Consider the following 57,671-nt stretch of genomic DNA (forward strand, 5'->3'; position numbering starts at 1 on the left):
CTACGACGCCCCGGCGGGCGGCTGGGGCGCCCTGAAGGCGACCGCGCAGGCGGTGGCCAACCAGATGCGCATTGCCGAAGCGCCCGTGCTGCTCCTGCGCACCAACAAGCCCGACGGCTTCGATTGCCCCGGCTGCGCCTGGCCCGACAAGGCGCATACGTCCACATTCCAGTTCTGCGAAAACGGCGCAAAGGCCGTCACCTGGGAAGCCACCCGCAAGCGCGTGACGCCCGAGTTCTTCGCCGCGCACACGGTGACCGAACTGCTGACCTGGACCGACCACGACCTGGAAAACGCGGGCCGCCTGACCCATCCGCTGGCCTACGACACCGCCAGCGACACCTATCAGCCCATCGAATGGGACGCCGCGTTCGCGCGCATCGGCCAGACGCTTGCCAGCCTGCCCGACCCGGACATGGCAGAGTTCTATACGTCAGGCCGCGCGTCCAACGAAGCCGCATTTCTCTTCAGCCTGTACGCCCGAGAGTTCGGCACCAACAATTTCCCCGACTGCTCCAACATGTGCCACGAGGCCACCAGCGTCGGACTGCCCAAGGCCATCGGCATCGGCAAGGGCACGGTGTCGCTGGACGACTTCGACAAATGCGACCTCATCATCTCGATGGGACACAACCCCGGCACGAACCATCCGCGCATGATGGGCACCCTGCACGAGTGCGCGCGCCGTGGCGTGCCCATCATCGTGTTCAACCCGCTGCGCGAGCGCTCGCTGGAACGCTTTGCCGATCCGCAGGACCCGATCGAGATGGGCACCTTCGGCTCCACGGCCATCGCCTCCACGTACTACCAGGTCAAGGTCGGCGGCGACGCCGCCGCGCTCAAGGGCATCATGAAGGCGCTGATGGACGCGGATCGCGGCGGGCGCAACACGCTGGACCACGAATTCATTGCGCGGCACACCAACGGCTACGAGGCCTTCGCGCAGGACCTGGACGCCACGAGCTGGACCGACATCGAACAGGCCAGCGGCCTGCGCCGGCGCGACCTGGAACTGGTGGCCGAGGCCTATGCGCGTTCCAACGCCACCATCGTCACCTACGGCATGGGCATCACGCAGCACGAAAAGGGCACGAGCAACGTGCAGCAGATCGCCGCGCTGCTGCTGATGCGCGGCAACTTCGGCAAGCCGGGCGCGGGCATCTGTCCCTTGCGCGGGCACTCCAACGTGCAGGGCAACCGCACGGTCGGCATCACCGAGAAGATCGACAGCACCATGTTCGACCACGTCGAACAGACCTTCGGCTTCCGGCCCCCAAACCGGACCGGCCATGACGCGGTCGAAGCCATGAAGGCGATGGCTGCGGGCCGCGCCAAGGCGCTGATCTGCCTGGGCGGCAACTTCGCGGTCGCGCTGCCCGACACCGAGGCCTGCGAGCGCGGCATGCGGCAACTGGATCTGGCCGTGCATCTGAACACCAAGCTGAACCGCTCGCACCTGTTGATCGGCAAGGCGTCGATCATCCTGCCGGTGCTGGGCCGCACGGAAAGCGACGTGCAGGCGGGCGGCGCGCAATCGGTCACGGTCGAGGATTCGATGTCGATGGTGCATGCCTCGCGCGGCAAGCTTGTGCCCGCCTCACCGCACCTGCGTTCGGAACCGGCCATCATCGCCGGCATGGCGCAGGCGACGCTGCCGCACAGCCGCGTCAATTGGAAGCACCTGATCGAGGACTACGACCGCATCCGCGACCTGATCGAAAAGATCTACCCGGATTTCCGCGACTACAACGAACGCATCCGCATCCCCGGCGGCTTCCGCCTGCCGCTGCCGCCCACCGAGCGCATCTGGAAGACGGCGTCGGGCAAGGCCGAGTTCATTCCGTTCGCGGGCCTGCGCGAAGATCCGGATATCGTCGAAGGCAACATCCTGCGGCTCACCACGCTGCGCAGCCACGATCAGTACAACACCACCATCTACGGCCTGGACGACCGCTACCGCGGCGTGTTCGGCCGCCGCGACGTGCTGTTCATGAACGCGTCCGACCTGGCGCGCCACGGCATTGCGCACGGCGACGAGGTCGACATCATCACCAGCCTGCCCGGCCAGACGCACCGGCGGCTGCGGCTGACGGCCGTCCGGCACGACATCGCGGCGGGCTCGGTGGGCGCGTACTACCCCGAAGCCAACAATCTTTGCCCGCTGGATTACCAGGACACGGCCAGCGGCACGCCCAGTTACAAGTCGATCCCGGTGCGAATCCAGAAAGCGGCCTGATCGCCGCAGCATGCGTCCGGCGGGCGGCGCGAACGCCGCGCCTCATCCCTCTGGACGAGCGCAACCGGGGCCAGATGATGCGTAAGCACCATTGCACATTCAAGGATTAATACTTTCGGCTACTAGCGAGGCGGATGAGGTCCGCATATATATCCCTGGAAGGGGCGCCGCATCATCGTCGTCATGTCGTCTTGCCAAGAACACCCGCGCCCGTGCCCAGGAGACCATCGATGGCACGATGTCCGTTTGCGACGTGGCGACCCATTTCCGGCTCGTCCGGGCCTCATCTTGGCGGCCCCTTCAAGATCGTCCATCACACCACGGAAGGCAGCACCGCGCAGGGTGCGATGGATGCGTTCCGCCGCAACCGTTCCGACCCCCACTTCACGGTCGACGCCACCACCATCTTCCAGCACGTCGACACCGCCGAAGGCGCGCGGGCGCTGCGCAACGATGCGGGCGGCGTGCAGACCAACCGGGATTCGGCGGTGCAGATCGAACTGGTGGGATTCGCGCATCTGCCCAAGGACAGCCGCGCGCTGACCAACGTGGCGCGCCTGTGCCGCTGGATCGAACAGCAGCACGATATTCCCCGCAAATGGCCGTCGGGCCGCCCCTTGCCCGCCAAGAACGGCAAGGATCCGGGCGGCCATAACCGCGACCCGGCCATCTGGGATTCGGCCAGCGGCCACTTCGGCCATTGCCACGTCCCCGAGAACTCCCATTGGGATCCCGCCTATTCCGCGGCGGAAGCCGACTTCATCCTGGCCGCCACGTTTTCCGAAGACGGCGCGCTGGTGTCGCCCGCCCCGCCGCCGCGCCCCGCTGCTCGCCGCGCATCCAAGAGCGCGACGCCCTCCTCGACCATGCCGGACCACGGCGTCAACGCGGTTGGTATCCACGGCTACCTGAACGATCTGGCGGTGCAGACGCTGGAGCCACCCGGCATGCCGGTCGCACGGCGGCGCGCGCCCGCCAAACGCTCGGGCGCCGTGCTGCGTGCCGGCGCCGCAGGCAAGACCGCGCGGCAGGCGCCGCAGGCCAGCATCAACGCCGGCAGCGTGCTGTCGTTTGCATCCGGCTTGCAGGAACAGGAACGCGGCGATGTGCTGTATTCGCTGCAACTGGCGCAACGCGCGGCCAGCGCCGCGCATGACCGATTCACGCAGTCGCAGGCCTGGTATCAGACCTACGTGGAAGTGCTGGAAAACCTGGGCTGGACCAGCGGGCAGATGAGCTTTACCCATCACGAGGAAGACGAGCGCGAATTCCGCATGGATCAGGTGGCCGTCGACCTGCTGCTGGCCGTCGCGCGGCGCGATCAGCTGGCGGTGCTGGACCAGGCCGTGGCCGCGCTGGGCCAATTGGCCGAAGACGACGACACCGTGAGGCTCTTCGACTTTCACGCGTCGTCGCAGTCGGGCGGCAACTTCCAGCTGGGCGCGGTGCAGCGCGATCGCGGCGGCGGGCTGTCGATGGCGCTGGGCGCCTACTACTTTCGCGCCGTGGACAGCCGCAAGCGTTTCCTGTTTGCGCAGTGGGGTGCGCGCCAGGTGAACTTCTGGGCCTGCGCGCAGCGCCTGACGCTGAACGCCGCCCTGTATGAACAGCTGCGCGACGACGTGCAGGCCAAGCTGGCCGCCGACGCGCCCCGCTACATCGCCAGCTTGAAGCTGGCGTCCTAGCCGGCCGCCGGCATTGGGAGAACGACATGGCGACCCGAAAGGCGGCAGCGCGCACGGCAACCAAGTCCACGCCAAAGAAGAAGAGCAAGCGCGTGGCGCAAGCGTCCGCCGCGGCCCCGGAAGATCCGGCCCCGAAGGCCCGCAAACGCCGCAAGCAGGATGATGCCCCGTCCGCGCGGCCCTTCGAGCGGTCCGCCAAGCCCGATGCCTTCGACGCGCGCGACATCCTGTTCCGGCCCAACATTTCCGTCACGCCCAAGGTGGAGATGATTCCCGTGATGGGACTGACGGTGAAGCACCAGGGCGAAACCTCGGCCTGCACGGGCTTTGCGCTGTCCACGGTGGTCGAATACCTGCTGCGCAAATCCGAGCGCGATACGCGTCCCGCGATCTCGCCCTACATGCTGTATTCGATGGCGCGGCGCTACGACGAGTTTCCGGGATCGGTCGACGACAGCGGCTCCAGCCTGCGCGGCGCGTTGAAGGGCTGGTTCCGGCACGGCGCCTGCGCCCAGGGCTTGTTCCCCACCATCGACATGCCGCCGGCGGCCAAGCGCCCCGAAGACGACTGGTGGCTGGACGCGGTGAAGCGGCCGCTGGGCGCCTACTACCGGATCGACACCCGCAGCATCGTCGAGATGCACGCTGCGCTGAACGAAGTCGGCATCCTGTACGCCAGCGCGGGCTGCCACGACGGCTGGGACGACGGCCACGGCGTCACGCCGCACGAGGACGAGCCCACGCCCGTCAGCCGGCCGTTCTGGGTCATCCCATCCACCGGACAGGACATGGCGATGCAGGGCCACGCCTTCGTCATCGTCGGCTACACGCAGGACGGCTTTCTGATCCAGAACTCGTGGGGCGAGGAATGGGGCACGTACGGCATGGCCGTGCTGACCTACGACGACTGGCTGCGCAACGCAATGGACTGCTGGGTCGTGCAGTTGGGCGTGGTCACGCACGAGCACGATCGAATCGCCAACAGCATCAGCCTGCGCACGGAAGGACAGAAGGTGACCCTTGCCGCCGGCAAGGTGCTGCGCGACCGCGAGCTCACGCCTTTCATCGTCAACGTCGGCAATAACGGCAAGCTCAGCAACAGCGGCGCCTTTCGCACCACGCCGGACGACCTGCGCGCCATCGTGGACGTCCACATGGCCGCCGCGCGCGAGCGCTGGAACCTGAAGGACAAGCCGATGGACGTCTGCGTCTACGCGCACGGCGGCCTTGTCGGCGAGAACGACGCGGCCGAAGCCGCCGCCGAATGGATCCCGCTGCTTTACGACAGCCAGATCTTTCCCGTCTTCCTGATGTGGGAAACGGATTTCATCAGCACCGTGAAGAACATCATCCGCGACGCAGCGAGCAACGTGCCGCGCTCCACCGGCGGCATCGGCGAGCGGCTGGAACGCTGGTGGAACCAGCGGCTTGAACGTTGGCTGGCGCGCCCCGGCACGGTGATCTGGGGTGAGATGAAGCAGAACGCCGAAGCCATGAGTGAGCCAGCCATCAATGGCGGCGAAGAGGCCGCGATGATCCTGCTGTACAAGCACTTCAAGATGCATGTCGCGCGTGGCCGCGTGCGCCTGCACATCGTGGGCCATTCGGCCGGCGCCATCGTCGCCAGCCACTTCGTCAAGCGCCTGACGGCGGACGGCGGGGAGCTGGAATCGCTGAGCCTGATGGCGCCCGCCGTCACGATGAAAACCTTCCAGGATCTGGTCGTGCCGCACCTGGGCAGCCGCGTGAAGCGCTACCAGCAGTTCCATCTGTCGGATCGCGCCGAAGAGGACGACCCGACCTGCGGACCGTACCGGCGCTCGCTGCTGTACCTGGTCAGCGAATCGTTTGAAGGCGGCACCACCACGCCGCTGCTGGGCATGGAACGCTACTTTCGCGAGGCGGCCATTCCGTGCGATGCGGTTCACGTCTCGCCGGCCGGCAGCCCTTCCGCCACCGCCCGCGTGGCGCCGGTGGCCTCCAGCACGCATGGCGGATTCGACAACGACAAGGGCACACAACAGCAGGTCATCGCGTTCATCAAGCGTTGACGGCGGGTGAAGAGGTCTTGTCATGACAGAGATGGAGCCAGAACCCTATCCCGACGCGCCGGCGCTTTCCCAGGACGGGGCGCTGCGCGAGTTCTCCCTTTTTGGCGAGCCCGCCGAGGTTGCGCGCGTGCTGTCCCAGGTCGGCGTGCCTTGCCTCGTGCTGGCCGCCACCGGCGAGATCGTGGCGGCGAGCAGCGTGCTGCCGCTGGCGCGCGATGCGCTCGTCGGCCGCCACGTCAGCCAGGTCTACGGTCTTGCCAAGCCGCTGCGCATGGGAGACGGCCCCGTCGACGTCGTGTATCGGCGCGCCGGCAGCGCGCGCGTGCCCGCGCAGCTCATTCCGCTATGCACCTTGGACAGCGGCGAACTCATCGTGCTGGTCAATGACGGCATGCCGTTCCGCGAGGCCGAGGCCCACCGTTTCGAACGTACCCCCTACGCCGTGTTCCGGCTGGACATGCAGGGCGTGATCCGCTTCGCCAACCCCGAGGCCGCGCGCACGCTGGGCCTGCCGCGTGACGCCCTGTACGGCACCCGGCTGGCGGCGCATTTCCGGCCGTCCGACGGCGGACCGGTGCAGCGCGCCATCGTGCGCTGCATGGAGGACACGGAAGGCGATGCCATGGTCGCGGTGACCATCGCCATCCCGGTGCCGGACGACGCCGACCGGCAGTTCGAGCTGGTCATGACGCCCGATCCCGCCCCCAACGGCCAGCTGCTGGGCGTGATCGCCGTCATCCAGTCGCGCACGCTGGAATCCGCCCGCGACGAAATCCGGCGCATCGCCCTGGACCCCGCGGTCGGCGGCTGGCGCACGAAGCTGGACCGCATCCTGGAACAGATACGGCGGCTCATCCCGTTCGAACATGCGGTCTTCGGCATCTACGGCAACGACGTGTCGCTGTTTCGCGCGATCGCCGTGCGCCCGGAAGGCGTGGAGCTGTGGCCCGCGCGCTGGATGGACCTGCCGCCCACGATACGCGCCTTCCTGGATTCCGGCCGAACCTGGGTCGACGAAATCGGCACGTTCGTCCGGAAGAACATGCCGGAACCCGGCAACGAGGTCGTGCGCTGCTACCAGGACCTGGGCATCGAGGCCTCCGTCACGCTGCCCGTGACGCGCGCGGGCGGCTACAGCTCGGCGCTCAGCCTGTGTTCGCGCCAGCCGGGCGCATACGGCGAACGCCATCTGGAGATGCTGCGCGCCCTGGACCTTGAACCCGTGCTGATGCGCTTTGAAAAGGAACGCGACGACGAGCGCGCCGAGTTTGCGGATTCCCTGCGGCGCAAGGTGATGGCCGCCGCCTCGCTGCGCCAGGCCGCCGACGAGATCATCGTCCAGCTCGCGCAGCATTTCTTGTGGGAACACGTGGCGCTGTATCGCGTCAACCGCCAGGAAGACAGATTCGAGGTCGTCACCCAGCACAGCCTGGCGCCGGCCTACGCGCTGCCGCCCGGTTATCAACAGCCCACCGACAAGGGCATGCTGGGCGCCACGCTGGCGCAAGGGCGCCTGCTGGCGGTGGACGACATCGGCAACCCGGTCTACGCGCAGCACGGCTACGGCGGACCGAAGCGGCCGCTGCGCTCGGCCATGACGGTACCCATCCATCTGAACGGCCGGATACGGTGGCTGCTTGATGTGGAATCGTCGGTCTCGCACGCCTTCAAGGGCCCGGATATCGGCGACCTGCTGCAGATCATCGCGTCGCTGGAAGAGGGTCTGGCCCAGCATCTGCTCAGCCAGACCAAGCAAAGCCTCATGGCGGAGACCGAGCAGGCCGTGGTGTTTGTGGGACGCGAGGGCGCCGTCATCGAGATGAACCGCGTGGCAACCGACATGCTGGGCGCGGAACCCCGCCGCGGGCGCAGCCTGACCGAATCGCCGTCGATCACCGACTACGCCATTGCGGGCGACGAAGCGACGCTGGGCGTGTTGACCTCCTCCTTTACCGTCAAGCGCGAGCGCATCGAGCTGTTGGACAGCACCGGCCAGCCGCGCTCCGTGCTGGCCACGCGGACCGACCTGGATCCCAGCCTGGACATGTCGATCTGGTTCTTCACCGACATCGCGGATCTGGGCTGGGCGCGCGACCTGCGCTATCTGCGCGAGACCGTGGCCGAGGTGGCCCGGCAGACGCGCACCTCGTTGTCGCTGGCGTGCAGCCTGACCTCGCAGACCGTGCTGCTGCACGACGACGCGCGCCAAGGCACACCGGCGGAAGTCGTCGCCGCGCAGGCCCAGGACCTGAGCCAACGCATCGTGGCCGAGATCGGCAAGGCCGACATCACATTTGAGCGGCTGGCCGGCGCCAGCGAATCGCGGCGGCGCACGCGCGCCACGCACAGCGACGTCGAACTGGGCGCGCGCCTGCAGGACGTGGTGACCGCCTTACCCGCCCGCGACCAGCGCCGGATCGCGCTCACGAACCACACGGCGTCGCAAGACGGCCCGGCCGTGTCCGGCGATGCGCAGGCGCTGACGGCGGCATTCCGCTCGATGATCGACTACCTCCTGCGGTGCCGCAACGCGGATGACGCCCGTGTCACGGTGGACCTGGACACCGGGCCGGACGGCTGCACGATCCGCTTCGGCCTGAGCGAGGAGCAGATGTGGGAGTCCGATCCGCCGGCGCATGCCGTGCCCGACGACGCCTTGCTCAACGCCGAGCGCGCCGCTCACGACGGCGCCAGCATCGCCATCACCCAGATCCAGGAAACCGTGATCGACCACGGCGGCGCGCTCGTCACCGACCCGCCGCTGTCGGATGCGCCGCTCGCGCCGCCGCAGGCCTACGAGTCCGTCACGCCGCCGTGGCGCGCGTTCACGCTGATCCTGCCGCTGCGGGCCGGCTAGGCCATCCGGATCATGAGACAGCCATCATGGAACAAGACGCCGCCGGACCGAACTTCATTCTGCTGGCCAGCATGAACGACGAGCATGAGGACGACTGGGCCAACAACCTTGCCCAGTTGCATCGCCTCGTCCAGCAGTACCCCGCGATCGCGCCGTTCGTGGGCGCCGAGCTACGCCGCCGCACGTCGCTGGAAAGCGCCAAGACGCAGATCGAATCGTGGGACCTGTCCACGCCCCGCATCGAACCCCGGCTCGTCATCATCGACGCGCGGCTCGGCTCCACCGCCAGCAAGCGCGGCAAGCCCGGCGCGGCCGCCGTCGAGCTGCTGGAGTGGATCGCCGCGCGTTCGCCGGTCCCGCTGCTGGTGCTGGCGGTCGACCCGCCCGAACTGGTGCAGCGCTACGTGCTGGAGCGCCCCGAGGTCTTCATGTGGACCAACGACGCGAAAACCGGCGTCAACAGCGGTGCGGAGGTCGCCACCGTGCTGACGTGCCTGACGCCGCTGGCCCCCAAGCGCCGGCGGCGGCTCATCATCCGCGTGGGCGAGCACTCGATCACCTACCGCATCCAGATGGGGCGGCACGAGTATTCGTCGCAGGACATGCCGTACAAGGAGCGCGACCGGATCTCGGCGCTGGTGGGCCGCATCGAGACGTTCAGCCCCTATCTGGGCGAGACCAAGGCGCCGCAATGGCTCAAGGACCTGAGCGGCGTGGGCGAGGACGTGTTCAGCGCCATGGTGACGCACAGCCTGGGCGCGCCGGTCGCCAAGCTGATTCAGCGCGCGCGCGACGAGGAAGTGTCGCCGGGCGCGGGCGCGTTCGCGGGACTGGACCTGCGCTTCGAATTCAACCTGGCCAGCCAGGAGGTGTCGCGCCTTTTCAACCTGCCCTTTGAAATGGGCCGGGAATTCGGCGCCGACAGCGGCCGCTACCTGTGTTTGGAACTGCCGATGGCGCGGCGTCTGCATCTGGACGGCACGGCGCCCGCGCCGCGCTGGGAGCCGGACGCGCGCACGCCCGGGCAGCCAGTGCGGATGCTGTTCATGGATGCCAGCTCGGTGTTTGGCACCGTCACCTTCCGGCGCGAGGACGGCGGCCCACCGTTGCCGTCGATGGAATTCGGGCCGCTGCAGTCCGTGGCCAAGGAACGCGAGCACCTGGCCGAACTGGCCGCGCGCGTGCCCGGGCACCTGATCATCGACCACGTGCGCGCCGCGGACGAGCCCGGGCTCGTTGGCGCGGACCTGCAGCGCCGCATCGAGGAACGCCTGCGCACCGGCAACTACGACATCTTCCACTTCGCCGGCCATTCGGTGTCCGAAGGCGAAAGCACGATGCTGGTGCTGCCCGGCGAGGACGGCGAAGCCTGGCAACTGTCGATCCGGCTGATCGGCCAGTGGATGGAAGCGGGCAAGTGCAAACTGCTGGTGCTGTCCTCGTGCAGCGGCGCGTCGGTGCGCACCGCGCTGGAAGTCATGCGCGCGGGTGCGGCCGGCGTGCTGGCTTTTCGCTGGCAGGTCGAGGAAGAATCCTGCGCGCGCTACATCCAGCGCTTCTACGACGTGTACCTGGATGCGGCGCAGCCCAAGGACCTGGCGGAGGCCTACCGCTATGCGTGCAAGGCCGCGCAGGGCGACGCGGGCGACCTGCCGACGTGGGCATCGGCAATGGCCATCGTGCGCGACTGAGCGGGCAGCGGCCACGCCGCACAAGGAGCTGACATGGACGGTTTATTCGGGATGCTGCGCGGCATCGGCAACAAGGCGGCAAGCGGCGACGGCGCGGGCGCGCTGCTGCCCACCGTGCCCGCGGGGCGCAACTTCTACGCGGAGATCGAGCCGCCCGGCGGCACGCCCGCGCTGGCCGCCGGCGTCACCGGCGCCGCGTTCGTGCCCGGCCAGTGCTACTTCAGCGTCCGGCTGGTCGAAATGCGTCTGTGCGACGCGGGCAACTATCTCAGCCAGTTTCTGCCGCTGTGCACGTTTTTTCTGCGCTATGGCGCGGACGGCGCGCGGCGCGAGATTCCGTACATCGTCGGCTACGACCTCATCCAGCAGGCGCTGGGCGCGGCCGCGCCCGATGCCGGCGCTCGCCGCGTGGCGTTTCGCGACGTCTATGTCGCGCGCAATGTCCCCTACGCCAGCGACGGACTGGAGATGTACGCGGCGCTGTGCCGCTTCGCCGACAGCAGCCTTTCCCGCGGCATCCTGGATTTCGTGTCCACCGCAGTCACGATGCTGGGCGGCCCGGTGGGCGGCGCCATCGTCAAGACGGGCGAAAGCCTGCTCACGCCGCTGGCCAAGCTGTTCGGCACCGACGGCGTCAGCGTGCGCTTCGGCGTCTACGACGGCGACGCGCTGCGACGCAGCGGCTATCGCGTCCTGGCCGGCGCGGACTCGCAGGACAAGCTGTCGGGACTGCAACTCATCGACGGCGTGCTGCACCGCCAGAACGCGGCCGGCAAGCCCGAGCCGGTGAACGACGTGGATTATCTGGTGCTGGCCTTCGAGCAGCGCGCGACGCTGGGTGCGGACATGTTTGCCGCGGCCACCACGCTGCCGTTCCATCACCTGTGGAAGGACGTGTCCAAGGGCCTGATCGGCAACGACGCCACGGCCGCCAGCGCCGCCTACCAGTCCCTGTTGATTGCGGTGGCGGAATCGCCGCTGCTGATCGACGCGGACCGCTTCGCGCTGCTGACCGCCTATGCCGCGCAACGCGGCGCGTGGGAAGCTGCAAGCGAACGGTCGGGCCTGCGGACCCGCAGCGGCGGCAAAAGCCTGGCCACTGCGATGACCGACCGCGTCAACGCGCGGGGCAAGGCCGATCCGGTGGCGGAGCTGCTGAAGGCGGCCAAGAAGCACATCACGCCGCCGCCCGTCCAAACGGAAGGAACCGGGCCCGCGCCAAAGGTGCTGGACGACGATGCCGTCGCGCAGACGGTGTCGAGCCTGACGAAGACGCTCGGCGAAAAGGGGGGTGCGCCGGCGCCCGGCGTCCTGTCGCGCGCCACACGCGATTTGCTGTCCATCATGCTGAGCGACCCGGCGTAGCGCAGCACCCGGCGTCGCGTATTCCCCGGACTAGCGCAGCTCCAGCGTCGCCCCGATCACGCGCATCGTCGGCATCAGCTGGCGCCACGCATCCTTGGGCATCGCCGCCGGCCGCGTGAGCTGCGCGGCCGCCGGGTTTTCCAGCAGGTTGCCCTTGCAGGCGAACACGATGCTGTTCGTCATGTCGTCGTCGACCACCTCGAACATCGACGAGCCGAACGCGTCGCGCACGCGGTCCAGGTATTCGTGGTGCATGGGGTGATTGACGTGGAAGTTGATCACCAGGATGCCGTCGTCGCGCAGCGCGCGATAGCAGTCGGCATAGAAAGCGGTGGAACACAGGGCGTCCGGAATGCCGCCGGCCACGAATCCGTCCAGCAGGATCACATCGGCCTCGTCCGTCAGCCCGGCCAGGTGCTGCGCTGCATCGGCCTGGACCACCCGAAAGCGCTCGCCGTCCGGCGGCACCATGAACGCGTCGCGCAGCGCGATGACGGCGGGATCGATCTCGACCACCGTGGTGCGCGCCCCCGTCAGATAGCGGTGGCAGAACTTGGGCAGCGATCCGCCGCCCAGGCCCACCATCAGGATGTCCGCCGGTTCCGGCTTGAACAGCACGAAGCCCATCATCATCCGCGTGTATTCGATCTCGAGCGCATCCGGGTTGAGCAGCGACATGCTGCTCTGGATCTCCTGCTGCGTGAAATGCAGCGTGCGCCGGGTGCCGGCATTCTGGATAAAGGGGCGGTGCGGGGCCGCCGGCTCGTCGGAAACGGGCGAATCGGCGGGAACAGGAACGTCGGACATGGGCGCAGGTGCAAGGCGAAGAATCCGCAGAAGATACCACTGCCGCGCCCCCGCGGCCCGTGCTGCTTCACACCAGCATCACCGGACAAGGCGAGTGCGCCAGGATCCGCCCGCTGACCGAGCCCCGGATGGCGTTGACCAGCGGGCTGTGATGATGCGAGCCAATCACGATCGCCCCGGCGTCGATCTGCTTCGCATACTCGACGATCTTTTCCGGCGTAAAGCCGACGAACTCGTGGCATTCGTGACCGACGTTGGCGGCGCTCAGGATGCCAACCACCGATTGCATCGCCTTGCCGCTTTCCTCGTGGTGCCAGGCGGCGATGTCCTCCTTGTCGATGAAGGACTTCACGTCACCGCCCACGTCGGGTTCGCAGTGCACCACGTGCACGACGAAATCGCGGTTGAGCAAGGGACTTTCCACCAGAAATCGGGCTGCCGCATCGCTGTGCAGCGACCCGTCGGTGGCAAGAATGATCGTGTTCATGGCAGACCTCCGGTTCGTGACTTCCTGGCCTCGGTGCGCGCGGGCTTATGCGCGCCCCGTCCGGGCATCACCCAGCTTGCGCCAACCGACGCCAGCAGGATCACGCCAACCACCCCAAGCGACCAGTGCACCGGCACGTGGACCCATTGTTCGGCAAGCATCTTGCCGCCAATGATGACCAGCACCGACGCCAGGCCGTACTTCAGATAGTGAAACCGCGCCACCATGTCCGCCAGCAGGAAATACAGCGCCCGCAGGCCCATGATGGCGAAAATATTGGATGTGAAGACGATGAACGGATCGGTCGTCACCGCAAAAATGGCGGGGATGCTGTCCACGGCAAACACCACATCCGTCGCCTCGATCACGATCAGCACGACGAACATCGGCGTTGCGTACCGCAATCCGTCGATGCGCACGAAGAACGACTGCCCGTGATAGTCCTTGGTGATCCGCATGGTGGACCGCAGAAAGCGCACCAGCGGGTTGCGCGCGATGTCCGGCTGGCGGCCCGCGGTGAACAGCATCTTCAGCCCCGTGAAGATCAGGAACGCGCCCAGCACATAGAACAGCCACACGAACTGGGACAACAGCCACACGCCGGCCAGGATCATGCTGATCCGCATCACGATGGCCCCCAGCACGCCATACAGCAGCACGCGCCGCTGCAACTCCAGCGGCACCGCGAAGTACGTGAAGATCAGCGAAAACACGAACATGTTGTCCACGGACAGGGACAGTTCGATGAGGTAGCCGGTGTAGAACTCCAGCGCTTTCTGATGCGCGACAGCCCGGCCCAGCGTGGCGTCCAGATACCACCACATCAGGCCGCCGAACAGCGTGGCAAGCGTCATCCAGGCCGCCACCCAGCACAGCGCCTCGCGCGAGGACACGCGGTGTGCGCGGCGCCCGCCGAACGCATACAGGTCGAGCGCCAGCACAATCAGCACGAATCCCACGAACCCCGCCCACATCGGCAGCGTCGCAAAGGTTTCGACCCGGTTCATGAGAGGCGCCTCCTTCCATCGCGCCGCGACCGCCGCGCCATGGGAAACACGTACTTCCATCGCACAAGGCCAGTCTAGTGCGGGGCGATTCCTCCAACAATCCGCATTATGATGACCCGATAGTCAGATTTTTTGGATTGATCAGCCATGGTCACTCTCAACTACAAGCATCTGCGCTATTTCTGGACGGTCGCCAAGGCGGGCAGCATTGCCCGCGCGGCGCAGCAACTCCAGCGCACGCCGCAATCGATCAGCGGCCAGATCCAGGAACTCGAATCCACGCTGGGCACGGAGCTATTCCGTCGCGCCGGGCGCGGTCTGGAACTGACCGACGTGGGCCGCCACGCGCTGCAGTATGCGGACCGCATTTTCACGATGGGCGACGAGCTGCTGGACGACCTGCGCGAGCGGCCGGCGCGGCGCGCGCTGGAATTCAAGGTAGGCGTGGCCGAGGGGATGCCCAAGGCGATGGTGTACCGGATGATCGAACCCGCATTGCACCTGGACCAGGACGTGCGGCTGATCTGCCGCGAAGGGCGGCTGCCGTTTCTGCTGGCCGATCTGGCGGTGCATCGCTTCGACATGGTGATCGCGGATCGCCCGATGCCGAACAATCTGAATGTGCGGGGGTTCAGCCATCTGCTGGGGGAATGCGGGCTGACGTTTTTTGGATCGCGGCCGTTGCTGGAGAGCCTGCCAGGGAAGTTTCCAGCGCTGTTGGACCAGGCGCCGTTCCTCTTGCCTGGCGAAGACGCCGCCATCCGGCCGCGGCTTTTGCAATGGTTCGATGAGCACGATATACGGCCGCGCATCGTGGGGGAATTCGATGACAGTGCGCTGATGAATTCCTTTGGACAGACGGGAACGGGGCTGTTCGTGGCGCCGTCGGCGACGGCGGCGTATCTATGCAAGCAGTACCGCGTGCGCGCTATCGGGCACGCGGCGGACGTGAAGGAGCAGTTTTACGCCATCACGACCGACCAGCGGCTGGAGCATCCGGCGGTGGTGGCGTTGAGCCGTGCGGCGCGGGAGGATATTTTCGGACGTCCGGCTACAGGAACGACTTCGCGTGCTTGAGGACCTGATCGCACGCCTTGCGGGTCAGTTCCTCTTTCAGCCCGCCGCCGCTCAGGTCGACGGATTTGCCGTCGCTGCCGTTGAGCAGGCCTTGGAGGCCGGCCAGGTATCCCGAATCCGATTTGGCCTTCTGGGTGGAGCCGCCGCCGATCTTGCCCATCAGCTGATCTTTCAGGGCTTGCGCGTCGCCGCCGGCGAGGTAGTTGTTCTTCATGCAGAACTCGAGCACGCCGGCGGCGTTGCCGGCGGAGGCGGGGCTTAGCGATGACAGCGGGAGGCTGTTGCCGAGGCCTTGCAGGATGCCGCCTTGGGTTGAACCGCTCTGAGTCGACCCGCTCTGGCCCGCGCCCTCCATCTGTCCCTTTACGGCATCGAGCCACTGCGCGCTGGCGGTGCCTGCGTAGCCCTGCGCCGCGATGAGGGCGGCGGCGGCGGCTAGGTGGCGGTAAGGGATCTTCATGACTTGCTCCTGGTGCGGTAAATAACTGCGGCCATCGTAGTGGCGCAACGGCGAAAAGCGGCACGCGGGCAGGGCATGTAATGCGACAAATGATGTGCGTGCGGCTACCGTCCGCCGTGGGGCCGTAGCAATTGCATTCGTAACGTCACGGCTTTGATACTGGTGTGATGGGTCAGGTTGTCGAACGTCGCAGAGGCGGCGGGTGTGGTGTGTGGGTGGGCTTCGTGAGTTGTTGATCTTGCTGCCGCGAGGGATCTTCGTAGGTCGCCCGAGGCCGCGGTCACCATGGGCACGATCGCCCACGATTGCGGTCCGGAGCCTTCGCTCCGGACTGCCCCGTCGTCATCTTCGTCCGCCTTCGGCTCCCTTCAGATTCCCTCGGGCGCATCGACGGCGCTCGCACCCACGGTGACCGCGACGCCGTGCTGCCAGGGCCTTTGGTTTGCGCGCTGCAAGACCTGTGTGCAGGGAAGGAGATCTGCGGGGCCGCCGGGTTGCTGCCGCCCGGGCGGCGGCAACCCGGCATTCGGGTGTGTGGGCGTCTTGGCGGTGTGCGCTGCGCGCTTGCGGGGTGTTGTGCTGCAGCGCAGCGCCTACGCTACTATTTCGCACTGACCTCGGGAGCGGCTGGCGTGCTGCCGCCGCATTCATGATGCGTCCCGTGCCATCTACTTCGTGAGAACCCTTGATGTCGTCCGTCGAATTTCAAGATGTCTTCGTCCCGGCCGCCGGCGGCCAGCTTTTTGTGCGGCGCTGGACGCCCGCTGCTTCCGCCACGCCTGCCGGCAACGGCGTGCCGATCGTGTTGATGCACGATTCGCTGGGATGCGTGGAACTGTGGCGCGACTTTCCTGAGCGGCTGGCGGGTGCGACGGGCCGCGAGGTCATTGCCTACGATCGCCTGGGGTTCGGCCGGTCCGACCCGTACAAGGGCACGCTGGGCGTGGACTTTGTGGTGCGGGAGGCCATCGAGGGGTTCCGCGCGGTGCGCGAGGCGCTGGAGCTGGATCAGTTCGCGGCATTTGGGCATAGCGTGGGCGGCGGCATGGCGATTGCCAGCGCGGCGGCGTATCCGCAGTCGTGCCGCGCGCTGATTACCGAGTCTGCGCAGGTTTATGCCGAGGAACGCACGCTGGAAGGCATCCGCCAAGCGCGCGAGTCGTTTGCGCAGCCGGGACAGCTGGACCGCCTGAAGAAGTATCACGGCGAGAAGGCAGCCTGGGTGCTGAGCGCGTGGATCGACACCTGGCTGTCGCCGGACTTCGCGGACTGGACGCTGGATCCGCAGCTGGCGCAGGTGAAGTGCCCGGCGTTGGCGCTGCACGGCGACAACGATGAATACGGTTCCACGGTGCACGCCCAGCGCATTGCGCAGTTGGCGGGCGCGCGGCCGGTCATCTTCGAGAGCTGCGGCCATGTGCCGCACCGCGAGATGCCCGAGCAGGTCCTTGCGGCCGTCTCGGGCTGGCTGCCGCGCGCCGGCTGAGCGGCTCGTGGTGTCGCGGTGTGACGCGTTGGCGCGTTACAGGCGCGTGACGCGGAGGACCGCGTCGGCGAACGCCTTCGGCGCCTCTTGCGGCAGGTTGTGGCCGATGCCGACGCCCACGTCGATGTGCTGGTATTTGCCGGTGAACTGGCCGGCGTAGGCGGCGGGTGGGGGATGCGGCGCGCCGTTGGCGTCGCCTTCCATCGTGATCGACGGAATACCGATCTTGGGCAGTTGGGCCAGCCGTGCCTCGAGCGCGTCGTATTGCGTCTCGCCCTGCGCCAATCCCAACCGCCAGCGGTAGTTGTGCACCACGATCTCGACGTGGTCGGGGTTGTCGAAGGCGCGCGCCGATCGCGCGAACGTCGCGTCGTCAAAGCGCCATTGCGGCGAGGCCAGTTGCCAGATCAGCTTGTTGAAGCTGTCCACGTTGGCGGCGTAGCCGGCAGCGCCGCGCTCCGTGGCGAAGTAGAACTGGTACCACCATTGCAGTTCGGCCTGCGGCGGCAGCGGTTTGCGGTTGCCTTCCTGGCTGCCGATCAGGTAGCCGCTGACCGACACCAGCGCCTCGCAGCGCTCGGGCCACAATGCGGCCATGATGCACGCGGTGCGCGCGCCCCAATCGAAGCCGGCGACGACCGCCTTGCGGATCTTCAGGGCGTCCATCAAGGCAATCATGTCCACGGCCACGACGGCCTGTTCGCCATTGCGCGGGGTGTCGGGCGACACGATCCGGGTGGTTCCGTAGCCGCGCAGATGGGGCACGATGACGCGGTAACCGGCGGCCGTCAGGCGCGGAACGACGTCGATGAAGCTGTGGATGTCATAAGGCCACCCGTGCAGCAGGATGGCGACGGGGCCGTCGGCGGGGCCGGCGTCCACGTAGCCCACGTCGAGCGTGCCGGCGCGGATCTGCCGGATGTTGCTGAACGTGGGGACAAGGCCTTGCGGGGCCTGCGCTACGGACTTGGCGATTGCGTTGCCGCCGAGCGCGAGGCCCAGCAGGCTGGCGCCCGCCAGCGAAGAAGTGGTTCCCAGCAGGCGGCGCCGCTGGACGTTGACCGGTTCCGACATGGTGATGCTCCAGAAAGTCTTGTTGAAGGGGACATGACTGCTGGACGTCACTGTGGCGCAGAGCGCCGGGCGTTGGGTGTCGGCATGTACGCGCCGCGCGGGCGGATACACAACGACATAAAAAACCTGCGAACCGCGCGCTGCGAGGGCTGGAGGCGGCCGGGCGGCGCCTTTACTATCACTGCTAGCCGGCACACCCCGCCTGCCGGGGGATGAACCCGCATGAGCACTCGATCTGCAGCAACGACGTCCGCCCCCCGTTCGCGCCGCGTGCTGCCCTGGACAGTGGTGATCCTGGTGGCGCTGGGCCTGGCGCTCTACGGGCCGATTCCCCAGCTTGAGCACTATCACGACTTTGCCGACAAGCGCGCGTGGCTGGGCATCCCCAACGCGGGCGATGTGCTGTCCAACCTGGGTTTTGCGGTGGTCGGCTGGTATGGCTTGGCGCTGGTCCTGCACTCGCGCCGCCACCCTGCGCTGGATGCGATCCGGCCCGGCTACACGGTGTTCTTCCTTGCCCTTTTGCTGACCGCCTTCGGGTCCGGCTGGTATCACCTGGTGCCGGACAACGCGCGCCTGATCTGGGACCGCCTGCCCATCGCGCTGCTGTGCGCCGGCATCCTGTCCGCCGTGTGGCGCGAAACCGTGGGCGACGGCCGCTGGGTCGACGTGCTGTGGACCGCGCTGGCGGTGGGCAGCGTGGCGTGGTGGTGGTACACCGATCACACGTCAACGGGCGATCTGCGTCCGTACCTGTTCGTGCAGTTCATGCCGCTGGTGCTGGTGCCGCTGCTGCAATGGCGCAACGGCACACCCATGCGCGAACGGCTATATTTTGGCGCGGCGATCGGGTTCTATGTGCTGGCCAAGGCTGCCGAGCTGCTCGATCATCAGATCTACGACACGTTCGCGTTCCTCAGTGGCCACACCCTCAAGCACTTGTTTTCCATGGTGGCGGGGCTGATGGTGACGCTGAACTTCGCGCATCGCAAGCGCGAGGCGGATGCAACCGTCCTCCCGTTCCCGCCGGCCTGAACCGTTACCGCTTGCGCGGCGGCACCACCATGAAGCCTTCCTCGAACTGCCTGACCGCCTTCTGATCGCCCTGGATCGTCCACATGGAAGGGGTCATGCCGGTGTTGTCCGCCAGCACCGCGCGCGGCGGCGACGCTTGCGGCGATATTGACGCTGCCGGCTGATAGGCCGACATGATCCGGCTGACGTAGTTGCGCGTCTCTTCAAAATTCGGAATCCGGTTGCCGGCGCGCTGCACGGCGCCTTCACCCGCGTTGTAGGCGGCCAACGCCAGCTCCAGGTTGCCGTCGTAGCGGTCGAGCAGGGCGCGCAGATAGCGGCTGCCGGCATCGACGTTCAAATCCAGCTTGCGCAGGTTGGCCTGCAGCACATCGTCCGTGCCGGGCACGCCATATTGGCTGCCGGTCGCGGGCATCAGTTGCATCAAACCGACGGCACCCTTGGGCGACACCGCCCGCGTATCGAAGCCCGACTCCGCCTGTGCCACCGCGTGCAGCAGGGCGTAATCCAGCCCGTGACGCTGCGCGGCCTGTTCCAGCGCCTTGCGGACTTCTGGACTGGGTTCGGCGGCACGGCGCGCGCCGCGGCCGCCTGCCGACATATCGCGGAACAGCAGCCGGTAGCTGTCGTCGAGCGCGGTGGGCGCAAAGTGCGCCATGCCTTGCGCGTCGAACGACACGTAGACATCGGCGGCAAGGGTAGCGGCGGCGGGCAGCGATAGAAACACCGCGCCCAGCCAGCGGCGGCTTCGCAGAAGAAATGCGGACATGGGAGCAGGAATCAGCCACGGCGCGCTTCAGCCGCCAGGCTATCGGATCAACAGAACGAAGCGAATTCTACAAGAATAACAATCATTCTTATTTACAATAAGATTAAATCTTGTTAACTTTTAGCCCGTTGCTGTTGCGATATGAATCGTGATCCCATAAGCGCCTGGCTCGAAGGCGCAAGCCACACGGCTTACCGGGATGAATTTCTGATGCGTGCGGCATGAGAAGTTCGGCGACAAACGCTGGCGGAATGAAGTCACACGCGAGCGAGGAAATTCATGCGGATACTGTTAATCGAGGACGATAGCAAAGTGAGCTATTGGCTGGCCAGCAAGTTCCAGGCTAGCGGCCACCAATGCGTGCCCGTCGACTCCGGCGAGCAGGCGCTGATCGCCCTGGACCGTCAGGTGTTCGACATTGCCGTCCTCGACCGCATGCTGCCGGGCATCGACGGCATCGAGGTGCTGCGCCGCCTGCAAGGCCGTCCGCACCCGCCCGTCATCATCCTGTCCGCCGTCGACCAGGCCTCGGATCGCGTCGAGGGGCTGCGCGCCGGTGCGCAGGACCACATCGGCAAGCCCTTCGACTTTCTGGAGCTGATGGTGCGCATGGAACTGCTGGTGCAGCGGCACGACGCCACGCCGCCCAACACCGCGCGCCTGTGCGTGCAGGATCTGCAGATCGACCTGCTGCGCCGCAAGGTCACGCGATCCGGCCGCGAGATCAGCCTGACCGACAAGGAATTCCTGCTGCTGCGCACGCTGGCCGAGCACGCCGGACAGACCGTGCCGCGCGGCATGCTGCTGGAGAAGGTGTGGGGCCTGCAGTTCGATCCGCAGACCAACCTGATCGACGTGCACGTCTCCAAGCTGCGCTCGAAGATCGACAAGGACTTCGCGCAGCCTTTGCTCAAGACCGTGCGGGCCATGGGATACGTGCTGAGCTGATCCGATGAATACCGTGCCGTTCGATTTTCCTGAGACCTTGCGGGCGCTCAGGCAGGGACCGTTTTCCCGCCTGTTCGGTTCATGGCGCACGTTCTGGCGCGACGGGCGCGTGCCCGAAGCCGCGTCGGAACCGCCGCCCACGCGCACCACCAGCCATTTCCGCTACACCGCGTGCTTCGCGTTCATCTTCCTGCTGGTCACGCTGGGTTCCATCGCCTGGGGCCAGAATCTGCTCGAGCACGTCATGGTGCGGCACGTGAAGGACATGGTCGCCGCCGAGATCCGCGCGCACCAGACGCTGAGCAGCCGCGACAGCGCCTCGGACCTGGCGCGCGCGCTGCGCCAGCGCGAAGCCGCCGTGCCACGCCGCGAGCGCGCGATCTCCGTGCAGGCGGCGGACGGCAGCCTGCTATACGGCGCCGGGGAACTGCTGTCGCCGCTGATGTGCCGGGGCGGGCAGCAACCCTGCCGCGGCTGGCTGCGCGCGTCGCTGACGACGGGCGAAGGCTCCAGCGAATGGCTGGGCCACGCGTCGCTGCTGCCCGACGGTGGCCGCTACGTCATCGCCTACGACATCCTGCCGATGCTCAACCGCATCTATCCCGTGCCGCTGGTCGTGGGCCTGAGCGTCTTCACGGCGCTGCTGCTCAGCCTGGGCGCGGGTCTGCTGTTCAGCATCGGCGCCGCCAACCGCGTCACGCGCATCCGCCAGACGATGGCGCGGTTTGCGCGCGGCGACCAGAACGCGCGCGTGTCGCTGCATGGCAGCCAGGACGAGTTCGACGAACTTGGACACGACGTGAACCAGGCGCTGGAACGCATCGGCTTCCTGATGGAAGAGGTGCGCAATGCGACCAATCACATCGCGCACGAGCTGCGCACGCCGCTGACGCGCCTGCAGCAGCGGCTGAGCAACGCCGCCGAGTCGATGCGCAGCAACCCCGCGGCGGAAGCGGAGATGGCGCTGGCGGAAGAAGAGGTCCGGCGCATCCTGTACCTGTTCCGCACCGTCATGCGCATCAGCGAGGTCGAGACGGGGCGCTGCCATCACGAGCCCGCCGAGCTGGACATCCGTGTCCTGCTGGCCGATCTGCACGACTACTACGACGTGCTGGCCGAGCAGCGCGGGCTGGTGCTGCAGACCCGCATCGAGGACGATCTGCCGTTGATGGGCGACCGCGCGCTGCTGTTCCAGGCGCTGGTGAACCTGGCCGACAACGCCATCAAGTACGCGCCGTCAGGCACGGTGGTCACGCTGCTGGCGCGGCGCCGCGGCGCCTGGATCGAGCTGGGCGCCGCCGACGAGGGCCCCGGCATCGACGCCGACCAGCGCGGCCAGGCCGTGCAGCGTTTCCGCCGGCTGACGCGCGACCGGACGATCTCGGGTCATGGCCTGGGCCTGGCGCTGGTGCACGCGGTGGCGGCGCTGCATGGGGGGTCGCTGGTGCTTGCCGATAACGATCTGGACGCGCATGACCAGGAAGCGCGCGCCTCCTCGCGCGGCCTGCTTGCCGTGCTGCGCCTGCCCTGTAGAAGCGCGGCCGGCAGGAGTTCCTGAACGAGTCTTAATGATTCGCGGGTTGATCGCTAGCTGCAAATGAATCCTAATATCGTCTGCGCAATGACGGCTGTCAAAGCCTTCGTTTTTTCCTTCACGACGATTCTTTTTTGGACTTTTCCGTGACCTCCCGCATCCAACAATTCCTTCGTGACGAAAGCGGCGTGACCGCAATTGAATACGGCATCCTCGCCGCCGCCATGGCCGCCGCCGTGGGCGTGATCTTCGGCTCCGACGGCGCCTTCATCACCGCGCTGCGCGACAAGTTCGGCGCCATCGCCAGCGACATCACCGAAGCCGGCACCGACGCCCGCTCGGGCGGCTGATCGCCGGACGTTTCGTGGCGTACTCCCTGCCCAGCATCATCCTCCTGCCGGCCCTGGCCTGGGTGGTGGTGTCCGACCTGCTGTATCGCCGCATCAGCAACCGTCTGGTGCTGGCGTTGCTGCTGGCATGGGTCGCCTATGCCGGATGGACGCTGGCGCAGGGCAACCCCGCGCTGCGCGCATCGCTGACGACCGGCATCCTGGCCGGCGCGGGCGTGCTGGTGGCCGGGTACTGCCTCTTCGCGATGCGCTGGATGGGCGCCGGTGACGCCAAGCTGATGGCCGTGCTGTGCCTGTGGCTGGGCGAACACACCTTCGTCTTCCTGATCGTGACCGCCCTGGCCGGCGGCGCGATGGCCCTGGCGCTGCCGCTGCTGCGCGCGCTGGAACGGGCGCTGGCGCTGTTCCTGATGCGGATCAACGTCTGGCTGTCCGGCCTTGTCATTCCCACGCCGCACGCCCTGCGCGACGAGCCCATGCAAGGCATTCCCTACGGGCTTGCGATTGCCTGCGGCGCGGTCTTCGTGCTCTGGAGCGCCAGCTAGCTTTCACCCAGGCACGACCATGCGCCGACGGCGCGCCATCAGGGGTCAATGCGCACCTTTGATGCAATTGAAAAGACAAATCACTCCTATTTGCTATGAAGACCCGATCATTGATCCTGCTTGCCTCGGCGATCGCGCTGGCCGCGGGAGCGGCCCTGGTGGGCCGCGCGCTCATGCGCCCGCCGCCTCCCGTGACCATCGTCAAGCAGGTCGAGGCGCCGCGTTCGCCGGTGCGCATGGTGCTGTCGGCGGCCGGACCGCTGGCGCCCGGCGACTTCGTCGCGGGCCGCACGCTGGCGTGGCGCGAACTGCCGGCCGGCGAGATCCGGGCTGAACACTACACCGCCGACACCGACGAGGAACGCCGCAAAGTCGAGCGCACCGTCGCCGGTTCCACGCCCCGGCGCGCCCTGCAGGACGGCCAGCCGCTGACGCGCGACGGGCTGGTGTTCAGCGGCGATCATGGCTTTGTCGCCTCGGTGCTCAAGCCCGACATGCGGGCCGTGTCGATTCCAGCCAGCGCAGTCACCAGCAACTCCGGCCTCGTGTCCGCGGGCGACCGGGTCGACGTGATCCTGCACTTGGAACGCGACACGAGCCAGCCGCCCCTGCCCGGCCAGCCCGACACCTCGTTCACCGCGCTGGCGTCGCAGACCATCGTGCGCAACGTGCGCGTGCTGGCACTGAACGGCAACCCGGCCGGCATCGCGCCCGCCAGCAATGCGGCCGCCGACGCCGCCGCCGCGGACAAGAAGGCCACGCCGCCACGCAATTACTACGAAAGCCTCACGCTGGAAGTCACGCCCCGCGATTCCGAGCGTCTTGCGCTTGCCCGCGAGGTGGGTCTGCTGCAGCTGGCGTTGCGCAGCGCGCAGGCCGATACGGTCGACCAGCCGCATGACGTCGTCACCGCGGTCACGCGGGTCAACGACGCGACGGACATCTTCAACAAGCCGCCGCGCCAGCCGGTCGTGGTGCAGACGTTCAAGGGCGAACAGCAGAAAGCGCAGACCTTCGACAAGGCGGCGCCGCAAGCCGCGTCCGCCCCGCAACCCGCCGCCCCGTAAACCATGCGCCCCCAACGCCTGCCCGCGGCGCCGCCCGCGCTTCCCATTGCCCCTACCTCCGTTCACGCCATGATTCACAAGCAGCCCCGCCGCGGCGCGGCCCTCCTGTTGCCCCGCCTGTGTCTGGCCGCGCCGCTGTGCCTGACCGGCGCCAGCGCGCTGGCGGCCCCCGCCGCAGTGCCGAACGAGCGTCCCGCGGTCGACGTCAAGAACAACCCGACGGCGTTGCCCGCCAACCTGAAGAAGATCGCGCCGACCGGCGAAATCACGCTGCACGTGCGCGAAGGCCAGTTGCTGAAACTGAAGTCCGATGCGGCCAAGGTGCTCGTGGCCGACCCGCGCGTCGCCAGCTTCCAGGTGCCGTCACCCAACAACATCTTCGTCTTTGCGCAATCGGTCGGCACCACGACGCTGTACGCGCTGGATGCGCAGGACAACGTCATCGCCGCGATCCGCGTCGTGGCCGAACACGATCTGTCCACGCTGCGCGCGCAGATCCTGCGTTCGGTGCCGGGCGCGGACATCGAGCTGGAACCGTCGCTGAACAACCGCATCATCGTGCGCGGCAACGTGCGCACGCCGATCGAGGCGCGCCAGATCGTCGACCAGGTGCAGGCCTATCTGGACGGCACGTCCGCCGGCGCGCAGGGCGGCGGCGGGGCGCGCGGCGCGGGCAACACCCGCGACGGCGTCATCAACCAGCTCAAGGTGGAGTTGTCGTCGCAAATCAACATCCAGGTGCGCGTCGTGGAAGTGTCGCGCACGCTGTCGCACGAACTGGGATTTGACTGGGCCGCCACGCTCAATTCCGGCAGCGGCGCGTGGGGCATCATGACCGGCAGCGCCGCGCGCGGCTTCGCGCCCGCCACCGACACCATCAATCCGTCGCTGTTCGATTCGGTCACGGGCAAGAACTTCTCCAGCCTGATCCCCGGCCGCACGACGTCGACCTTCGCGGCCGGCGGCATGACCACGCGCGGCCGCTTCACCATGGGCGGCCTCATCTCGGCGCTGTCGGCCGAGGGCTTCGCGTCGGTGCTGGCCGAACCCAACCTGACCGCGATGTCCGGCGAAAGCGCGGCATTCGCGGCGGGCGGCGAAGTGCCGATCGTCATCATCACCAACAACAACGTGCAGATCGACTTCAAGTCGTACGGCGTGATCCTGCGCATGACGCCGACGCTGCTGTCCGCCAACCGCATCAGCTTGCACATCGCGCCGGAAGTCAGCGAGCTGACGGAAGACGGCGCGGTCACGCTGCAAGGCATCTCGATCCCGGCGCTGAAAGTGCGCCGCGCCGACACCACCGTGGAACTGGCCAGCGGCCAGAGCTTTGCGCTGGCCGGCATGCTGCGCTCGACGCAGGCGCAGACCGTGTCCGGCGTGCCGGGGCTGAGCAGCATTCCGCTGCTGGGCCGGCTGTTCGAACACGAGGTATCCGCCAAGGACGAGACCGAGCTGGTCATCCTGGTCACCGCAAACGTCGTCGACCCCGTGGCGGCCGGCGAACTGCAGGTGCCGGGCCAAGGCCTGGCCGGCATCGACGACCTGCTGCCGCCGCAAGCCCCCATCGGCTACCTGTACTGATCGCGCACGAGACACGCCATGGACTACGCCAAGACCCCATCCCCGAATCGGCGCGCGCTGCGCCGCCTGATGCCTGCCGCTTCGCTGCTGCTGGCCCTGCTGCTTACCGGCTGCGGCACGCAGTTGAACGACATGCGCGCCAAACGCTTCGGCGCCGGCCAGGCCGCCAATACACCGACCGTGGCGCCGCGCGCCGTGGCGCTGGCGCTGCAGGCCGCACCGGACGGCAACGGCCTGACGGCCGACTCGCTGAACGCGGCCAATGAACTGCTGACGCGCCAGGGCCGCATCGACGCGCAGGTGCTGACGCTGACGCCGTTCAACGCGCGCGGCGAAGCGCTGGCGCAACGCCTGGCGCAGGCCCTGGCCCGCAGCGGCGCGCGCGCCCCGCGCGTCGAGTCCGTGCCGCGCGACGCGCAGCGCCTGGCTGACGCCGCGCAGGCCGGCTGGGACCTGGAACTGCAATCCGAAGCGCTGACCGTGCAGGCCACGCGCTGCACCGTCGCCAAGCCCAACGACTGGACGATTCATCCGTACTACGGCGTCGGCACGCTGGGCTGCGCGAACCGCGCCAACCTGGCGCGCATGGTCAGCGATCCGCGCGACCTGTCCCGGCCGCGCGCGCTGGAGGGCGCGGACGGCAAGGCGGCCGCTGGCGCCATCGACCGCTACCAGACTGGCGAAATCCGCGACCTGATCGACATCGACTTCGACAACTGACGGCCATGAGCAACACGACACCGACCCGCAACGGCGCGCCCACCCCGGGCCCCGCCGTCTTTGCCGCCCAGGCCGACCTGGCCGTCATCGGCGAACAGCTCGTCCGCCTGCAACGTCCCGCCTGCGCGCTGCAAGCGGGCGGTCCCGCCGCCGCGGCCGCCTGGTGCGCCGCGAATCCGCTGCCCGGCGTGCTGCTGGCCGACATCACCGGCGAGCCGCACCCGATCGCGGCGCTACTGGAGCTGGCGGCCCTGACCGGCCCCGCGTGCCGCATCGTCGCGCTGGGCGACAAGCAGGACGTGGACCTGTACCGCCAGCTGCTGCAGGCCGGCATTTTCGATTACCTCATCAAGCCGCCACGCCTGGATGTGCTGGCCGACACGCTGGCACGCGCCGACGACGATGCGCCGCTCGGACAGGGCGGCGCCGCGCGCGCCGGCCGTTCCGCCGCCATCGTGGGCGCGGCCGGCGGCCTGGGCGTCAGCACGCTGACCGCCTCGCTGGGCCTGTGGCTGGCGCATTCGCGGCAGACGCCGACCGTGATGGTCGACTTTGATCGGCGCAAGGGCGACCTGCCGCTTCTGTTGGGCCTGGAAGCCGACGCCGGTCTTGCCAGCCTGCTGTCCGCCCCCGACATCGACCCGCGCCTTCTGCAACGCACGCTGCTTGCCGCTGGCCAAGTGCCCGCGCCGCAACAGGCGCAGCCGGCCGCCCGCCTGCAATTGCTGGCCCAGCGCCCCGGTCCCGAAACGCCTTTCGACCCCGAGCGCGCGCTCGAGATCGGCGGCGCGCTGTGCCAATGGTTTTCGCTGTCGCTGTGGGATCTGCCGTCGCACCGTCCCGGCGGCGCGGACGAAGTGCTGGCGCATGCCGACATCCGGGTCGTGCTGACCGAGCTGACCGTGCAAGGCGCGCGCAACACGCATCGCCTGCTTGCCGAGCTGGGCGAAGGCGGCGCCAACCAGCGTCTGGTGCTGGTGGCCAGCGACGCGCGCCAGTCACAGGCCGCCGCGCTGACCGCAACGCAGTTCGAGGAATTCGTCGGCCGGCGTATTGACCAGCATCTGCCCTACGCAGGCCAGGCGCTGGCCGCCAGCCTCTTGAAAGGCCCGCTGTCGCCGCAGGCCGCGCCCGCCTATGCCCAAGCCGTCGCGCAGCTTGGCGCGCGCATCCTCGGCCTGCCCGCGGCCGCGCCCGCCGCCGAGCAAGGCGCGCTGCAACGGCTGCGCGCCTGGCTGAACCGCTCGGCCCCGGCCGGACGCGCGGCGCGCGCCTGATCCCTGCCAGACACGACAGACCGACATCATGCTGCCCCGCCGAAAGCCCGCGCCTTCCTCCTTCCCTTCAGCAGCCGCCGCCGCGCCGGCCATTGCGACGCCCATTGTTGCCGCTACGGCCATCCCGTCCCCGGCCGCCGCGCAGCCTGCACCCACGCCCACCGCACCCGCCGCGCCGGCCGCCCGGGCACCGCAGCCCGCCCCGCGCCCCGTCGCCGTTGCCGCCCCGCCCAACGCCGAAAGCACCGCGCAGCGCCGCGTGATCCGCAACGAGCTGTTCGAGCTGATCGACCCGCTCAAGGCGGCGGCCATGCCGCGCGACCGGCTGCAGGCGCAGATCGACGCGCTGATCCGCCGCATCTGCGACGAGCAGCGCCTGCAGCTGTCCGGCCAGGAAGAGGAACTGATCGCGCGCCAGATGCTGGACGAGATGGTCGGCGTGGGTCCCATCGAGCCGCTGCTGGCCGACGACTCGGTCAACGACATCCTCGTGAACGGCGCCAACCAGATCTTCGTCGAACGCTTCGGCAAGCTGGAGCTGTCGTCCATCACCTTCATCGACGAAGAACACGTATTCAACACCGCGCAGCGCATCGCCGCCCGCGTGGGCCGCCGCATCGACGAAGCCAACCCGATGGTGGACGCCCGCCTGCCCGACGGCAGCCGCGTCAACGTCATCACGCATCCGCTGGCGCTGGACGGCACCACGATCTCGATCCGCAAGTTCATGCGCCGCGACCTGTCGCTGGAATCGCTGGCGACGCGCGGCGCGATGTCGATGGACATGGCCGTTCTGCTGCGCCGCGCGATGGAAGCGCGGCTGAACATCGTCGTGTCGGGCGGCACCGGCGCCGGCAAGACGACGCTGCTCAATGCGCTGTCGCAGAACATCAGCCCGCTCGAACGCATCATCACCATCGAAGACGCGGCCGAGCTGCAACTGCAGCAGGCGCACGTCATCCGCCTGGAAACGCGTCCGGAAAGCGCCGAAGGCGGCGGCCGCGTGGACCAGCGGGATCTCATGAAGAACGCGCTGCGCATGCGCCCGGACCGCATCATCCTGGGCGAAGTGCGTGGCGGCGAGTGCTTCGACATGCTCCAGGCCATGAACACCGGCCACGACGGCTCGCTGTGCACCGTCCACGCCAACACGCCGCGCGATGCCCTGATGCGGCTGGAAAACATGGTGATGATGGCCAACATGCAATTGCCGCTGGCCGCCATCCGCCGCCAGATCGCCAGCGCCGTCGACCTCATCGTGCAGATCGAGCGCATGCGCGACGGCGCGCGGCGCGTGGTGTCGATCATGGAAATCTGCGGCATGGAAGAAGAGGTGATCCAGACGCAGGAGCTGCACGTCTTCCGCTCGCGCGCCGGCTCGACGGCAACGCAGGTGCTGGGCGAACACACCGGCAGCGGCCTGCGCCCGAACTTCTACACCGAGAAGTCGCACCTGTTCGACCAGGATCTCGCCTGACGGCGGCAAGGCAGCGCGGACATGCTCGACCTCTTCACCCTGCTCATATTCCTTCTGGTGTTCATCGGCTTTTTCGCGGTGCGCGCCAACAGCCGGCGCCAGCGCCGCGAAGACGCGATGGCCGCCCGCTTGGCGGCCCTGCGCCTGCAGATGCAGCGCGAGAGCGGCCTGGCGGCCGCCGTGCTGCAATCGCCCGATTCCATCGCGCTGCCGGGTCAGGACGACCTGTTGCCGCGCTGGCCGTGGCTGGGTCAGCGCCTGGCGCGCCTGCGCGACGGTCTCCGCGCGCTGGGCTGGCTGCCCAAGCTGCGTGAGCGCATCCTCATTTCGGCCGCCGTCGCATTGATTGGCGCCCTGGCGCTCGTGCGCATGACCGGCACGCCCTTCGTCCTGGCGCTGCTGGCCGCGCCGCTGCTGTGGGTGGCGCTGTGCTCCATGCTTTATCAACAGGCCATGACCAAGCACCTGGCCGCGCTGGCACGCAGCCTGCCCGAAGCGATCGACGGCATCACCCGCATCTGCCGCTCGGGCGTGCCCCTGCAAAGCGCGTTCGGCATTGCCGCCGATCACCTGCACGGCCCGCTGGCGCCCGAGCTGCGCGAAATCGAGAACTGGCTCAAGCTCGGCGTGCCGCTCAAGCAGGCCATGCAGTCGTCCGCCCAGCGCGTGCCGCTGCCCGAATACCGCTTCTTTGCCGTCATCCTCATCATCAGCCAGGAATCGGGCGGCCGGCTCGGCGACACGCTGGAACGCCTGTCCGCCACGCTGCGCGCGCGCGCCGAACTGGGCATGAAGGTGCAGGCCAAGACGTCTGAGGCGCGTGCCTCGGCCAAGATCGTCGCCCTGCTGGTGCCGGGCGTGCTGCTCTACATGTACCTGAACTCCCCGGACGACTTCCGCTTCATGTTCAACGACGCGGCCGGCGTCAAGGTGATGATCTACGCCGCCGCCAGCGTTGGGCTGGGCCTGTTCATCACCCATCTGATGGTCAAGCGGATCCGCTGACCTCGCCCCGCGACTAGCTGCCATGCCCCTGTTATCCGATCCCCTGGCGCCCCTGCTGCTCCTGGCCTTCATCGCCGGCATCGTGCTGGCCGTCTGGCTGCTGCGCGCCGAGTCGCGCCGCAATCCTCTGCACGAACGGCTGGGCCGCCGTGGCCGAGGCGCCATTGAGAGCACGGTCTCCATCGCGCTGGACTCCAGTTCGCCGCTGTCCCCCGTCGCCCAGAGCATCGCCACCTTCGGCATGAAGCTGGCCGGCACCGAACAGGACCGCCTGGCCACCGAACGCCTGCTGGCCCAGGCCGGCTGGCGCCGCCCCGAGGCCAGCGGCCTTTTCATGGCCGCCAAGTACGGCAGCGGCGTCGTGCTGTGCGCGCTGGCCCTGTGGCTGCTGACCAGCCCGCAGACACGATTCGGCCTGACCGGGCTGGCCGTGGGCCTGATCTCGCTGTTCGTCGGCACCACCTTGCCCGAAGTGCTGGTCAAACTGCGCGCCGGCCGGCGTCACGAAGCCCTGGCCCGCAGCATGCCGGACGCGCTGGACCTGATGGTGATCTGCGCCGAAGCCGGCCTGCCGTTTCCGCGCATCCTGAAGGTGGTGTCGCGCGAACTGGCCTTCAGCGCGCCCGCCATGGCCGACGAACTGGCCTTCACCAGCGCCGAGCTGCAACTGCTGCCCGACCGCGCCGCCGCGCTGCGCCACCTGGCCGACCGCACGCGTGTCCCCACGATTGAAAGCATGGTGGGTTCGCTGGTGCAGGCCGAACGCTATGGCACGCCGCTCGCGCAAGCGTTGCGCACGATTGCCGAGGAAAGCCGCAGCCGCCTGATCCTCGAACTGGAAGAGAAGGCCGGCAAGCTGCCCGCGCAGCTCAGCGTTCCCCTCATGACCCTCATCCTGCCGCCGGTGGTCGCCATCGTCGCCACGCCCGCGCTCATGCGCGTTATCCGGACCCTGATGCAATGATCGCAACGCTTCCCCTGTTCCCGCTGCCCGCCATGCGCCTGACCCGCGCCGCCGGCGTCCTGCTGATGGCCGCGATGCTGAGCGCCTGCAGCACGTTCACGAAGACCGATTCCGCCGCCGCGCCCAGCAGCCGCAACCTGTTGACCCAGTCCAGCGGCAACACGGCCTCACCGCGCCCGCTCGCCAGCAACGGCGACGCGGCGGCCGAAGGCCTGAAGCTTGCGCGCCTGTTGCGCGACCAGGGCCGCTACGAAGGCGCGGCCGGCGTCTACGCCCAGCTTGAACAGCGCGGCAGCCTGAAACCGCTGGAGCTGCTGGAATACGCCAGCGTGGCCGCGCCCACCCAATCGCCGCGCGACAACCTGGCGTTGTTCGGCCGTGCGCGCCGCGCCCTGAACGAAGCCGGCACGACGCTCACCCCCGCCGCGACGGTCACGCTGTGCAACGGCCTGGGCCGCGCCCGCATGGCGCTGGGCCAGCGCGACGCCGCCCTGCAGGACTTCGACTGCACGCTGGCCGCGGACCCCAACAACGTCGCTGCGCTGAACGCCAAGGGCGTGCTGCTGGACGCCAGCGGCGACCACGCGCAGGCCCGCAAGCTGCTGGCGCACGCATGGGAACTGGATCCCTCGGACTTCCGTGTCCTGAACAACCTGGCGCTGTCGCACCTGGCCAGCGGCGACGCGCAGGAGGCGATCCGCCTGCTGACGCAGGCCGACGCGGTCCAGCTGCCGACGCTCAAGCTGAACCTTGCCTTCGCGCAGGTGCTGCAAGGCGACGAAGGCGCGGCCCGCAAGACGCTCGAAGGCATCATGGCGCCCGCGCTGGTGCCGCAGGCGCTTGCCGACTTCACGCAGCGCCGCCAGCGCATCCGCGACGGCGCGGCGGTGGGCAACGAACTGATGGCCGCCAGCCGCCACGTGCTGCTGCTGCGCGAGAAGGAGGCAAACGGCAATGGTTGATCACGCTTCCGGCGCGCGCCGGTTCCTGCGCGGCCAACGCGGCTCGCTGTCGGTCGAGGCCGCCTACGTCCTGCCCGTCGTCATCGCCGCCGCGATGATGTTCATGGAGCTGGCCAACATTGGGCTGACCATCAACATGGGCGCCAGCGCGCTGGAACGCGCCGTGCAGCAGTTCCGCCAGGACGGCGCGGCGGGCATGCAGGACGGCGGCGCCATCGAGTCGCTGGTGCGCACGCGCATGGTGGCGGCTTCGCACAACTACCTGGACGACGAGAACATCGCCACCGTCGAGGTCGAACGCTTTGCCTCGCTGGACGCGATGGGCGGCGGCGCCGAGGACGAGACGCAGGCCGCGGCCCTGACCAACGTGCCCGCGTGGCGCATCGAGGTCGACGTGCGCAAGGACTTCATCACGCCCCTGCCGCGTCTGCTGGGCGTGGACAGCGGCGCCTTCCGCTACCGCTATCAGCAGGTGCTGGCCTACCTGCCGCAACGCAACCAGGAATCGCAGCCGTGACCGCCGCCCCGCGTCCGCCCCGCCACGCAGCAGCGCCGCGCCGGCGCCAGCGCGGCGCGCTGGCCGTGGAAGCGGCGCTTGCCCTGCCCATCCTGCTGGGCGTCGGCATGATCGGCGCCGACATGCAGCGCATCCACAGCGAGCGCATCCGCGTGGAGAACGCAGCGGGCGCCATGGCCCTGAACATCGCGGCGCAACCCGTCCTGACCGCCGCCGGCGTCGACGTGCTGGCGCAGCTTGCCATGCAGGGCCACGAAGACATGCAGCAGCTCATCATCCTGAACGTGCTGGAGTCCGGCCGCATCGCCTGGGCGCTGCAACGCGGCGGCGCAAGCGACCTGTGCGACGCGCCGGCCTCCGGCGGCCAGTACACCGGCGTCCTGCCGCAAGACCGCCCCGACACAGGCGAAAGCAACGTCGACAACAGCACCATGTCGATGATCGTGGTGAAGGCTTGCCGCGACACCGCCGACATTTCCATCTGGGCCGGCATGCCGCTGCCCGACCTGCTGCAGACGGCCGCCGTCTTCCGCGCCACCTCCCGAACCATCACGCTGGATGAAACGCTGCGCGCCGAAAGCGTCGCTTCCGGCCTGGCCTACGCCCAACCATGAAGCAACGTCCCGACCGCGTCCTCTCGCTGGCCCGCCAACGCGGCGCGTCCGCCGTATTCCTGCTGCTGTTGATCGGGGCCGTCGCCGCCCTGGCCGCCTATGCCTCGGACGGCACGCGCATGACTGCCGACGCCGCGCAGCTCAAGCGCGCCACCGATGCGGCGGCGCTGGCGTCCGCCGCGGCCTATGCCAAGTCTCGCGACGCCAACATCCAGGAGATCGCCGAACGCTACGTGGCGGTCAACCTGGGCATGGACCGCGCGCAACTGGGCCGCGCGCTGTCCGTCCGGGCCGAGACCATCACCAAGAACGACATGCCCGGCACGCGCGTCACGGCGACATTCGAAGCCGCAAGCATGCTGTCGCAGACGCCGGACCAGGCCGTCACGGTCGCGTCGGCCGCCGTGTCGCGCCAGCGCTCGCTGGAAGTGGCGCTGGCGCTGCCCAACTCGCTGGGCGAAGACGCGAACAATCTGGCCGCGCTGCGCCGGCTGGGCAAGTCGTTTGCCGCGCGCCTGCTGGAAGACGCCGACAGCGCCTGGCTTGCACTGGTGCCCTATAGCCAGGCGGTCAGCGTCTACGATCCCGCGCAGTCCAACCGCATCCGCAACTGGAGCAAGCCGGGCGCGCTCAACCCCATCGAACTTACGTCGTTGTTCCGCTCGGGTTACGCGGGCCTGGCCGACCGCCGCATTCCCGACCGGCGTGCCAACCTGCTGTGCATGTACCGCGGCCTGAACCGCGGCGACAACTACTTCTGGACCGAACCGCCCTCCGGGCAATTCGGCGTGTACTACCGCCACGACCTGCCCGAGAACGGCAGCCCGGGCGCCCCGCCCATCCGCTGGATCGGCCCCAATCCTTTCTTTGGCCAGGCCAACGGCGTGAACGACACGCGCTGGATGGTCGCCGACCGCGGCTGCCCCCACGCGGCGCTCCTGCCGCTGACCAACGACCAAGGCAAGATCGGCGAACGGCTCGACGAAATGAGCACGCGCTTCAACACCAACCATGCGATCGCGATGGGCTGGGCCGCCATGGCGCTCGCGCCGGCGTTTCGCGGCGGCGCCGGTTGGGGATTGGAGGACGATCTGCCCCGGGACTTCGACGACGGCACGGGCGATCGCGTCAAGGCCATCGTGTTCCTGGCCAATTCCACGGGCCAGCGCTGGTTCGACACGGACTCCTACAACGCCTACGTCGGCCAGAAGATCGATGGCGATTCGGACAACGGCGGCGGCGAGGACAACGTCGTGACCGAACGCTTTTCCCGGCTGTGCAGCAGCTTCCGCGCCCGCGGCCTGAAGTTCTACCTGATCGTCACTGGCAATGACGAAGAGACGGACGAAGACGGCCAGATCCGCAGCGCGTCGGACTTCCGGCGCATCGCAGGCCCCGGCCTGGCCGTCTGCGCCGAAAAGGGCTCGGACCAGATCTATCTGTCCGGCAAGGACTTCACGGTCTCCGAAGGCCGCATCCAGAGCCGGCTCGACGACATCGTCGACGAGCTGCGCCAGCTCGCAGCACTGACCACGCTCGTCGAATAAGCCTATCCACGCCTCCTCACATTCGTTCCAGGACTTCCATGACTTCCCGCCGAATCCCCACGCTCCGCCGCCAGGCACTGGCCCTGGAACCCCGCTTCCTGCTCGACGCAGCCGCCGTGACGACGGCCGTGGACGTGGCCGCGCAAGCCGTGCCGCCGACCGAGACGGCGCCTGGCGTCGAGGCGACGCCGACCGAAGCCACCGTCGTCGTCACGGACAGCAGCGACACCTTTGCGCCGGTCGACCTGTTCAGCGGCGTCGACGTTCACGCCCAGACGAACGGCGCGGACGAACTGACGCAACTGGTCGTCACGGTGGATCGCAGCGGCGCCAACCAGGCGCTGGTGATCGACGGCAAGACCATCGCCCTGGAAGGCGGCAGCGGCACGACCCGCGCCGACGGCGGCTACGTCTACACCGTCGCCGTAAACGGCAACACCACCACGATCACCCTGCAGCTCGACGCATTCGCGCCGGAGCCGGCCAGCGTCAAGGCGCTGATTGACGGCATGGCCTACAAGATCCTGGACAAGTCGGTCGAGGGCGGCAAGGTGTCCGTCTCGCTGAAGAGCCTGTCCGACGCCGGCGGCGAAACGACGGACCTGTCCGCCCTCACGGCGACGATCGACATCGACAGCCGCATCAACGTGGCGCCCGAGGTGAAGGGCGACCTGCTGCAGGAAGCGGATCACTTCGGCACGGGCAGCCTGGCCGGCGCCACCGAAGTCGCCTATTCGGCCGACAGCAAGTTCGTCTACGCGGCGGGCAGCAACAATACCCTGTCCATCTTTGCCGTGGATGCGGCTACCGGCTTGCTCAGCAAGACGCAGGAACTGGCGCTGGCGGACCTCGGAACGGTCAATCACCTGGTGGTCAGCGGCGACGGTAAGTCGGTCTACACGATCTCCAGCAACGGCAACCTGATTCAGTTCAGTGTGGATGCGGCCGGCAAGTTGAGCCATGCGGCCACGCAGTCGGTGGGCGGCGGGTCCACCGGCGGATTGGCGATCTCGGAAGACGGCACGCGGGTCTACGTGGACGCGTCGAACAACTTTGGCCGCGAGGCGCGCGTCTACAGCCGCGACACCGAAACCGGCGCGCTCACGCAGATCCAGCGTCTGGACGCCGTGCGCAACGCCAGTCTTGCCACGGCCGGCGGCTACGTCACCCTCATTCACAGCGGCGCATTGAGCGGCGCCAACCACACGCTCAAGATCTATCATCGCGGCGCCGACGGCACGCTGATCCATGTCGATAGCATCCTGCTGGACAGGACCGGGCAGGATGCCGTCGACTACGCGATCAGCATGTCCGCCGACGGCAAGCTGCTATTCGTGGGCGAACCGGGCGCCAAGAACATCTCGGTCTTCCGGCTTGGCGCCGACAACCTGCTGACGCGGGTGGGCACGGTAGCGAGCGACAACATCGGCAGCCTGGCGCTGAACGCGGACGGCACGCTGCTGTATGCCGCCACCACCGGCGGCACCGTCAACGTCTACGCCGTGTCCAGCGACGGCGGCCTGACGCTCGCCGGCAGCGCGGCGGGCAAGACCAACGGTGCGGATATCTCGCTGTCCCAGGACGGCATGTCGCTGGTGGTGGCCGGCAACGGCCTTACCCGCTACACGACGCTCCAATCGCTGACGCTGGGCCAGGACACCGTTTTGGGTGACCGCGTCAGCCTGTCCGACCGCAACTACGATCTGCTCGATGGCGGCGCCGGCAACTACAGCGGCGCCAGCGTGACCATCAAAGCTTCCGTGGCGGGCGGCGTCTTCGGCTTCGAGGGCGGCGACGGGCTGTCCATGGCAAACGGCGTGATCTCGCGCGGCGGCGAGCCGATTGCCACCTACACCGTCAATGGCGACACCTTGACCCTGCGCTTCACCGGCGACGCCACGACCGCAATCGCGAACCAGGTGCTGCAACAGGTCAGCTACGGCAATTCGGCCGTGACGGCGGGCACGTTCATCACGTTGACCGTGCAGGCCAATGACGGCGCGCTGAACAGCGATGCCCTGACGATCACGCTGCGCACCAACACGGGACCGCAGATCGACACCGGCGCCACCGGCTATACGCCGGAAACGATCATCACGGAGAAGGACTACCACCTCGTCCTCCCCGAGAATCTGTTCCGCGACGCGGACGGCGACCGGATGATCTGGCGCGTCACGGGGCTGCCCGCCGGAATCAGCTTCGATCCCGAAACCCGCACCCTGTCCGGCACCGCCCTCGCTGCCGGCACCTATCCCATCAGCATCACCGTCACCGATGCGTACGGCGCCAGCGTGACGCTGAACCTGAACTTGGAAGTGGCCCAGATCGACAACCGCGCGCCGGTGGTGAACGGCAGCGCGCCGGCGTCATTCGGGCAGGCCACCGTGGGACAGGGTGGTTTCAGCGCTGCACTGCGCGCGGACATGTTCTCGGACATGGACAGCCGCTACGGCGACACCCTTGCCTGGAGCATCGTCGAGACGCTGCCGGCTGGCCTGGTGTTCGACGCGGCCACGCGCACGTTGAGCGGCACGCCCACCACGCCCGGCGACTACATACTGACCGTGCGCGTCACCGACAAGGACGGCCTGACGGCGGACCACAAGATGACGCTGCGCGTCGTCTCGGCCGCCGAAGCCGCCAACAGCGCGCCCGCGTTCGACATCGACGGCAGCGACCTCACGTATACCTCGGACGGCCGGATCAACGGTTTCGACCAGTACGTCTATAGCGTCGAGGTGTCCGACGACGGCTACACCGTCATCGTGCTCGGCAACGGGACGAACAACCATACGGTCTCGCCCGCAGGCAACAGCACGCTCAGCGTCTTCACGCGCAATCCGAACACGGGTGAACTGACGCTCGTGCAGCGCTTCGTGCAGGGCGCCGTGAACGACGGCAACGACGCAAACGGCATCGAGATCCAGGGCCTGCTCAGCGCCGCCTCGGCCGTGTATTCCGCCGACGGCAAGCACGTCTATCTGGTGGGCCAGAAGGCCGCTGGCGGCAACTATTTCCTGACGGGGTTCAACGTCAACGCGGATGGCACGCTGACCGCCAGCAGCCAAAGCGTCGAGCTTGGCAGCGTGCAGATCAAGCAGCTCGTGACATCGCAGGACGGCCACCTGTACGGTATCGCCGGCAACACGCTGTACGCCTATGGCATCGGCGTCAACGGCGAACTGACGGTGTCGGGCGTGTACGACAACCAGCCCTTCAGCACCGCGTCCGCCATCGAGGTCGACGCGCTGGGCCGCGTGTTCGTCGCGGGCACCAACACCCTGACGATCTACGCCGCCAATCCGGACGGCAGCCTCACGCAACTGGTGACCCGGACGGGCGACGTCGGCAACTTCGCGCGCAGCATCGCGGTGTCGGGCGACTACATCTACGTGTCGGCGGGAAGCAATGGCATCCTGACGCTGCGTTTCGATCCGATCGCGAAGACGGTCACGAAGGTTTCTTCTGTGGGCTCGCAGATGTGGGGCTTGGAACTGTCGGCGGACGGCAAGACCCTCTACGCCGGCGGCCTGACCGGCGCCCTGAACGTCTACAGCATCGGCGCCGACGGCGCGCCCACGCTGGTCAAGACCATCGCCCACGAAGGGGCCTCGGGCAACTATCGCGCCTTCCGCTTCGGCATTTCCCCGGACGGATCTTCCATGTATGTCGGCGGCTTCTACAATGCCGCCGGCCTGGGGCACATCAATATCGAAAAGGCGCTTACGGGCGCCTACACCGAAGGCCAGACGGTAAAGCCAGCCGCAGGGCTGACGTTCGGAGACGCCGACTACGACGCGCTGGAGAACGGCGCGGGCGACTACAACGGCGCCACCATCACCATCGTGCGCGACGACGGCGCCAATGCCAACGACCGCTTCGGCTTCGACAACGCCAACGGCCTCACGCTGGTCGGCACCGAAATCCGCCTGAACGACGTCAAGATCGCCGACTTCACCAGCGCGGGTGGCGTACTCACCATCGCCTTCACCGGCCAGGTCAGCACCGTCACCGCCAACGCGGTGCTGCGGCAGGTCACCTACACGAACGACAGCAAGGATCCCGGCGCCGCCATCCGCCTGAAGGTGCAGGTGCGCGACCAGTTCGCCAGCGGCGTCGACAGTGTCCTGCTGGCGCTGACGGTCGCGCAGGTCAATGACGCCCCGGTCGTCGTATCCACGCCCGCCGACACGAAATACAGCCCCGGCAGCGCGGCCGTCGGCCTGTTCGACGGCACCACGATCTCGACCGTCGAGCGCGGTCAGACGATCGCCGGCCTGACCTTCACCGTGTCGCCCGCGGCCGATGGCCCCAACGAGACACTGACCGTGGACGGCACCGCCATCGCGCTGGTCGCCGGCAACGGCACGACCGCCTCCGGCCACGCCTACACCGTCACCATCGCGAACGGCGTGGCCACGGTCACGATCACGCCCGCTGCCGGCATGACGGGCGACCAGGCCGCCGCGCTGATCGACGGCGTGGCCTATGCCAACCAGGCCGCTGCCCCGACGACGGGCGAGCGCAGCATCACGCTGACCGCCGTGCGCGACAGCGGCGGCACCGACAACGGCGGCAAGGACACCGCCGAACCGGACGTCGTCGCCAAAGTGACCGTGCAGTTCGAAGCGCCGGTTCTGACGACGCCCGTCGATTCGGTGGGTTTGAATGAACTGATCAGCCAGCTTGCCGACGGCGCGCCGTCCACGGCACTGGAAGGCGTGCTTGATGTCTTCGAGGTGGACGGCAAGTTCTACCTGCTGCGCACCACCACGGAATGGAACATCGACGCGATGGCCGACCTGGAGGTCAACACGCTGTACGTGCTTGAGCGCGGCGCGGACGGCACGCTGCATATCGTGCAGGCGATCGGCAACAGCGATCTTGGCGCGCTGGCCGGCGCCGCGGACCTGCGTGTCTCGGCCGACGGCAAATCGCTTTACGTGATTGCCAACCAGGGCGTTGTGCTGTTCACCCGCGATACGGCGACGGGAACGCTCACCGCGCACGGCGCCTTTGGCGCCGACGTCCTGACCGAGTACGGCATGATCCGCGACGTACTCGCCACCGGCGGCCTCGTGTACGCGACGGCGGGCGACAATCTGCTGGTCTTCCAGCAGGACGGCGACACGCTGACGCTGATCCATACCTATACCGACAACGACGACACCGGCCTGCAGCTTGACGGCGCCAACGCGCTGACGCTGTCCGCCGACGGCCGCTTCCTGTTCGTGGGCACGTCGGGCGGCGGCACCCTGGCCAGCGTCTTCTCGCTGGACCCCAGCGGCGTCCCGACATTCGTCATGGCGGCCCAGGGCAAGGACCCTGCTGCGTCGGACCAGTTCTACTACACGCAGACGCTGACGGTTTCGCCGGACGGCAAGACGCTCTACGTGGTCGACTTCGACAACAACCAGCATCGCCTGCACACCCTTGCCATCGGCAGTGACGGCCGGCTCACCGCGCTGGCCACGACCCTGCCGGCCGGCGAGGTCAAGCAGATCGTCGTGTCGCCGGACGGCTCCGCCGTGTTCGTGATCGGCGCCGACCGGATCGGCGTGTACAGCCGCGGCGCGGACGGCGTGCCCGTGCGCGTCGGCGAGATCTCGGGTTACGGCGACCCGTTCGGGGACGGCCTGAGCTTTGGCGAGATCCGCAGCGCCACGCTCAGCGAAGACGGCACGAAACTCTATCTGACCGGCCAGTTCTCGTTCGACGACGGCGTGCTGGTGCTGGACCTGAAGCCCGCCGCCGCGCACTACACGGAAGGGTCGACCCCCGTGGCCATCCTGCCGTCGGCCACACTGTCCGATCCGCAGCTCGATGCGCTGAACAACGGGCAGGGCGATTACAAGGGCGCCAGCATTGCGGTGGAACGCGCCGCTGGCGCGCACGCCGATGACCAATTCGGCTTCATCAGCGACGCCAATCTGCGCCTGGACACCGCCAGCGGCCAGATCCTGTTGAACAACGTCGCCATCGCGACCTTTTCACAGGCGAACGGCGTGCTGACGCTGACGTTCATCGGCCCCGTCAGCCAGGCCGATGCGCAGAACGTGCTGCGCCGCATCGCGTACAGCAACGCCAGCAACGATCCCACCCGCGACGGCGCGACCATCACCCTGCGCACCACGCTGCACGATGGCGACGGCCATCAGGACGAACTGCTGACCGAGATCGAACTGGAAGGCGTCAACAATGCGCCGATCATCGACACCACGCCGCGCAATCCCACGTTCCCGGCTGAAGGCGAACCGGTCAAGCTGTTCGAAGGCACCACGGTCGACACGGTGGAATCCGGCCAGAACGTGGCCCGCGTCATCGTCACCATCAGCCCCGCCAACGCGCAGGACATCCTGGGCGTGGACGGCGGCAAGATCCGGCTGGACAAGGACTCCAACGGCCCGCAGACCACGGCCTCCGGCTTGCAGTACATGGTGACCATCGCCGACGGCGTCGCCACCGTGACCCTTTACCTGAACTCGTCGGGCGAACGCGCCGCGCAGGTCATCGACAGCCTGACCTACGCCAACACCGGCAGCCCGCTGACCGGCACGCGCACGATCAGTCTGACCGTGCAGGAGTGGGACACCGTCAATGGCTCGACGGATGCGGATGACGCGGCAACGGTCACTCTGGCCGGCCCGGCCAGCCCCAACACGCCGCCCACCGTCACCGGCGGCGGCGACGTTTCCTCCACCGAACGCGCCGATGCCGTCCCGATCGCACCCGATGGCGTGATTGCCGATGCGCAGATGGACGCCTTCAACGGCGGCGCGGGCAACTACGACGGCGCCGTCCTGACGATCACGCTGGGTGCGGGCAAGAGCGCCGCCGACGCGCTGGGCTTTGAGCCGGGTCACGGCCTGACGCTGGAGAACGGCGTCCTGAAAAAGGACGGCGTAGCCATCGGGACCGTCTCGCAGGCCGACGGCGTGCTGACGATCCGGTTCAGCGACGCGGCCGGGTCCACGCCGACGCAGGCCGACGTGCAGAATACGCTGCGCCAGATCACCTACGCGAACAGCAGCCACGCGCCCGCGGACAGCGTGGCCATCAGCGTGACGCTGACCGACCAGCGCGGCCTCGCCTCGGCCGCAATGGACTTTTCCATCGACATTACGGCCATCAACGATGCGCCGGTCGTCGATGCCGATCCGGTGCTGTCGCTGGGCGACCTGACGCACGTGCAGGATCTGACCACGATTCCCGGCTTGGACAAGCCCACCGCCAGCGCCGTGTCGCCCGACGGCACGCGTGTCTACGTAGCCGACGGCAAGGGCGCCATTGCGGTGTTCAGCCGCGACGGCGACACCGGCTCGCTGACCTATGTGCGCACGCTCGCAGCCGCCGGCAATCTTGCGGGCATCAAGGAGTTGGTGACCTCTGCCGACGGCAAGAGCCTGTACGCCCTGCGCGCCGACGGCAACGCCATTGGCGTGTTCGGTGTTGCCGCCGACGGCACGCTAACCCACCAGGCCACCATCACCAGCAACTACGAGCTGGATGGCGGCAGCCTGAGCGACATGAAGGGCATTGCGCTGTCCGAAGACGGCAAGAACCTGTACCTGATCAACAGCTACGGGATCGCCTACTTCAACCGCGACGCGCAGTCCGGCGCGCTCACGTATGTCGGCGCCATCAGCGGCGATATGAACGCGGAGCCGTTCCTGTGGCAGCCCACTGACATCGCGGTACGCGGCGATCTGCTCTTCGTGGTGACCAACGCAAGCTCGGGTTCGACGCTGATCGTCTACCGCCGCGACGGCAGCGGCGCCTTGTCGGTCCTGACGCACATCCAGGGCGGCGGCACGGACGCGGCCGGGCAGACCGTCTCGTTCTCCAACCTGCAGCACATCGCGGTCAGCGCCGACGGCAGCACGATCTTCGTGTCCAACAGCCGCACGTCCTCGTTCAACGGCTGGACCGGCGAATATGAAGTCCAGGAGAACCCCCAGGCCATCGACGCCTTCCGCCTGAACGCGGCGACCGGCGCACTGACGCATCTGGGCACGCTAGCCGGCAGCCAGACGGTGGAGAGCATCGCGTTGTCCGCGGATGGCAAGGCGCTGTTCGTGACCCTGGCCGACGGCACGCTCAACTATTACGCCACCGCCAGCCTCAGCCTGATCGCCTCGCAGGGCGGGTTGGACGGCGCCGGCCAGATTGCGGTGTCGGCCGACGGCGGCGTGATCGTGGTGGGCAACGGGCTGGACGTCCTGAATGCCCCGTCCGCCGCGCAGCCGGTCTACGTCGCCGAGGGCGATCCGGTCCCATTGGCGCCCACGCTTGCGCTCAGCGACGCCGAACTGGATGCGGCGGACAGCTACCGTGACGCCAGCGTGACGTTCAGCGGTCAAACCGGCGATGTTTTTGGCTTTTTGGCAGGCGACGGCTACACGATTGCCGGCGACGTCATCTCGTTCAACGGCCAGCCCATCGCCACGCTGACGCAGACCGGCGCCGCCGCCACGTTGCGCTTCACCGGCGCCGTCGACCGCGCCCAGGCCAATGCGCTGCTGCACCGCGTGACCTACGCCAGCACGGACGCCACGCCTGGCACGCGCAGCGTCACGATCACGCTCAATGACGGCGACATCGCCAGCGCGGGCTATGACGTGGACGTGACCGTTCGCCTGGCCAACCAGGCGCCCGTGTCGGGCACCGATCCGTACATGCCCGACACGGTGCTGGCCGGACGCAATTACTCCGTGACCCTGCCGGAAACGCTGTTCAGCGATCCGGAGGGCGGCAGGCTGACGTGGAGCGTCAGCGGCCTGCCCGCGGGGCTGACCTTCGATCCCGCCACCCGCACGATCTCCGGTGTGCTTGCCGCGCCGGGACAATTCACGGTGGTCATTACCGTGACGGACGCGGAAGGCGCCTCGGTGTCGCGCGAGGTCGTCTTTGAGGCCATCGAGCCGCCGAACACCGCGCCGGTCGACAGCGGCATGGCGGTGTCGCCGGGCGTCGTCCGTGTGGGCGAGCCCTACGCGTACACGTTCCCCGCCGGTCTTTTCACGGACGCTGACGGCGATGCGCTCACGTGGCAGATCACGGGTCTGCCGGAAGGTCTGACCTTCGATCCGGCGACCTTGACGATACGCGGGACGGCGACGGCCGCGGGCAGCCTTGCCGTGGTCGTGAGCGCCACCGATGCGTCGGGCGCCAGCGTCTCGCGCATCATCACGCTGACGGTCGCCACCGCGCAGACGGAGCCGAATCCGGGCACGGGTCCTGGCACGAGTCCTGGCACGCCCCCGGGCACCAATCCGGGAACGCAGCCCGATCCCAACGCCAACCCGAACCCCGGCACGCCTGCCGACGTGCCGCCGCCGGATCTGAGCGCGTGGCAGCGCGAGCCAGTGTCTGCATCCAGCACGGATGCCGGGGCCTCGGACGACACCCAAGACGACGCGTTCCGATCGCTGCGCCAGGCGCTCGGCGGCATTCCCGCCGCATCGGGCGACGCGTTCAGCGTCCCCTTCCGCGACGGATTGACCCCGCCGCCGCAGTGGACGTCGACGGCGCTGCTCGATGCCCTGCTGGCCGATTCGCTCGAACGCCGCGACGCCGACGCCGTGCGCCCGTTCACGATGGACGCGGCAAACGGCGTCCGCTCGCCGCTCGTGGTCCTGGCCAGCCCCGACGCACCTGGACTCTCGTTCTCCAGCGCCGCGCTCACGGGCCTCTGGCGCGCCGACGTGGCAGGCAACCGGCAGACCTACGCCTTGCCGGCCGGCCTGATCCGCAGCAGCGGTGCCATCGTCTCGCTGGCGTTGCGCATGGCGGACGGCTCCGAGCTGCCGCCGGGTGTGCGGCTGGACGCCGCGCGCGGCCTCATCGTGGCGCCCGGCCTGGCCGACGCCCAGACGCTCTCGCTGCAACTGGTGGTCCGCACGGCCAGCGGTGAAGCCCGCGCCATCCCGGTCACCGTGTCCGCGCAACGCGTGGGCGCCTGGCACGGCGCAGATGCCATCGCCGCACGCGACGACGTCCCCGCCGCCGACAAGCCCGCACTGACCCAGCAACTGCGCCACAGCGCAGCGCACGACGTGCTGGATGCGGCACGGCAGTTTCTCGCTTCCCTGGACGACAGCGCCGCGGGCGGCGCCTCCGACACGGCCGCCGGCGCCCGGCAGGCCATCACCATCAATGCAGCAAGCTGATTCCAGATATGACTCTTACCTTTGATTCCGCCAAGCCCATGCAACATCGTGCCCGCCGCTTCGCCCTGACCGTGCTCGCCACGGCCGTTCTCGCCGGTTGCGCCGTCGCGCCGCCCGAGAAGCTGAGCACGCAGGACCTGCTGCAGCTCGATCAGGCCGACCGCGGCGCCATGTTCGCGCAGCAAGAGCCGGTGACGGGTCCGATCACGCTGGACGAGGCCATCGCCCGCGCCGTCAAGTACAACCTGCAGCAGCGCCTGGCCCTCATGGAGCGCGCGCTGGAAGACGACCTGACCGACGTGCAGAAGCAGGGCATGCTGCCCAAGCTGACCGCCCGCGCCGGCATGCGCGCCCGCAACAACGATTACGGGTCGTCCAGCGAATCGCTGTCCACCGGCACCCAATCGCTCGTGCCCTCCACCAGCCAGGAGCGCGACACGCACACGGCCGACCTGCAACTGACGTGGAACGTGCTGGACTTCGGCCTGAGCTACTTCGGCGCCAAGGCCCAGGGCAACAAGGCGCTGGCCGCCGAGGAGCGCCGCCGCCGCGTCGTGGCCGACATCATCCGGCAGACGCGCACGGCGTACTGGAACGCCGTGACCGCAGAACGCCTGAAGGACCGCGTGTCCTCGACGCTGGCCGAAGCGCGCCAGACGCTGGAATACGCGCGCCAGACCGAGCAGAAGCGCCTGGTCGCGCCCATCCTGGCGCTGCGCTATCAGCGCGATCTGCTGAACATGGTGCGCCAGACCGAGGCGCTAGACAACGAACTGGCGCAGGCCAAGGCGCGGCTCGCGACGCTGATGAACCTGCCGCCCAGCGCGGATTTCCAACTTGCCGCGCCGGACGCCGCCACCATGGCGCCGCCCGTGCTCGCCTACGAACTGCAGGACCTTGAAGCCCTGGCGATGGTGCGCCGCCCCGAACTGCGCGAAGAAAGCTACCTGGCGCGCAACGCCGTGCTGGAAACGCGCATGTCGCTGCTGCGCCTCTTGCCCAACGCGTCGCTCTTTGGCGGGCTGAACTACGACAGCAACAAGTACCTGGTCAACAACAGCTGGGCGGACGCCGGCATGCAGGTGAGCTGGAATCTCCTGAGCGTGCTGTCGTGGTCCTCGATAACCCGCGCCGGCGAGTCGCGCGAACAGGTCGCCGAACTGCGCCGCCAGGCCTTGCGCATGACGGTGCTGAGCCAGGTCCATATCGCCTGGCTGGAACGCCAGCGCGCCGAGACCGCTTTCCGCCGCGCCAACGAACTGAGCCGCCTGCAGGACGCAATCCAGGTGCAGACCGAGAACGCCGCCCGCAGCAGCGCCGAAACGCATCTGGAAGTGGTCCGCGCGAAGGTCGAGACCCTGCTCGCCACGCGCGCCCGCGACCTGAGCTACGCCGAACTCGTCAACGCCCAGAACACGATCTACCAGGCCGCCGGGATCGATCCCCTGCCCGAACGCATCTCCGATGAAAGCCTGGCTGGTTTGGCGCACGACATCGCCGAGACCAACCGGCAGATCGAGCGCGGCCACGTCGACATTCCGCGCCTGGCCGTGGCCCCGCAAGCCATCGACACGAACGGACAGGCCATCGCAACGCCGGTGATCGACCCCGTTGCGTCCGTGACCGAACCCGCCGCGCCGCCCGCGCTGCGCACCGTGACCGGCAATCTGTGGAGCAGCGTTGGTTCCGTCGCCAGCGCCGACAGCGCGGACAACCAATCGGTGAAAGCGCGCTGACATGCCGATTCTGCAAGCCTCCGTATCGCGGCGCGGCGCGCGTCTGCTGCTGGCCGCGGGTCTGGCCGTGTCGGCCGGCGCCGCCGCGCAAACCCCGCCGCCCGCACCCATGACGGCCCCGGCGGCCGACACCGCCCGCGCCCAACTGGTGGCCGCGCGGCGCGCGGTGATTTCCAGCAGCCTGTCCGGCAAGATCGAAACCCTGCCGTTCCGGGAAGGCGACCGGTTCAAGAAGGGCGACGTGCTCGTCGCCTACGACTGCGCCCTGAACCGCGCCCGGCTGGAACGCGCCGTGCTGGCCGAATCGGCCGCGCGCAAGAAGCAGGCGGTCGCCGAGCAACTGGAGGCGCTGCGCTCCATCAGCCGTTCCGACGTCGAGCAGGCACGCGCGGCCGTCGCCGTGGCCCGCGCCGAGAGCAGCGCCGAAAGGGTGCTCGTGGACCGCTGCGCCATTGCCGCGCCGTTCGCCGGCCGGGTCGGCGAAACCTATGCGCGCGCCGCGGAAAGCGTGGCCGAAGGCGAGAAGCTCGTCAGCATCTACGACGACTCCGCCTTCGAACTGGAAGCGATCGTGCCGTCGCGCTGGCTGGCGTGGCTCAAGCCCGGTTCGCCGCTGCGCGTGACCGTCGATGAAACGGGCCGCACGTACGAAGCCTCGGTCTCGCACATCGCGGGCGCTGTGGACCCGGTCAGCCAGTCGGTAAAGATCATCGGCCGCCTCGCTGACGCGCAGAACACCGCCGCCGAACTGCTGCCCGGCATGAGCGGCAGCGTCCGCGTCGACCTCCCCGCCTCGGGAACACCGTGACGGACACCGCTACACGAGAGAACCTGCTGGCCGCGCTGCTCCAGCTGGAAAAGCACGCGCGCGCCTGCGCGGACACGCAGGCGCTGGCGTTCCTGATGGTCAACGACACGCATGCGCTGGCGCCATACCGGCAGGCGGCGCTGTGGCTGCCGGGCGCCGGTGGCGACGGGGTCATTTCCGCGCTGTCGGGCCTGGCGGTGCCGGACCCCAACGCACCCTATACCGTGTGGCTGGCCGGCCTGCTGGCCAGCCGCGCGCGCGAGGGCGCAAGCGGTCCCTTTGCCCCGACGCCCGACGAGCACCCGATGTGGGCGGAGCATCTGCCAGGCCACGGCCTGTTGCTGCGCCTGCCCCAGGGCGATGCAAAGGGAGGCGACGGCCTGCTTGCCTTATGGCGCGATACGCCGTGGACGGGTGCGCAGATCGCCGTGCTGGGTCTGCTGGCGGACGCCTACGCCCACGCATGGCGCGCGCTGGCGCCCACGCAGCGCACGGGCCGCGCGGCCACCTGGTGGGGCCGCCTGCGCCATGGAGACCGCCGCACGCGCTGGTGGCTGGCGCTGGGCGCGGCGGTCATCGGGCTGATGTTCGTGCCGGTTCGCCAGTCAGTGCTTGCCCCGGCCGAAGTCGTGGCGCGCGCGCCCATGGCCGTGCGCGCGCCGCTGCAGGGCGTGGTCGACCAGATCGCCGTCACACCCAACCAGCCCGTCGAGAAAGGACAACTGCTGGCCGCGCTGGACGTGCGCGATCTGGAAGGGCGTCTGGAGAGCGCACGCCAGGCGCTGGCAGTTGCGGACGCCGAACTGCGGCAGAACCAGCAGCAGGCGCTGGTCGATGACCGCAGCAAGGCCACGCTGGCGCTCGCACAAGGCAAGCGCGCACAGGCCGCGAGCGACCTGGACTTCTATGCCAAGGCGGTGGCGCGCACACAGCTACGCGCCGAGCGTGACGGCATTGTGCTGTTCGATGACCCGGCCGACTGGATTGGCAAGCCCGTGGCGCTGGGCGAACGCATCATGATGGTGGCCGACCCCGCGGACGTCGAGCTGGAAATCCACCTGCCCGTGGGCGACGCGATTGCGCTGCCGGCCGAGGCGCCGATCCGGCTCTTTCTGAACACCGCGCCGGCCGATCCCTTGTCCGCCACGCTGTTGCGGGTGGGCTACCGCGCCGCGCCCACCGCCGAAGGCGCCATGGCTTATCGCGTGCGCGCCCGCCTCACCGACGAGGCACTCGCCACGCAGCCGCGCGTCGGCCTGAAAGGCACCGCCAAGCTGTACGGCGAATCCACGCCGCTCTACGGCTACCTGCTGCGCAAACCCCTGGCGACGCTGCGCGTATGGCTGGGACTGTAAGCGGCGCGCTGCCCGCGCTGCGCGAAGAGCTGCTGCTGCATCGCGCGCCGCCCAACCACGACGGCTCGCCGGCGTGGACGCTGGAGGACCCGGGCCGTGGCTTGTTCTTCCAGATCGGCTGGGCGGAAGCCGAGATGCTGGCGCGCTGGCGCCTGGGCAGCGCCGACGCAATCGCAAATGCCGCGGCCGGCGAAACCACGCTGGACCTCAGCGCGGACGACGTCGAGGACTTTGCCAAGTTCCTGCAGGCCAACAGCCTCGTGCAACTGCGCGGCCCGGACGCCATCGCCCGCTACGCCAAGGAGGCGAACGCGCGCCGCAGCAGCCACTGGCTTAAAAGCCTGATGCACCAGTACCTGTTCTTTCGCATTCCGCTGGTGCGGCCCGACGCGTTCCTGACGCGCACGCTGCCCGCCGTGCGGCGCCTGTTTCTGTCGCGCGCCTTCCTGCGGCTGACGGTGGCTGCGGGCGTGCTTGGACTTTTTCTCGCGGCGCGCCAGTGGGACCAGTTTCTCCACACGTTCCTGCATTTCTTCACGCTGGAAGGCGCGCTGGCCGCCGCCGTCACGCTGGGCGCGGCCAAGGTGCTGCATGAACTTGGCCACGCGTACGCGGCCAAGCATCACGGCTGCCGGGTGGCCACCATGGGCGTGGCGTTCATGGTGATGTGGCCGGTGCTGTACACCGACAGTTCGGGCGCGTGGCGGCTGTCCAGCCGCCGCAAACGTATGTCCATCGGCGCCGCGGGCATGCTGGCCGAAACCGCGCTGGCCGCGTGGGCCACGCTGGCCTGGAGCTTCCTGCCCGATGGCGTGCTGCGCAGCGCGGCGTTCACGCTGGCCACGACCACCTGGCTGCTGACGCTGGCCGTCAACCTCAATCCGCTGATGCGCTTTGACGGGTACTTTCTTCTGACCGACGCCCTGAACGTGCCCAACCTGCAGAACCGATCCTTCGCGCTGGCGCGATGGAAATTGCGCGAGTGGCTGTTCGGGCTGGGCGATGCGCGGCCCGAAGTCTTCGCGCCGTGGCGCGAGCGCACGCTTATCACCTACGCCTTCTGTGTCTGGATCTACCGCTTCTTTCTGTTCCTGGGCATCGCCCTGCTGGTGTATCACATGGCTTTCAAAATATTGGGCCTCGTGCTGTTCGCCATCGAGATCGTGGCGTTCGTGCTGAAGCCCATCTACACCGAACTTCGCGCCTGGCGCGAGCGCCTGACAAGCCGACCTGGCGGCGGCTGGAACCGGCGCAGCCGCATCACCGCGGGCATAGCGCTCATCGGCGTGCTGGCCGCCGTCGTGCCGTGGCGCACGCGCATCGAGGCCCCCGCCCTGATGCACGCCGCGCAGCAGGCCCGCATCGTCGCGCCCGCCGGCGCCCGCATTCAGCGCATCGACGTACACGCTGGACAGGCGGTCAGCGCCGGCGCGACGCTGTTCGTGCTGGACGCGCCCGACATGACCCACGAGATCGCTTCGCTGACGCGCCGCATCCAGGTGCTGCAATGGCAGCAGTCATTCCAGGCCATGACCCGCGACACCGCCGCCGCCGTGCCGGTTGCCGCCGGTGAACTGCTGGCGGCACGCGAACGCCTCGAAGTGCTGTCTCGCCAACGCCAGCAGCTCACGATCCGCGCGCCGTTCGACGGCATCGTCGCGGAACTGGCCGAACCTCTCGCGGCAGGAGAATGGATCGCCGAAGGCGAATGGCTGGCGTCGCTGGCCGACCCGTCAGAGGCGGTCGTGCAAGCCTATGCGTCCGAAGAGGATCTGCACCGGCTGCGGACCGGCGGGCACGCGCGCTTTCTGTCCGAAGATCCCGGCGAGGCCGCCGTCGCGCTGGTCGTGTCCGACATCGCCGCCACGGCCACGCGGCGTCTGGCCGCCGCGCCCGAACTCAGCTCCACGCATGGCGGCGCCGTGCCCGCCATGCAGGCGCCGCGCGGCGAGGCCCGGCCCGACCCCGAGTCGCAGGGCCTCGTGCCGGAACGCGCGGTGTATCGCGTGATCCTGCGGCCTGCGGATGCGTCCAACGCCACCATGCCGCGCCTGCAAGCCATGCGCGGCACGGCCGTCATTGAAGGCGATGCCGAAAGCCTGCTGCTGCGCGCATGGCGGCGCGGCGCGGCGTTGCTGGTACGCGAAACCGGCTTTTGAAGCGGCACATTTCTTAAGCATCTTTAACGTGTCATTCGGCAAGCCCCGGGGAATAATAAGACTCATCATCATCCATCACCGATGGATCGCCTTCACCCATCACCCACACCGACGATGACCACCGAAACCCTCGAACGTCCCTCGCTGTCGCAGCGCCTGAAGCACGAAACCGCGGCGCAGCACGAACGCATGCACCGGCTCATGGAGCGCGGCGCACCGTTCGCCAGCCGCGACGCCTATGCCCGCTTCGTCGCCGCGCAATACCTCTTCCAGCGCGACGTCGAATTCCTGTTCCAGGACGACGCCGTCAAGCAGGCGGTGCCTGACCTGGAAGCACGCGGTCGCGAAGACGCCTCGCTCGCCGACCTGCGCGACCTGGGCGCAGCCGCCCCCGAAGACGGCATCGCCAGCATTGGCGTGACCATGCCCGAAGCACTGGGCTGGCTGTACGTGTCCGAAGGCTCGACCCTGGGCGCCGCCTTCCTGTTCAAGCAGGCGCAATCCGACCTGGGTCTGTCGGCCGACTTCGGCGCGCGCAACCTTGCCGCCTACCCCGATGGCCGCGCCACCGTGTGGCGCCGCTTTGTGGCCTCGCTGGACAGCGACACGCTCGACCCCGCGACGCACGACGCCGTCATCGCAGGCGCCAACGCGGCCTATGACCGTTTCGGCGCATTGCTCGAACGGCACTTCGAACTCGGCGCATGACGCCTCGCAAACCGTGGGTGCGGGCGCTGTATCTGGCGCTCGCCGTCATCAGCATCGCGCTTGCCGTCGCCGGCGTCTTCATCCCCGGCCTGCCCAGCACCGAATTCGTCCTGCTGGCCTCCTGGGCCGCCGCACGCAGCTCACCGCGTTTGCATCGCTGGCTGCATGAGCACCGCTGGTTCGGCCCGATGCTGCACAACTGGCACAACGGCCGCATGGTCACGCGCCGCGCCAAGGTCATGGCCACGGTGTCGATGACGGTCTGTATGGTCGTGATGACACGCACCATTCCCCATCCGTGGGTCGTCTGGCCGCTGTGCCTGACGATGGTGGCGGTGCTGGTGTGGATATGGCAACGGCCCGAGCCGCCAGGCACGCAGCGCGGCGAACCTGCTACCGTGCCTGCTTGCCAGCAGGCACAACGTTCGTGAGCCTGAAGCAAAAAAGGTAGGCCACGCACCGTCACGGTGGCCTACCAAGGCCGACATCGTTGCAGCCTGCTCATTGCAGGCCACTCATTGCAGCCCTCTCGTTGCAGCCTGCTTACTTCGGCATCAGCACGGTGTCGATGACGTGGATGACGCCGTTGTCCGCCACCACGTCGGTCTTCACGACCTTCGCGTTATCCACCATGACCGTCCCGCCGTTGACCGTCACCGTCAGCGGGCTGCCTTGAACGGTTTTGACCTGGCCCGCCTTCACGTCCTTGGCCATCACCTTGCCCGGCACGACGTGATAGGTCAGGACCTTGGTCAGCGCCGCCTTGTCCTTCAGCAACGCATCGAGCTTGTCCTTCGGCACCTTGGCAAAGGCCTCATCGGTCGGCGCAAAGACGGTGAACGGACCGGGGCCCTTCAGCGTATCCACCAAGCCGGCGGCCTGCACGGCGGTCACCAGGGTGTTGAACGACCCCGCGGATTTGGCGGTGTCGACGATGTCGGCGGCCTGCGCGGTGCCCAGCGCCAGGGTGAGCGAAATTCCTGCCAGAAGACGTTTCATGATTGACTCCTTGTCCCGTGAATATCCGCAAGAAGCGGGGTTGCACAAAGCGGCGTTGACACGGAAAGTGAACCGCTTGAGGAGAAAATTTACGCGCCAGATGGCTTCTCGTCCACGTTTTGAACCGCTATTATCAAAACATATCGGTTCAATCTCGGGTCATTGAAAACCATGGAATCCAAGCAATCGGACGACGGCCGCGTCACCTACCGCAGCGGCGTTGCAGCGCGTCTGGCGGGGCTGTCGCCCGAGACCCTGCGCGTCTGGGAACGCCGCTACGACCTGTCGGGCGCCGAACGCTCCGCGCGCGGCCAGCGGTTGTATTCCGCCGAACAGGTCCGCCGGCTCAGCCTGCTCAAGCAACTGGTCGATCAGGGCCACGCCATCGGCGTGCTCGCGCCCATGTCCGTGGATCAGCTGCAGGAACTGGCCGGCGCCGCCGCGCGCCAGCCCAAGGCGCAGGGGCCGCTAAGACTGGGCGTGGTCGGCGCCAACCTGGCGCGGCGCATCGCCGGCAGCGGGCGCGATGGACTGGACGTGATCGTCCAGCACAGCTGGCCCCACCTCGAACAGGTCGCACTCGCACCGCAGGACGCCCGCGTCGAGGTGCTGGTAATCGAACAGTCCGAGCTGCACGAGAGCGCCTTGCCGCTGATCGTGGCCGCCGCGCAGGCATGCGGCGAAGCTGCCGTCGTGGTGCTTTACCGGTTCTGCGCCAGCGCGACGATCCGCGCGTTGCGTGCGCACGGCTGCCTGGCGGCACGCGTTCCCGCGGACACCGGCGAGCTGCTGCAGTTGTGCCGTTCGGCGCTGGCGGGCGAGCGGCTGCCCACCGCGCCGCAGCCGCCGACGCTGGAGCTGCGCTTTGACGAGCCTGCGCTCTTGACCATCATGGCGTCCGGCAGCGGCCTAGCCTGCGAATGCCCGAAGCACCTGGCCGACCTGTTGCTGATGGTGGGAAGCTTTGAACGCTACAGCGTCCAGTGCGCGTCCCGCAACGAAGACGACGCGCAACTGCACAGCGACCTGGGCCGCGCCGCGGGACAGGCGCGCGCCATTCTGGAAGTCGCGATGGAACGGCTGGCCAGAGCGGAAGGGCTGCCGTTGCCGGCCAGTATGCCGAAGACGGAAGCCCAAAAGAAAACGCGCTGAGGGCGGCCGCAAGACCCTGCCCTCAGCGCGTGGCGTGTTCAAAGGACAAGCCGGATTCATGCCCGTTGCCGTTCTGGCATCGGCATGAACCGGCCCCGCACCATGCGGCTTAGAAGCGCGTCATCAGTTTGAACATGCCCGACTGCTGACGGTTGCCGCCGCCAAACTGCGCGTCGTACGCCACACCAGCCGTCGTGTTGCGCGTGATCGCCACTTCGGCGCCCAAGCCCAGCACGGCCGCATTCTGCGCGATCGGCACGCCCGACACCGTGAACGTGCTGCCGCCCTCGAAAGCCAGCTTTTGCGTGGGTTTGACATCGCCCATCGCATGGCGCCAGCCCACCGTGGCCGTCAGGCGGCCCGGCGCGCTGTCGGTGCCGATCAGCATGGCGCCGCGCAGGCCCAGCGTGGTGCTCGTCACGTCGTCGTTGCTGCCTTCGCCACGCAGGGCCGCACTGCCGCCCGTCTCCTGGAAGTCGCGCGTGCGGACCTGGTTCCATGCCACGCCGGCAAAGGGTTCGATGGCGTAGGCGTCGCCCAGCGGCAGCTTGTAGCCCAGTTCCGTGAACACCTGCGTCGAGGACGCGTTATAGGACGACTCGAGGCGCTGGTTCAGGCTGCCCGCCGCCACGTTGCGCTTGGAATCGATCTCGTGCCAGGTATATGCCGCGCCCACCATGAAGCGCACATGTCCCGGACCGGCTTCGAAGTTCTTGCCGCCGAAGACCGTTGCGGTGTAGCTGTCCACGCTCATGCGCGACGACACGTCGGAGATCGAGTTGTGGCTGCCGGTGTAGCCGACCGCGCCGCCCAGGCGCCAACCGCCGCCCACGTCGCCGTCACCGCCGACAAAGAGACCGCCCGCGGACTGATGCACCGTGGACGCATTGCCGTCGCCGCCGAAGGTGCTCCAGTTGCCGAAGGCCTGCGCCCAGATCGGCGACGCGCCGCTTTGCGGCAGCGCGTCGGACGACGAAGCGCCCAATTGCGCGGTCGGCCGGCCCGCGCGCATCGGCGCATCCAGATTGCCGCGCAGATGCGACAGCGGCAACGTGGTCACCGCGTCACCCTGGCCTTGCAACACGCTGCCGGTGCTGGCGTACGCTTCGCCGGACAGTTGCTTCAAGGCCGCGCGCGCCTGCTCGGGCGACATGGCCAGCACAGCCGCCGTCACCTGGCTCGCGCCAGTCGTCTTGCCTGCGCCGTTGCCGCTGGCGATCAGCGACGAGTCGGCGCCGGGCGCGGCGGGTTGCGCGACGACCGGCGCGGATTCGCTGCCGGTGCCGGCCGTTGCCGAACCATTGCCCGTCGTTGCGGAACCGTTGCCCGTCGATGCCGAGCCTTCGCCCGCCGGTGCGGAACCATTGCCGGCAGATGCCGAGCCATTACCCGCCGAGGCGGAGCCATTGCCTGCGGAAGCCGAACCGTTGCCCGTGGAGCCCGATCCATTGCCCGCGGGCGCCGAACCATTACCGCTCGCAGGCGGCGCTTCCTGATCCAGCGCACCGCCCACGTTCGTTTCGTTCTCCGAACCGCCCACGCTGCCGATCGGCACGTCATTGCGCGAGAGCGTCATGAACGCGTTCTTCGCGTCATAGCTGAGCGACGGGGTCAGGAACGCGTAGTTGCTCGACACGCCCGTGAAACGACCTTGAATGCCGCCGTCCGCCGTCAGGATGTTGTACGTCGTGCGCGGCGCGTAGTTGCCATTGGGACCCACGTGCGCGACCGTGCCATCCAGCGTTGCCACGCCGGTCACGTGGATGCGGTCGCTCAGCGTGCTGGTCGGATCGGCGTGCACGCGATAGATCGTGTCCTGGCCGAAGTTGAGGTTGCCGTTCACCGTCAGCGTGCCCATCGGCGTGCCGTCGTTACCCGGCGAAATCACCGCCGTGGGGTACAGGGTCGTGCTGCCCACCTGGCCGATACCTGCCAGCACCACCTCGCGGCCGATATCCATCGGGCCGTTCAGCTTGCCGTTGATCTCCAGTGCGCCATCGGCGATGAAGATGGGACCGGTCAGGTTGCTGCTGTCGCCGTTCAGGATGATGGAGCCGACGCCGGTCTTCACAAAACCTTCCGTGCCTTGCAGCGGGTTGTCGATGATGTCGACGAACCTGCCGGCCGCATACGTGCCGTCGCCCACGACGATCACGGGCGGGTTGCCGCCGGTGCCCGCCAGCGTGATCGGCGCGCCTTGCAGGCGATACCGGTCCGTGGCGAACTGCAGGCCCGACACGCGCACCGGACCGGCGCTGCCGTCCACGGTGACCGTACCCGCCGCGCCCGTGAAGATCGCGTAGCCGCCGCTGGGCAGGGCGCCGGTGGCGTTGGTCGGGCTGCTCCAGTTGCCGCTCGCCGCGGTCCACGTGCCGCTGCCGCCACCCGCGTTGGCCGCCGAGGCCACGCCGTTGCCGTTCCACAGGTTGGTCGTGCTGGGGCCCAGGACCAGGTTGATGTGCTTGTCGCCGGTCAGCGTCTGGATCGTCGCGGCCGGCACCGAGTCGCCGGAGACCGTGCCCAGTGTCAGGCCGCTGCCGCTCAACGTGCCGCCGTACGACATGATGCGGTAAAAGCCCGCGTTGACCCCGTGCGTGCTGACCTTCACGTTCAACGTCGCGTTGTTCAGGGCAACGTTGCCGCCCACGGTGATGTTGTCGCCCGTGCCGGGTTGCGTGATGGGCAGTCCGGCATAGCCGGTTTCAAAATCAAAGACGCCATTGTTGATCGACAGGTTGCCATTCACCACGAGATTGCCGTTGGAAACGCCGGTGGGCGTGTCCACCCAATAACCCGGCGCAACGCGAGAATTTCCCGTCACGTTCAAATCGCCACCGATCGACCCGAAACCCGCCACCGTGCCGTTCGACATGGCATTGACGTTGCCGCCGATCGCCACGCCCGCACCGCCGCCATTACCGCCGATAACCGCCGTGCCGCCGTTGACATCAATGCCGCCGGGAAAGTTGGCCGACCCGTCAAACACCTGCGTATTGCCCGACCCGATGGTCAAGTCCGCAGCGGTGACGTTCCCCACATAGGTCGCGCTCAAGGCGAGCGTCGCCGTCAGCCACTTTTTTGTGCCGTATGCCAAAACTTCAATCCTCCGGATTAATCGAGCTTCCTTTCACACATTACCGATATGTTTAAAAAGTATCGGCAAGTAATAATGCAGCCGGCGTGAATTTAGGGTCAGCTCTCGAAAAAAGGAGGCACTGTATAACGGTTCTTTTTACGTCCCCGTTAATAAACGGGGTTATATCCCGTTAATTATCAAAATAGGTCTACGGCATACGACCGATATTCGTAGGCGAGTGTGCACACGGGTTATCCGAAGTATTTATTTTTTGATTGCGGATACCATCTCAAAGCACTATCAGGGGG

At 68.0% G+C, this 57,671-nt stretch carries 41 protein-coding genes (1 of these 41 running past the window's edge); 33 read left to right on the forward strand and 8 right to left on the reverse strand.

Annotated elements, in window-relative coordinates; genetic code table 11:
- The 6 genes from ASD71_RS14870 to ASD71_RS14895 form a co-directional block, all read left to right on the forward strand.
- A protein-coding gene (locus ASD71_RS14870) for an FdhF/YdeP family oxidoreductase (RefSeq protein WP_056565265.1) crosses the window boundary here: on the forward strand, nt 1-2,236 show its 3' portion. 32 nt of this gene lie to the left of the window's left edge; only the last 2,236 of its 2,268 coding nucleotides appear in the window; its start codon lies beyond the left edge, outside the window; it ends in the stop codon at nt 2,234-2,236.
- A 230-nt stretch (nt 2,237-2,466) separates the two neighbouring features.
- Nucleotides 2,467-3,921 carry an N-acetylmuramoyl-L-alanine amidase gene (locus tag ASD71_RS28240; protein ID WP_056565268.1) on the forward strand — a complete coding sequence of 485 codons (1,455 nt, stop codon included), beginning with the start codon at nt 2,467-2,469 and terminating at the stop codon, nt 3,919-3,921.
- A gap of 26 nt (nt 3,922-3,947) precedes the next feature.
- A complete protein-coding gene (locus ASD71_RS14880) occupies nt 3,948-5,972 on the forward strand; it encodes a C1 family peptidase (protein WP_056565272.1) in 2,025 nt (674 codons plus the stop codon).
- Between the two features lie 22 nt (nt 5,973-5,994).
- A complete protein-coding gene (locus tag ASD71_RS14885) occupies nt 5,995-8,829 on the forward strand; it encodes a PAS domain-containing protein (protein ID WP_056565274.1) in 2,835 nt (944 codons plus the stop codon).
- Between the two features lie 26 nt (nt 8,830-8,855).
- Nucleotides 8,856-10,520: a CHAT domain-containing protein gene (locus ASD71_RS14890; RefSeq protein ID WP_056565277.1), complete on the forward strand. Its 1,665-nt coding sequence runs from the start codon at nt 8,856-8,858 to the stop codon at nt 10,518-10,520.
- A 33-nt stretch (nt 10,521-10,553) separates the two neighbouring features.
- Complete coding sequence (locus tag ASD71_RS14895) at nt 10,554-11,885, forward strand: hypothetical protein (RefSeq protein ID WP_056565279.1); 1,332 nt, start codon at nt 10,554-10,556, stop codon at nt 11,883-11,885.
- 30 nt (nt 11,886-11,915) lie between these two features.
- Here the strand turns inward: ASD71_RS14895 and ASD71_RS14900 are convergent, their stop codons facing one another.
- The 3 genes from ASD71_RS14900 to ASD71_RS14910 form a co-directional block, all read right to left on the reverse strand.
- Nucleotides 11,916-12,692 (reverse strand): fused MFS/spermidine synthase, encoded by a 777-nt coding sequence (locus ASD71_RS14900; RefSeq protein ID WP_056565282.1) that lies wholly within the window; start codon nt 12,690-12,692, stop codon nt 11,916-11,918.
- A gap of 67 nt (nt 12,693-12,759) precedes the next feature.
- Nucleotides 12,760-13,179 carry a universal stress protein gene (locus ASD71_RS14905; RefSeq protein WP_056565286.1) on the reverse strand — a complete coding sequence of 140 codons (420 nt, stop codon included), beginning with the start codon at nt 13,177-13,179 and terminating at the stop codon, nt 12,760-12,762.
- On the reverse strand, nt 13,176-14,186 hold the full coding sequence (locus ASD71_RS14910) for a TerC family protein (RefSeq protein ID WP_056565289.1): 1,011 nt from the start codon (nt 14,184-14,186) through the stop codon (nt 13,176-13,178). Before ASD71_RS14910 ends, ASD71_RS14905 begins: the two co-directional genes overlap by 4 nt.
- A 147-nt stretch (nt 14,187-14,333) precedes the next feature.
- Between ASD71_RS14910 and nhaR the strand changes: the two genes are divergently transcribed.
- Nucleotides 14,334-15,263 carry a transcriptional activator NhaR gene (gene nhaR / locus ASD71_RS14915; RefSeq protein WP_056565292.1) on the forward strand — a complete coding sequence of 310 codons (930 nt, stop codon included), beginning with the start codon at nt 14,334-14,336 and terminating at the stop codon, nt 15,261-15,263.
- Here nhaR and ASD71_RS14920 read toward each other — a convergent pair.
- On the reverse strand, nt 15,238-15,723 hold the full coding sequence (locus ASD71_RS14920) for a DUF2501 domain-containing protein (protein ID WP_056565294.1): 486 nt from the start codon (nt 15,721-15,723) through the stop codon (nt 15,238-15,240). The two genes, nhaR and ASD71_RS14920, sit on opposite strands and share 26 nt — an antisense overlap.
- Nucleotides 15,724-16,411: 688 nt before the next feature.
- On the opposite strand from ASD71_RS14920, the gene ASD71_RS14925 reads away from it, so the two are divergent.
- Complete coding sequence (locus ASD71_RS14925) at nt 16,412-17,209, forward strand: alpha/beta fold hydrolase (RefSeq protein ID WP_056565296.1); 798 nt, start codon at nt 16,412-16,414, stop codon at nt 17,207-17,209.
- Between the two features lie 36 nt (nt 17,210-17,245).
- Here the strand turns inward: ASD71_RS14925 and ASD71_RS14930 are convergent, their stop codons facing one another.
- Nucleotides 17,246-18,283 (reverse strand): alpha/beta fold hydrolase, encoded by a 1,038-nt coding sequence (locus tag ASD71_RS14930; RefSeq protein WP_056565298.1) that lies wholly within the window; start codon nt 18,281-18,283, stop codon nt 17,246-17,248.
- Between the two features lie 222 nt (nt 18,284-18,505).
- On the opposite strand from ASD71_RS14930, the gene ASD71_RS14935 reads away from it, so the two are divergent.
- Complete coding sequence (locus ASD71_RS14935) at nt 18,506-19,318, forward strand: alkaline phytoceramidase (protein ID WP_156395146.1); 813 nt, start codon at nt 18,506-18,508, stop codon at nt 19,316-19,318.
- 4 nt (nt 19,319-19,322) lie between these two features.
- Here ASD71_RS14935 and ASD71_RS14940 read toward each other — a convergent pair whose 3' ends face one another.
- Entirely contained in the window at nt 19,323-20,087 is a 765-nt protein-coding gene (locus tag ASD71_RS14940) for a lytic transglycosylase domain-containing protein (protein ID WP_056565304.1), read from the reverse strand.
- 279 nt (nt 20,088-20,366) lie between these two features.
- On the opposite strand from ASD71_RS14940, the gene ASD71_RS14945 reads away from it, so the two are divergent.
- The 22 genes from ASD71_RS14945 (at nt 20,367) to ASD71_RS15050 (ending at nt 52,567) form a co-directional block, all read left to right on the forward strand.
- Entirely contained in the window at nt 20,367-21,035 is a 669-nt protein-coding gene (locus ASD71_RS14945) for a response regulator transcription factor (protein WP_056565307.1), read from the forward strand.
- A gap of 4 nt (nt 21,036-21,039) precedes the next feature.
- Nucleotides 21,040-22,593, forward strand: a complete 1,554-nt coding sequence (locus ASD71_RS14950) for a HAMP domain-containing sensor histidine kinase (protein ID WP_056565309.1) — start codon at nt 21,040-21,042, stop codon at nt 22,591-22,593.
- Nucleotides 22,594-22,715: 122 nt separating this feature from the next.
- Complete coding sequence (locus ASD71_RS14955; protein ID WP_056566940.1) at nt 22,716-22,919, forward strand: Flp family type IVb pilin; 204 nt, start codon at nt 22,716-22,718, stop codon at nt 22,917-22,919.
- Nucleotides 22,920-22,933: 14 nt separating this feature from the next.
- Nucleotides 22,934-23,464 carry a prepilin peptidase gene (locus tag ASD71_RS14960; RefSeq protein ID WP_056565312.1) on the forward strand — a complete coding sequence of 177 codons (531 nt, stop codon included), beginning with the start codon at nt 22,934-22,936 and terminating at the stop codon, nt 23,462-23,464.
- A 95-nt stretch (nt 23,465-23,559) separates the two neighbouring features.
- Nucleotides 23,560-24,531: a Flp pilus assembly protein CpaB gene (cpaB, locus tag ASD71_RS14965; RefSeq protein WP_056565314.1), complete on the forward strand. Its 972-nt coding sequence runs from the start codon at nt 23,560-23,562 to the stop codon at nt 24,529-24,531.
- 69 nt (nt 24,532-24,600) lie between these two features.
- Complete coding sequence (locus tag ASD71_RS14970) at nt 24,601-26,118, forward strand: type II and III secretion system protein family protein (RefSeq protein WP_056565316.1); 1,518 nt, start codon at nt 24,601-24,603, stop codon at nt 26,116-26,118.
- An 18-nt stretch (nt 26,119-26,136) separates the two neighbouring features.
- Nucleotides 26,137-26,838 (forward strand): CpaD family pilus assembly lipoprotein, encoded by a 702-nt coding sequence (locus ASD71_RS14975; protein WP_056565319.1) that lies wholly within the window; start codon nt 26,137-26,139, stop codon nt 26,836-26,838.
- Between the two features lie 5 nt (nt 26,839-26,843).
- Complete coding sequence (locus ASD71_RS14980; protein ID WP_056565322.1) at nt 26,844-28,115, forward strand: hypothetical protein; 1,272 nt, start codon at nt 26,844-26,846, stop codon at nt 28,113-28,115.
- A 28-nt stretch (nt 28,116-28,143) separates the two neighbouring features.
- The gene (locus ASD71_RS14985; protein WP_082578898.1) at nt 28,144-29,592 is read left to right on the forward strand and encodes a CpaF family protein; all 1,449 of its coding nucleotides are present in this window, start codon (nt 28,144-28,146) and stop codon (nt 29,590-29,592) included.
- Nucleotides 29,593-29,613: 21 nt separating this feature from the next.
- Nucleotides 29,614-30,597, forward strand: coding sequence for a type II secretion system F family protein (locus ASD71_RS14990; RefSeq protein ID WP_056565324.1), 984 nt, complete (start codon nt 29,614-29,616; stop codon nt 30,595-30,597).
- A 22-nt stretch (nt 30,598-30,619) separates the two neighbouring features.
- A complete protein-coding gene (locus ASD71_RS14995; protein ID WP_056565327.1) occupies nt 30,620-31,561 on the forward strand; it encodes a type II secretion system F family protein in 942 nt (313 codons plus the stop codon).
- Nucleotides 31,558-32,523: a tetratricopeptide repeat protein gene (locus ASD71_RS15000; protein ID WP_056565329.1), complete on the forward strand. Its 966-nt coding sequence runs from the start codon at nt 31,558-31,560 to the stop codon at nt 32,521-32,523. The genes ASD71_RS14995 and ASD71_RS15000 overlap by 4 nt, the downstream gene beginning before the upstream one ends.
- Nucleotides 32,516-33,040, forward strand: a complete 525-nt coding sequence (locus ASD71_RS15005; RefSeq protein ID WP_056565331.1) for a TadE/TadG family type IV pilus assembly protein — start codon at nt 32,516-32,518, stop codon at nt 33,038-33,040. Before ASD71_RS15000 ends, ASD71_RS15005 begins: the two co-directional genes overlap by 8 nt.
- On the forward strand, nt 33,037-33,654 hold the full coding sequence (locus tag ASD71_RS15010; protein ID WP_056565334.1) for a hypothetical protein: 618 nt from the start codon (nt 33,037-33,039) through the stop codon (nt 33,652-33,654). The genes ASD71_RS15005 and ASD71_RS15010 overlap by 4 nt, the downstream gene beginning before the upstream one ends.
- Nucleotides 33,651-35,201 (forward strand): hypothetical protein, encoded by a 1,551-nt coding sequence (locus tag ASD71_RS15015; RefSeq protein ID WP_056565338.1) that lies wholly within the window; start codon nt 33,651-33,653, stop codon nt 35,199-35,201. Before ASD71_RS15010 ends, ASD71_RS15015 begins: the two co-directional genes overlap by 4 nt.
- A 38-nt stretch (nt 35,202-35,239) precedes the next feature.
- Nucleotides 35,240-45,370, forward strand: coding sequence for a putative Ig domain-containing protein (locus ASD71_RS15020; protein WP_056565341.1), 10,131 nt, complete (start codon nt 35,240-35,242; stop codon nt 45,368-45,370).
- Between the two features lie 8 nt (nt 45,371-45,378).
- Entirely contained in the window at nt 45,379-47,106 is a 1,728-nt protein-coding gene (locus tag ASD71_RS15025; protein ID WP_235512137.1) for a TolC family protein, read from the forward strand.
- 1 nt (nt 47,107) lies between these two features.
- Nucleotides 47,108-47,914: an efflux RND transporter periplasmic adaptor subunit gene (locus ASD71_RS15030; protein ID WP_056565344.1), complete on the forward strand. Its 807-nt coding sequence runs from the start codon at nt 47,108-47,110 to the stop codon at nt 47,912-47,914.
- A complete protein-coding gene (locus ASD71_RS15035; RefSeq protein ID WP_056565347.1) occupies nt 47,911-49,269 on the forward strand; it encodes an efflux RND transporter periplasmic adaptor subunit in 1,359 nt (452 codons plus the stop codon). The genes ASD71_RS15030 and ASD71_RS15035 overlap by 4 nt, the downstream gene beginning before the upstream one ends.
- Entirely contained in the window at nt 49,254-51,428 is a 2,175-nt protein-coding gene (locus tag ASD71_RS15040; RefSeq protein WP_056565350.1) for an HlyD family efflux transporter periplasmic adaptor subunit, read from the forward strand. Before ASD71_RS15035 ends, ASD71_RS15040 begins: the two co-directional genes overlap by 16 nt.
- A 114-nt stretch (nt 51,429-51,542) precedes the next feature.
- Nucleotides 51,543-52,136, forward strand: coding sequence for a biliverdin-producing heme oxygenase (locus tag ASD71_RS15045; protein ID WP_056565353.1), 594 nt, complete (start codon nt 51,543-51,545; stop codon nt 52,134-52,136).
- On the forward strand, nt 52,133-52,567 hold the full coding sequence (locus ASD71_RS15050) for a YbaN family protein (RefSeq protein WP_056565356.1): 435 nt from the start codon (nt 52,133-52,135) through the stop codon (nt 52,565-52,567). Before ASD71_RS15045 ends, ASD71_RS15050 begins: the two co-directional genes overlap by 4 nt.
- A 112-nt stretch (nt 52,568-52,679) precedes the next feature.
- Here the strand turns inward: ASD71_RS15050 and ASD71_RS15055 are convergent, their stop codons facing one another.
- A complete protein-coding gene (locus ASD71_RS15055; RefSeq protein WP_056565359.1) occupies nt 52,680-53,135 on the reverse strand; it encodes a fasciclin domain-containing protein in 456 nt (151 codons plus the stop codon).
- Between ASD71_RS15055 and ASD71_RS28005 the strand changes: the two genes are divergently transcribed.
- Nucleotides 53,134-53,301 (forward strand): hypothetical protein, encoded by a 168-nt coding sequence (locus ASD71_RS28005; protein WP_156395147.1) that lies wholly within the window; start codon nt 53,134-53,136, stop codon nt 53,299-53,301. The two genes, ASD71_RS15055 and ASD71_RS28005, sit on opposite strands and share 2 nt — an antisense overlap.
- 5 nt (nt 53,302-53,306) lie before the next feature.
- The gene (locus tag ASD71_RS15060; RefSeq protein WP_056565361.1) at nt 53,307-54,287 is read left to right on the forward strand and encodes a MerR family transcriptional regulator; all 981 of its coding nucleotides are present in this window, start codon (nt 53,307-53,309) and stop codon (nt 54,285-54,287) included.
- 109 nt (nt 54,288-54,396) lie between these two features.
- Here ASD71_RS15060 and ASD71_RS15065 read toward each other — a convergent pair whose 3' ends face one another.
- On the reverse strand, nt 54,397-57,381 hold the full coding sequence (locus ASD71_RS15065; protein WP_056565364.1) for an autotransporter domain-containing protein: 2,985 nt from the start codon (nt 57,379-57,381) through the stop codon (nt 54,397-54,399).
- Nucleotides 57,382-57,671 lie beyond the last annotated feature (290 nt).

Origin of the sequence: Achromobacter sp. Root565, from assembly GCF_001427425.1 — a bacterium.
Classification (GTDB): Bacteria; Pseudomonadota; Gammaproteobacteria; order Burkholderiales; family Burkholderiaceae_B; genus Achromobacter; species Achromobacter spanius_D.

Coding starts and splice junctions, on each gene's coding strand:
- ASD71_RS28240 (WP_056565268.1), top strand. CDS start 2,467: ATGGCACGATGTCCGTTTGCGACGTGGCGACCCATTTCCGGCTCGTCC.
- ASD71_RS14880 (WP_056565272.1), top strand. CDS start 3,948: ATGGCGACCCGAAAGGCGGCAGCGCGCACGGCAACCAAGTCCACGCCA.
- ASD71_RS14885 (WP_056565274.1), top strand. CDS start 5,995: ATGACAGAGATGGAGCCAGAACCCTATCCCGACGCGCCGGCGCTTTCC.
- ASD71_RS14890 (WP_056565277.1), top strand. CDS start 8,856: ATGGAACAAGACGCCGCCGGACCGAACTTCATTCTGCTGGCCAGCATG.
- ASD71_RS14895 (WP_056565279.1), top strand. CDS start 10,554: ATGGACGGTTTATTCGGGATGCTGCGCGGCATCGGCAACAAGGCGGCA.
- ASD71_RS14900 (WP_056565282.1), bottom strand. CDS start 12,692: ATGTCCGACGTTCCTGTTCCCGCCGATTCGCCCGTTTCCGACGAGCCG.
- ASD71_RS14905 (WP_056565286.1), bottom strand. CDS start 13,179: ATGAACACGATCATTCTTGCCACCGACGGGTCGCTGCACAGCGATGCG.
- ASD71_RS14910 (WP_056565289.1), bottom strand. CDS start 14,186: ATGAACCGGGTCGAAACCTTTGCGACGCTGCCGATGTGGGCGGGGTTC.
- nhaR (WP_056565292.1), top strand. CDS start 14,334: ATGGTCACTCTCAACTACAAGCATCTGCGCTATTTCTGGACGGTCGCC.
- ASD71_RS14920 (WP_056565294.1), bottom strand. CDS start 15,723: ATGAAGATCCCTTACCGCCACCTAGCCGCCGCCGCCGCCCTCATCGCG.
- ASD71_RS14925 (WP_056565296.1), top strand. CDS start 16,412: ATGTCGTCCGTCGAATTTCAAGATGTCTTCGTCCCGGCCGCCGGCGGC.
- ASD71_RS14930 (WP_056565298.1), bottom strand. CDS start 18,283: ATGTCGGAACCGGTCAACGTCCAGCGGCGCCGCCTGCTGGGAACCACT.
- ASD71_RS14935 (WP_156395146.1), top strand. CDS start 18,506: ATGAGCACTCGATCTGCAGCAACGACGTCCGCCCCCCGTTCGCGCCGC.
- ASD71_RS14940 (WP_056565304.1), bottom strand. CDS start 20,087: ATGTCCGCATTTCTTCTGCGAAGCCGCCGCTGGCTGGGCGCGGTGTTT.
- ASD71_RS14945 (WP_056565307.1), top strand. CDS start 20,367: ATGCGGATACTGTTAATCGAGGACGATAGCAAAGTGAGCTATTGGCTG.
- ASD71_RS14950 (WP_056565309.1), top strand. CDS start 21,040: ATGAATACCGTGCCGTTCGATTTTCCTGAGACCTTGCGGGCGCTCAGG.
- cpaB (WP_056565314.1), top strand. CDS start 23,560: ATGAAGACCCGATCATTGATCCTGCTTGCCTCGGCGATCGCGCTGGCC.
- ASD71_RS14970 (WP_056565316.1), top strand. CDS start 24,601: ATGATTCACAAGCAGCCCCGCCGCGGCGCGGCCCTCCTGTTGCCCCGC.
- ASD71_RS14975 (WP_056565319.1), top strand. CDS start 26,137: ATGGACTACGCCAAGACCCCATCCCCGAATCGGCGCGCGCTGCGCCGC.
- ASD71_RS14980 (WP_056565322.1), top strand. CDS start 26,844: ATGAGCAACACGACACCGACCCGCAACGGCGCGCCCACCCCGGGCCCC.
- ASD71_RS14985 (WP_082578898.1), top strand. CDS start 28,144: ATGCTGCCCCGCCGAAAGCCCGCGCCTTCCTCCTTCCCTTCAGCAGCC.
- ASD71_RS14990 (WP_056565324.1), top strand. CDS start 29,614: ATGCTCGACCTCTTCACCCTGCTCATATTCCTTCTGGTGTTCATCGGC.
- ASD71_RS14995 (WP_056565327.1), top strand. CDS start 30,620: ATGCCCCTGTTATCCGATCCCCTGGCGCCCCTGCTGCTCCTGGCCTTC.
- ASD71_RS15000 (WP_056565329.1), top strand. CDS start 31,558: ATGATCGCAACGCTTCCCCTGTTCCCGCTGCCCGCCATGCGCCTGACC.
- ASD71_RS15005 (WP_056565331.1), top strand. CDS start 32,516: ATGGTTGATCACGCTTCCGGCGCGCGCCGGTTCCTGCGCGGCCAACGC.
- ASD71_RS15015 (WP_056565338.1), top strand. CDS start 33,651: ATGAAGCAACGTCCCGACCGCGTCCTCTCGCTGGCCCGCCAACGCGGC.
- ASD71_RS15020 (WP_056565341.1), top strand. CDS start 35,240: ATGACTTCCCGCCGAATCCCCACGCTCCGCCGCCAGGCACTGGCCCTG.
- ASD71_RS15025 (WP_235512137.1), top strand. CDS start 45,379: ATGACTCTTACCTTTGATTCCGCCAAGCCCATGCAACATCGTGCCCGC.
- ASD71_RS15030 (WP_056565344.1), top strand. CDS start 47,108: ATGCCGATTCTGCAAGCCTCCGTATCGCGGCGCGGCGCGCGTCTGCTG.
- ASD71_RS15040 (WP_056565350.1), top strand. CDS start 49,254: ATGGCTGGGACTGTAAGCGGCGCGCTGCCCGCGCTGCGCGAAGAGCTG.
- ASD71_RS15045 (WP_056565353.1), top strand. CDS start 51,543: ATGACCACCGAAACCCTCGAACGTCCCTCGCTGTCGCAGCGCCTGAAG.
- ASD71_RS15050 (WP_056565356.1), top strand. CDS start 52,133: ATGACGCCTCGCAAACCGTGGGTGCGGGCGCTGTATCTGGCGCTCGCC.
- ASD71_RS28005 (WP_156395147.1), top strand. CDS start 53,134: ATGATTGACTCCTTGTCCCGTGAATATCCGCAAGAAGCGGGGTTGCAC.
- ASD71_RS15055 (WP_056565359.1), bottom strand. CDS start 53,135: ATGAAACGTCTTCTGGCAGGAATTTCGCTCACCCTGGCGCTGGGCACC.
- ASD71_RS15060 (WP_056565361.1), top strand. CDS start 53,307: ATGGAATCCAAGCAATCGGACGACGGCCGCGTCACCTACCGCAGCGGC.